Origin of the sequence: Burkholderia sp. FL-7-2-10-S1-D7, assembly GCF_001524185.1 — a bacterium.
Lineage (GTDB): Bacteria > Pseudomonadota > Gammaproteobacteria > Burkholderiales > Burkholderiaceae > Burkholderia > Burkholderia diffusa.
In genome coordinates, this window is the sequence record NZ_LOWY01000005.1 from 1 (window position 1) to 57,671 (window position 57,671).

The following is a 57,671-nucleotide window of genomic DNA, read 5'->3' on the forward strand; positions in this document are numbered from 1 at the left end:
GAAATACAAAACGCCCGATGCGGTGCATCGGGCGTTCTAGCGCCTGGATACTGTCAACCTATTCCAGGACTTGACAGCGGAAGCCTTGCCGGAGCAACACGGCGCGGGCGCCAGCGCGAACCTCAGTCTTCGTCGTCGAAGTCGGATTCGTCGATCCAGTGGGCCTGGATCGCTTCGAGGATCTTTTCGCCCGAGTGCGCCGGATCGTCGGTGAAGCCATCCAGAGCGATGACCCATTGGCGCAGGTCGACGAAATTGACCTTCTGCGGATCGACGTCCGGATGCTTTTCTGCCAGCGCGATGGCAATTTCGCGCGAATCGGTCCATTTCATCGCTTGCTCTCCCGTATGCGCGGCGAGTCCGCCCCGCCGATCCGTCAGTGATTTTCCTTCGCGTGGTTGATCGAGTACTTCGGGATCTCGACCACCAGGTCCGAATCTTCCTTCACGATTGCCTGGCACGACAGGCGCGACGTCGGCTCGAGGCCCCATGCCTTGTCGAGCAGGTCGTCTTCGTCCTCGTCGGACGGATCGAGATCGTTGAAGCCCTCGCGGATCACCACGTGGCAGGTCGTGCATGCGCACGACTTCTCGCATGCATGCTCGATCTCGATCCCGTTGTCGAGCAGGTTGTCGCAAATACTCTTGCCGGGCGTCGCGTCGATCACTGCGCCGTCCGGGCACAGTTCGACGTGAGGCAGCACCACCAGTTGAGGCATGTCCGTTCCGTCAGTCAGGGTGCGGCGGCTGGCGCCGCACGGTTCAATATCGTGCGGGCCGTCGCCGGCCCGCGTGCAATTCGTTCAGATCTCGTCGAGCCGTCGGCCCGACAGTGCGCGCTTGATGCTCTTGTCCATCCGGCGCGCCGCGAATTCGTCGGTGCCGTCGGCCAGTGCCTTGGTCGCGGTTTCGATCGCGTCCGTGTCGTCGCCCTGCGCGACCGTGCGCAGCGCCGCGACGAGCGCGTCGACCTGCGTGCGTTCGGCGTCATCGAGCAATTCGCCGTCGGTCGCCAGCGCCGCCTGCGTCGCCTCGATCATCCGCTCGGCCTCGACCTGGGCTTCGCGCAGCGCGCGTGCCCGCATGTCGATCTCGGCGGTCTTGAAGCTGTCCTCGAGCATCTTCGCGATGTCGTCGTCGGCGAGGCCGTACGACGGCTTCACGACGACCGACGCCTCGACGCCCGAATGTTGTTCGCGCGCGAACACCGACAGCAACCCGTCCGCATCGACCTGGTAGGTCACGCGGATGCGCGCCGCACCGGCCGTCATCGGCGGGATGCCGCGCAGTTCGAAGCGCGCGAGCGACCGGCAGTCGGCGACGAGCTCGCGCTCGCCTTGCACGACGTGGATCGCCATCGCGGTCTGGCCATCCTTGAAGGTCGTGAATTCCTGCGCACGCGCGATCGGAATCGTCGAATTGCGCGGAATGATCTTCTCGACGAGACCGCCCATCGTCTCGACGCCGAGCGACAGCGGGATCACGTCGAGCAGCAGCCAGTCGTCGCCGCTGCCGCGATTGCCGGCGAGCAGGTCGGCCTGGATCGCCGCGCCAAGCGCGACGACCTGGTCAGGATCGAGATTGACGAGCGGCGGCTGGCCGAAATGCTTCGCGACCGCCTCGCGGATCACCGGCATGCGCGTCGCGCCGCCGACCAGCACGACACCCTTGATGTCGGCCGGCGTGACCTGCGCGTCGCGCAATGCCTTGCGGGTCGGCGTCAGCGTACGCTGCACGAGCGGCTCGACGAGCGCGGCGAACGTGTCGTGCGAGATCGTCTGCTCGAGCCGGGCACCGTTCGACAGCGTCACGTCGAGCGACGCCTGCGGCGCGGACGACAGCGCTTCCTTCAGCACGCGCACGCGATCGAGCAGCAGGCGCACGTCCTCGGGCGCAAGCGCCTTCGCATCGATGCCGGCGTGCGCGAGCACGTGGCCAAACAGCGCGTGGTCGAAATCGTCGCCGCCGAGCGCGGAATCGCCGCCCGCGGCCAGCACTTCGAACACGCCCTTGGTCAGCTTCAGGATCGACAGGTCGAACGTGCCGCCGCCGAGGTCATACACCGCGTAGAGGCCTTCGGCCGCGTTGTCGAGACCATAGGCGATCGCGGCCGCGGTCGGTTCGTTCAGCAGGCGCAGCACGTTGATGCCCGCGAGACGCGCGGCGTCCTTCGTCGCCTGGCGCTGCGCGTCGTCGAAGTACGCGGGCACCGTGATCACCGCGCCGACCAGTTCGTCGCCGAGCGTGTCTTCCGCGCGGTAACGCAGCGTCGCGAGAATCTCGGCCGACACTTCGACCGGGCTCTTCACGCCGTCGATCGTGCGGATCTGCACCATGCCCGGGGCATCGACGAATTCGTAAGGCGCGTTCGCCGCGCCTTCGACCTCGGCCTTGCCGCGGCCCATGAAGCGCTTGACCGACACGATCGTGTTGCGCGGATCGGTCGCGGCCTGCTCCTTCGCTTCGTGGCCGATGCGGCGGCCGCCCTTCTCGAGATAACGGACCACCGACGGCAGCAGCACGCGGCCCGCCTCGTCCGGCAGCACTTCGGGCACGCTGTTGCGCACGGCCGCGACGAGCGAGTTCGTCGTGCCGAGATCGATCCCGACAGCGAGTCGCCGCTGGTGCGGCGCCGGCGCCATGCCCGGTTCGGAAATTTGCAGTAAAGCCATCTTGGTTCGTTCGGGCGCTCGGCCCGTTTGCTGCGCGTGCCGCGAGGCACGCGGTTAAGTTTCGAGGCGCTCGATCTGCGCGCCCACTTCCGACGCGACCCGTTCGATGAACATCAGCTGACGCACGGCTTCGGCGGCGGCCTGGTCGGCTGCGCTGTCGAGCAGCGTGCCGAGGCGCTCGAGGCGCACGCGCTTTTCGTCGCGCAATTCGGCGAGCAGCGCATCGAGCGCGTCGACGTTGCGGGCGGCCGCGGCATCCTCGATGCCTTCGCGCCACTCCATCTGCTGCATCAGGAACGCGGGCTCCATCGCGGTGTTGTTTTCGGCACCGATGTCGACGCCGCGCAGCGACAGCAGATAGGTCGCGCGCTTCAGCGGATCGCGCAGCGTGCGGTAGGCTTCGTTCGCACGGGTCGCCCATTGCATCGCGATGCGCTTTTGCGCGTCGCCGGCCGCCGCGAAGCGATCCGGGTGGACCTGCGTCTGCACCGTGCGATACGCGCTGTCGAGCGCAGCCTCGTCGAGCGCGAATTGCGCCGGCAGGTGAAACAGATCGAAGTGGCTGTCTTTCAGCGAAACCATCGTCGCGTTCAATTCCGGTTCGTCGCGCGGCAAACGCCGCACATTAAAAAGGCGGCTCGTGCCGCCTCTTGCCCGCATCGCGCGGATACCCGCGTCACACGCGGAACGATTCGCCGCAGCCGCACTCGTCCTTCACGTTCGGGTTGTTGAACTTGAACCCTTCGTTCAGGCCTTCGCGTGCAAAGTCGAGCTCGGTGCCGTCGATGTACGCGAGGCTTTTCGGGTCGACGACGACCTTCACGCCATGGCTCTCGAACACCTGATCCTCGGGGGCCAGCTCGTCGACATACTCGAGCTTGTACGCGAGCCCCGAGCACCCGGTCGTGCGAACGCCAAGCCGCAGGCCCACACCCTTGCCGCGACGGACGAGGTATTTCTGGACGTGTTGTGCTGCTTTTTCGGTCAGTGTAATTGCCATGATGTCCTTGCCGCGGCGCGCCACCCGGGCCCGCCGCGTTCCTTCACAAGCCGCTCGATGCCGCTCAGGCCGCTGCCTGATCGCCTTCCTTCGTGTCGTGGCGCTTCTTGTAGTCGGCCACGGCTGCCTTGATCGCGTCTTCCGCGAGAATCGAGCAGTGAATCTTCACCGGCGGCAGGGCCAGCTCTTCGGCGATCTGCGTGTTCTTGATCGACAGCGCCTCGTCGAGGGTCTTGCCCTTCACCCATTCGGTCACGAGCGAGCTCGACGCGATCGCCGAACCGCAGCCGTACGTCTTGAACTTTGCGTCTTCGATCACGCCGTCCGCGCCGACGCGGATCTGCAGCTTCATCACGTCGCCGCAGGCCGGCGCGCCGACCATGCCCGTGCCGACCGCGTCGTCGTCTTTCGCGAACGAACCGACGTTACGCGGGTTTTCGTAGTGATCCAGAACCTTGTTGCTGTATGACATGACTCAGACTCCTTGACTCGTTACGTCTGCGTGCGCAAATCGGCCCGCGAATGTATTCAATGCGGTGTTCAGTGTGCTGCCCATTCGATCGTGGACAGATCGATGCCTTCCTGGTGCATTTCCCAGAGCGGCGACAGTTCGCGCAGCTTAGCGATCTTGCCGTTCAGCAGTGCGATCACGAAGTCGACTTCCTGCTCCGTCGTGAAGCGGCCGACCGTGAAACGGATCGAGCTGTGCGCGAGTTCGTCGTTGCGGCCGAGTGCGCGCAGCACGTACGACGGCTCCAGCGACGCCGACGTGCACGCCGAACCCGACGACACCGCGACGTCCTTGATCGCCATGATCAGGGACTCGCCTTCGACGAAGTTGAAACTGATGTTCAGGTTGTGCGGGACACGGTGCTCCATGTCGCCGTTCACGTACGTTTCCTCGATCTGCGACAGGCCGCGCAGCAGCTTGTCGCGCAGCATGCGGATGCGCTCGTTCTCGGTCGCCATTTCTTCACGCGCGATGCGGAACGCTTCACCCATGCCGACGATCTGGTGCGTCGCCAGCGTGCCCGAACGCATCCCGCGCTCGTGGCCGCCGCCGTGCATCTGCGCTTCGATGCGCACTCGCGGCTTGCGGCGCACGTACAGCGCGCCGATGCCCTTCGGGCCGTAGGTCTTGTGCGCCGAGAACGACATCAGGTCGACCTTCAGCTTCGCGAGGTCGATCTCGACCTTGCCGGTCGATTGTGCGGCGTCGACGTGGAACACGATGCCCTTCTCGCGGCAGATTTCACCGATCGTCTCGATGTCCTGGATCACGCCGATCTCGTTGTTCACGTGCATGACCGACACGAGGATCGTGTCCGGGCGCAGCGCGGCCTTGAACACGTCGAGGTCGATCAGGCCATCTTCCTTCACGTCGAGATAGGTGACTTCGAAGCCGTCGCGCTCGAGCTCGCGGCAGGTGTCGAGCACGGCCTTGTGCTCGGTCTTCACCGTGACGATGTGCTTGCCCTTGCCCTTGTAGAAGTTCGCGGCACCCTTGATCGCGAGGTTGTCCGATTCCGTCGCGCCGGACGTCCAGATGATCTCGCGCGGATCCGCGTTCACGAGCGCGGCCACCTGCTCGCGCGCTTCCTCGACCGCGCGTTCCGCGTCCCAGCCGTATGCGTGGCTGCGCGACGCCGGGTTGCCGAACTGCTCGCGCAGGTACGGCACCATCTTGTCGACCACGCGCGGGTCGACCGGCGTCGTCGCGCTGTAATCCATATAGATGGGCAGGTGGAGAGTCTCTTGGGTCATCTGTCGCTCCGGGAATTCTGTGCAGGGACTATGTGCGTTATGGGGTGTGCGGCGCGTTCGCGCTCACGAAGTCGCGATGTTGAACACCGAATTGGGACCGAGCGGCATCGTGCGCACGGGTTCGGCCGGTGCCGCGACGGGCTCCGGCGTGCGCCGGTCGCGCAGCACCGCGGGTGCGCCCTCGCGTGCGCGCTGCTGATCGACGAGATCCTGCAGCGATACCGAATCGAGGTATTCGACCATTTTCTGGTTCAGGGTCGACCACAGCTCGTGCGTCATGCAATGGCCGTCGGGCTGCTTCGAGCCGTCGCACGTGCCTTTGCCGCCGCACTGCGTGGCGTCGAGCGGTTCATCGACTGCGATGATGATGTCGGCGACGGTGACGTCCTGCGCGCGGCGCGCGAGGTTGTAGCCGCCGCCCGGGCCGCGCACGGATTCGACGATTTCATGCCTGCGCAGCTTGCCGAACAGCTGTTCGAGATACGAGAGCGAAATCCGCTGGCGCTGGCTGATGCCTGCAAGCGTCACCGGGCCCTGCTCCTGGCGCAGTGCCAAGTCAATCATCGCCGTGACGGCGAAACGGCCTTTGGTGGTGAGTCTCATGGTGTCTAGGGGACTGCAATCTTGACGATTTTGGTCAAGTATAAATATTTGACGATTTTAGTCAAGTATCCATGTCTTCGAAAGGGTATTCGCAGATCGCTGAATACCTCGCCGCGATCAGTGCAAGGCGCCGCTCCGGAGGGTATCGAGCAGGCCCGCGCACGCGCGCTCGACCTGGTCGAGCACCTGCTCGAAGCCCTGCGTGCCGCCGAAATAAGGATCCGCCACTTCAACCTCGGCCGCGCCCGGCGCGAATTCCATCAGGAGGCGCACCTTGTCGCGATGCTCGGGCGGGCAGCGCCGCCGCAATTCCGCGAAATTGGCCTCGTCCATCGCCAGCAGCAGATCGAAGCGCTCGAAATCCGCCGCGCTCACCTGCCGCGCCCGCAGCGCCGACAGGTCGTAGCCGCGCGTGCGCGCCGCCGCCTGCGCGCGCGTGTCGGGCGGCTCGCCGACGTGCCAGTCGCCCGTCCCGGCCGAATCGACCGCGATCCGGTCGGCCAGCCCGGCCGCGTCGACCTGGTGGCGCATCACGCCTTCCGCCGTGGGCGAACGGCAGATGTTGCCGAGACAGACGAAACAGATCGAAACGCGGGTCATCGCACTCTCGAAAAGCCGCGGTGAACCGCGTGGAAGAAGAACGCGCCATTATACAAAGGCGCCCGGAATCGCGCCGCCGCGCAAAGCGACGGCGGCGTGCCTTACAGCGCCTTGGGTGCGGCGAGCACGACGTCGCCGGATGCGGCCGGCAACGGCTTCGCCGCGTCGCCGACCAGCCCGAACGACACCGCGCGCGCGAGTTCGGCCGATGCCTGATGAACGGCGATCGGGCCACGCGACGGCGCGTCGGCCATCGCGTGCAAATAAGCGACCGCGGCGAGCGGGACGACGATTGCCAGCGGCCAGTACATCGATATTGTCTTTCTCATGATGCGGCTCCTTGACCTCATGCCCCGAAACCCGATTCCGGGGACTACAGGCAGGATTCTATAGACCGCACCTATCGAGATAAATACATGAATAGCGAACGCTCTGTTGCCGCTCGATGAACAGTCGTCAGCCGAGGTGGCTTTGGGATGCCGCGTACAGTTCGCGGAACGTGCGCCCGGTCGGCGTCGGCATGTCGCGGGTGTCCATCCAGCCGCCCATCATTGGCAGGCGCCGCAGCGTGCCGCCATTGCCGCCCAGCCGCTCGAGGATGCGCACCGCGAGCTTGGTCGTCAGCGCATACAGCACCGGCCGGCGCGCGACAAAGCCCCACGCGGCGAGCGCGGCGCGCTCGCGCCACGGCCGCAGATGCCGCTCGACCTGTTTCTCGCGCAGCGTACGCAGCAAGTGCGACAACGGGATCCCGACCGGGCACACGCTGTCGCATTCGCCGCACAGCGTCGCGGCCTGCGGCAAGTCGAGCGCTCGGTCGATCCCCACGTAGCTCGGTGTCAGCACCGAGCCCATCGGGCCCGGATAGACCCATCCGTACGCGTGCCCGCCGACCTTCTGATATACCGGGCAGTGGTTCATGCATGCGCCGCAGCGGATGCAACGCAGCATCTCCTGGAATTCGCCGCCGATCAGCCCCGTCCGACCGCCGTCGACGAGCACCACGTAGTTGTGCTCCGGGCCGTCCTCGTCGCCGAGGCCGCGCGGCCCGGTGAGCAGCGAGAAATAGTTCGAGGTCTTCTGCCCGGTCGCCGAGCGCGGCAGCAGACGCATTGCGGTCGCGAGATCCTCGAGCGTCGGCAGCACCTTCTCGATGCCGGTCACCGCGACATGCACGCGCGGCATCACCGTGCACATCCCTTCGTTGCCTTCGTTCGTGACGACCGCGACCGACCCCGTCTCGGCGATCACGAAGTTGCCGCCCGTCACCCCCATGTCGGCCGACAGGAAATGCGGGCGCAGCACCTCACGCGCCTCGCGCGTCATGTCGGGGATCTCGGTCAGCCGCTCGCGGTGGTGCGTGCGCGCGAACAGGTCCGCGATCTCGTCCTTGTCCTTGTGCACGACGGGCGCGATGATGTGGCTCGGCGGCTCGTTGTCGTTGATCTGCAGGATGTATTCGCCCAGGTCCGTCTCGATCGACTGCACGCCCATCTCGGCGAGCACGGCGTTCAGGCGCATTTCCTCGGACACCATCGACTTCGTCTTGATGACTTTCTTCACGTCGTGGCGTCGCGCGATGTCGGCGACGAGCCGCGCGGCGTCGGCGGTCGTTTCCGCGAACAGCACCGTCGTGCCGCGCCGCGTCGCCTCGCGCTCGAACGCCTCGAGCCACACGTCGAGATTCTCCAGTGCACGGTTGCGGCGCGCCTTCAGCGCGGCGCGCGTCGCCTGGAAGTCGATCTCGGTCATCGCGTCGGCGCGTGCGGACACGAACTTCGTCGACAGCTTCTTCAGGTTCTGCTGCAGGCGCTGATCGGCCAGCTTCTGGCCGGCACGGGCCTTGAAATGCATCGATTGGACTTGCATCGCGGTATCGGGGAAAAATGAGCGGAACCGGGCGTCAGACGTCGCCCGCCAGCACCTGCGCGACGTGCAGCACGCGCGTGTCGCGGTCGCCCGTGCGGCGCAACCGCCCTTCGATGTTCAGCATGCAGCCGAGATCGCCGAGCACGACAGCGCCCGCGCCGGATGCGCGGACATTCGCGCATTTCTCGTCCGCGATGGCCGCCGAAATGTCGCCGTACTTGACCGCGAACGTGCCGCCGAAGCCGCAGCAGTGCTCGCAATCCTTCATCTCGGTGACGGCCACGCCGCGCTGCGCGAGCAGCGCGCGCGGCTGCACCTTCACGCCGAGCTCGCGCAGGCCCGAGCACGAGTCGTGATAGGTGACCGGCCCCGTGAATTCGCCGGGCGCGAGCGTCACCTTCGCGACGTTCGCGAGGAAATCGGTCAGTTCATAGACTTTCTGCTGAAATCGCGCATAGCGCCCCATCAGTTCGGGGTCGTCGCGGAACAGGTCGCCGTAGTGCGTGCGGATCATGCCGCCGCACGAGCCCGACGGCGCGACGACGTAGTCGAACTGCTCGAACTCGCGCAGCGTCTTTTCGGCGAGATCGCGTGCGAGCGCGCGGTCGCCGGAGTTATAGGCCGGCTGGCCACAGCAGGTTTGCGCGGGCGGTACGAACACCTCGTAGCCGGCTTCGCGAATCAGTTTCAGCGCGGAAAAACCGATTTCCGGACGCATCAGGTCGACCAGGCAGGTCACGAACAAACCGACTCGCATACGCGCTCCTTCGAGAAAACGGCTCTCATTATCCGCCGTTTGGCCGGCGAGACCAACGCCGGCGCGCATGCAAGCGCGCACGACTGGAAACGAGGACTTCCTCGAACGGCGTTCGCTTTTTTCACGATACGAGATACAATCGACGCAACACCGCTTGATGCGTCAACCGATTCTCCCCCCGACATGAGCCAACCCACCCCGGATTCCAAAACGTCGATCCAGGTGATCGAACGCATGATGCGGCTGCTGGACGCGCTCGCCGCGCACAGCGACCCCGTCAGCCTGAAGGAGCTTGCGCAGCGCACCGAACTTCATCCGTCGACCGCGCACCGTATCCTCAACGACATGGTGACCTGCCGCCTCGTCGACCGCTCCGACCCCGGCACCTACCGGCTCGGCATGAGGCTGCTCGAGCTCGGCAACCTCGTGAAGGCGCGCCTGTCGGTACGCGACGCCGCGCTGATGCCAATGCGCGAACTGCACCGCCTGACCGGCCAGACCGTGAACCTGTCGGTACGCCAGGGCGACGAAATCGTCTATATCGAGCGCGCGTATTCGGAGCGCTCGGGGATGCAGGTCGTCCGTGCGATCGGCGGCCGCGCGCCGCTGCACCTGACATCGGTCGGCAAGCTGTTTCTCGCGGTCGACGAAACGTCGCGCGTGCGCGCCTACGCGACGCGCACCGGGCTGTCCGGTCATACGCAGAACAGCATTACCGACATCGCGAAGCTCGAGCGCGAACTGACGCTCGTGCGCCAGCAATCGTGTGCGCGCGACAACGAGGAACTGGAGCTGGGCGTGCGCTGTATTGCGGCCGGCATCTACGACGACTCGGGCAAGCTCGTCGCGGGCCTGTCGCTGTCGGCACCGGCCGATCGCCTGCAGGACGCGTGGCTCGGCCAGTTGAGCCGCACCGCCCTCACCATTTCGGAATCGCTCGGCTACCGGCCGGAGCCCGCGAAGGACGCCGAAGGGCTGCAACGGCACGCATGACCCGCACCGCCCGCCGCACGGCGGCCGGACGAAAAAAAGCCCCGCGATTGCGGGGCTTTTTGTTTGCGGCGACGGCACGGCGGCGAACCGCCGTGGCGCGATCAGGTACCGCCGTTCGCCGTGTTGGCCGCCGTCAGGCGCTCGCCGCCGCCGGCGTCGAGCCAGTTGCGCAGGCGCGCCGCGTCGGCGAAGCGCGAGTACTTGCCGAACGAATCCAGCAATACCATCACCATCGGCCGGCCGTGGATATTCGCCTGCATCACGAGACATTCGCCCGCCTCGTTGATGAAGCCCGTCTTCTGCAAGCCGATGTCCCACGAGCCGTTGCCGCGGATCAGCGCGTTCGTGCTGTTGTAGATCAGGTTGCGCTTGCCCGTATTGACTTCGTACGTGCGGTCGGTCGAGAACTGGCGAATCATCGGGTACTGGTACGCCGCATTGACCATCTTCACGAGGTCGCGCGCGCTCGACACGTTCGAGCTCGACAGGCCCGTCGAATTCTCGAAGTGCGTGTCGTTCATGCCGAGCGACTTCGCCTTCGCGTTCATCGCGGCGACGAACGCCGGACGGCCGCCCGGGTAGTAGCGCGACAGCGCGGCAGCGGCACGGTTTTCCGACGCCATCAGCGCGATGTGCAGCATGTCCTCGCGCGACAGGACCGAGCCGACCGACAGGCGCGAGCCCGTGCCTTTCTCGTAGTCGCGGTCTTCGTCGGTGACTTCGATCTGGTCGGTCATCGGCGACTTCGAGTCGAGCACGACCATCGCCGTCATCAGCTTCGAGATCGACGCGATCGGCACGACCGCATGCGAATTCTTGTCGAACAGCGGCTCGCCGGTGTTCTGGTCGACGACGTACGCGACGCTCGAGCGCAGCGCGAGCGCGTCCGGCGTGTCGTGCAGGCCGAATGCCTGACCGACCGTCGGGCGACGCGGCTGGAACGCGACCTTGCGCACCGCACCACGGTGGCTGTGTACGTTCGACGCGAGCGTCGCGCGCTTGCGCGTGGCCTTCGGCGCATCGGCCGCGACGTTGGCGGATTTCGCGGAGGCGGCCTTCACCGTCTTCTTCTTCGCCGAGGAAGTGGAAGCGGCTTTCTTGGCGGCCTGGTGGGTCTTCGCAGTGGCGGCAAAGGCGTCAGCGGGCGCGACGGACGCAGCGGTCGCCAGCAAGGCGACGGCGACCGACACAGCCGTGCCGAGCGTCATGCTCTGCAACAATCTGCGCGGTGAAAACGATTCGGCTTTCATTGGGGTCTGGACAAAGCGGGCGGGAGTTTCCGCAAGTGTAGTTAAAGCTGAAAAAAAGAGCAATATTAGGCACTTACCGATCGTCGTTAAACCGGAATGTAAGGGTCGACCAACGACGAGTCGATCAACCCTCCCGCTCCCATCGAAAAAATTGATGAGATGCGCCGCCCAACAGCACCCGTCTCCCGATTACCACACGGTTAATTGAGATAACGTCACTTTGGCGACGAATTAAAGCGGGGAAAGTACGTACCCGGCGCTCGGTGTGCCAGCGGCACCGGTGTCGACCGCGGCGGCGGCACGTAGCCACGGCACGCGCATTGAAACGGCGCGCTTTTCGACAGGACCAGAAGCATAACGTTCCACATGCCTGTCAGGTTTACCTGTGCATGATCATGGTGCGCCGCGCCTTCCCCTGCCAGGTGCGCACCATGTGGGAACACGCCTGAAACCGATTCCGGACGGCCATGATAACTCGTTGTTTTATCGATAATTTGTCGCGATTGTGCAACGCACAAAAAATGCTTGACAAGCGTTTTCTCTGCCCTAAAATATGACTCATTGCTGCGTTGCACAAAGCACGCGGCTCCGAGGTTCCCCAGTGTAGTGCCCCTTACCCCTGCGATCGACGCGATCGCTTTTCAGGAGCTTGACATGTCCTTGCTGACCCCCGAGCAAATCGCCGCCGCACAGAAAGCCAACCTCGAAAGCCTGTTCGGTCTGACGACCAAGGCGTTCGAAGGCGTCGAAAAGCTGATCGAACTCAACCTGCAGGTCGTGAAGTCGTCGCTGGCGGAAAGCCAGGAAAACGCGCAGCGCCTGCTGTCGGTGAAGGACGCACAGGAACTGATCGCACTGCAAGCGAGCCTGTCGCAGCCGGTCGCGGAAAAGGTGCTCTCGTACAGCCGTCACCTGTATGAAATCGCCTCGTCGACGCAAGCCGAGTTCGCGAAGGTTGCCGAAGCGCAATTCGAAGAGCAGAACAAGAAGGTCCAGGCACTCGTCGACAACGTCGCGAAGAACGCCCCGGCCGGTTCGGAAACGGCTGTCGCCGCACTGAAGTCGGCACTGAACGCAGCGAACACGACGTACGAAACGGTCCAGAAGGCTGCCAAGCAAGCCGTCGAGATCGCCGAAACGAACTTCAACGCGGCTGCCGCTGTCGCGACGAAGGCTGCGAGCGCTGCTGCATCGCGCCGTTCGAGCAAGCCGGCCGCGTAAGCGTCCCCTGCTCCTGAAAAAGCCGCGCACTGCGCGGCTTTTTCGTTTCCGGCGTCGGAACATCGGGGCATCCAGCCGTCGCCGTTGCGTTGGTGCATTGCCGTCGGCTGCGGGCAAAAGAAAACGCCGCCGTCCGGATATCCCGGGCGGCGGCGTTTTTCGTAGCCGGAACAAGGCCAGCACAAGGCCGGCCATGCCGGTCGCGTTACTTCTTGCGTTGCGGCGGCAGGTCCGTGCAGACGCCTTCGTACAGTTCGGCGGCCATGCCGACCGATTCGCCGAGCGTCGGGTGCGGATGGATCGTCTTGCCGATGTCTTCCGCGTCCGCGCCCATTTCGACGGCGAGGCACACTTCGCTGATCAGGTCGCCCGCGTTCAGGCCGACGATGCCGCCGCCGATCACGCGATGGGTTTCCTCGTCGAAGATCAGCTTCGTGAAGCCTTCGTCGCGGCCGTTCGCGATCGCGCGGCCTGAAGCGGCCCACGGGAACACGGCCTTGCCGTATTTGATGCCTTCGGCCTTGCACTGGTCTTCCGTCTTGCCGGCCCAGGCCACTTCCGGATCGGTGTAGGCTACCGACGGGATCTGCAGCGCGTCGAAGTACGCCTTCTCGCCGTGCGCGGCTTCCGCTGCGACGTGGCCTTCGTGCACGGCCTTGTGCGCGAGCATCGGCTGACCGACGACGTCGCCGATCGCGAAGATGTGCGGGACGTTCGTGCGCATCTGCTTGTCGACTTCGATGAAGCCGCGGTCGGTGACCGCGACGCCGGCCTTGTCGGCACCGATCTTCCTGCCGTTCGGGCTGCGGCCCACCGCGACGAGCACGAGGTCGTAGCGCTGCGCTTCCGCCGGCGCCTTCTCGCCCTCGAACTTGACGTAGATGCCGTCTTCCTTCGCTTCCGCGCCGACCGTCTTGGTCTTCAGCATCACGTTGCCGAAGCGCTTCGCGTTGTACTTTTCCCAGACCTTCACGAGATCGCGGTCCGCGCCCATCATCAGGCCGTCCATCATTTCGACGACGTCGATCTCGGCGCCGAGCGTCGAGTACACCGTCGCCATTTCGAGGCCGATGATGCCGCCGCCGATCACGAGCATGCGCTTGGGCAGCTGGCGCAGTTCGAGCGCGCCCGTCGAATCGACGACGCGCGGATCTTCCGGCATGAACGGCAGCTTCACTGCCTGCGAGCCGGCGGCGATGATCGCCTGCTTGAACTTGACGACCTTCTTGCCGTTTTCGCCCTGCACTTCCATGTGATACGGATCGACGAATGCGCCGACGCCCGTGACCACTTCGACCTTGCGTGCCTTCGCCATGCCGGCGAGGCCCGTCGTCAGCTTCTTGACGACGCCGCCCTTGAAGTCGCGCAGCTTGTCGAGATCGACTTCCGGCTTGCCGAACGTGATGCCGTGCGACGCGAGCGCCGCGGCTTCCTCGACGACGAGCGACGTATGCAGCAGTGCTTTCGACGGGATGCAGCCGACGTTCAGGCACACGCCGCCGAGCGTCGAGTACCGTTCGACCAGCACCGTCTTCATGCCGAGGTCGGCGGCGCGGAACGCGGCCGAGTAGCCGCCGGGGCCGGCGCCGAGCACGAGCATGTCGCACTCGATGTCGGCGGCGCCTGCGTAGCTGCCGGCTTGCGGCGCGGGTGCAGGAGCGGCTGCAGCAGGTGCCGGAGCAGCCGCTACGGGCTTGGCTGCTTCGGGTGCTTTCGCGGGCGCGGCGGCGCCGGCCGCTGCTTCGACGATGGCGATGACCGTGCCTTGCGAGACTTTCTCGCCGGCCTTGACCTTGACTTCCTTGACTGTGCCGGCGACGTCGCTGGGCACTTCCATGGAGGCTTTGTCCGATTCGAGCGTGATGAGCGTTTGCTCTTTTTCGATCACGTCGCCCGGCTTCACGTTGACTTCGATGACATCGACGCCGCTGAAATCGCCGATATCCGGAACCTTGACTTCGATGAGACTCATTACTGTCCCCTTCTTGATTAGCTGCAGACAGAGAGGGAGTTGCTCGCGGAAGAACTACGGCCTGGCGAGAGGACGTGCACTTGGGCAGGACCACCTTTGCCGTCCGCCCAAGGACGCGCCTTTCTTTTGGTTACTTTTCTTTGGAAGACAAAGAAAAGTAACCGCCGCCCCGCGCAGGGGCGACGCTAGCAGACCGTCAAGAAAGCCAGTTCAACGACGAGGCACGGATAACCGACAAAAAACCACGCCCCGCGAGCAAACCCCCCGCTCATCAAAGAATGATGCGACGGAAATCGGCGAGCAACGCACCGAGATACGCATTGAACCGCGCGGCTTCCGCGCCATCGATGACACGATGGTCATACGACAGCGACAGCGGCAGCGTCAGACGCGGCACGAACTGCTTGCCGTCCCACACCGGCTTCATCTGGCCGCGCGACAACCCGAGGATCGCGACTTCCGGCGCGTTGATGATCGGCGTGAAGTGGGTGCCGCCGATCCCGCCGAGCGACGAGATCGAGAAGCAGCCGCCCTGCATCTGGTCCGGCTTGAGCTTGCCGTCGCGCGCGGCCTTCGACAGCTCGGCCATTTCCTTCGCGATGTCGACGAGGCCCTTTTTATCCGCGTCGCGGATCACCGGCACGACGAGACCGTTCGGCGTGTCCGCGGCGAAACCGATGTGGTAGTACTGCTTGAACACCAGGTTGTCGCCGTCGAGGCTGGCGTTGAAGGTCGGGAACTTCTTCAGCGCGGCGACGACTGCCTTGATCACGAATGCGAGCATCGTGAATTTCACACCCGCCTTCTCGTGCTCCTTGTTCAGTTGCACGCGCAGCGCTTCGAGCTCGGTGATGTCCGCTTCGTCGTTGTTCGTGACGTGCGGGATCATCACCCAGTTGCGATGCAGGTTCGCGCCCGAGATCTTCTTGATTCGCGACAGCGGCTTCGCCTCGAACGGGCCGAACTTCGAGAAGTCGACCTTCGGCCACGGCAGCAGGTTCAGCTCGCCGCCGCCTGCCGGCGCGGCTGCTGCGACCGGCGCTGCGCGCTGGCCCGTCATCACGCCCTTCACGAAGCTCGTGATGTCGTCCTTCGTGATACGGCCCTTCGGACCGCTACCCTGCACGCGTGCGACTTCGACGCCGAGTTCGCGCGCGAACTTGCGCACGGACGGCGATGCGTGGCTCGCGCGATACTCGCCCGACGGTGCGGCGGCGGGCGCGGCAGCAGCCGGAGCCGGCGCAGCCTTCGCGGGTGCCGGTGCGGCGGCGGGTGCCGGCGCGGCAGCGGCCGGTGCCGGTGCGCTCGCTTGCGGCGCGGCGGCAGGCGTTGCGCCGGCGGCGTCGAGCAGCACGATCAGCGTGCCTTCCGACACCGAATCGCCTACCTTGACCTTGATTTCCTTCACGACGCCGGCGGCCGGGCTCGGCACGTCCATCGTCGCCTTGTCCGATTCGAGCGTGACGAGCGACTGCTCCTTCTCGACCGTGTCGCCGACCTTCACGCCGATCTCGATCACCGGGACGTCCTTGTAGTCGCCGATGTCGGGTACCTTCACCTCGAGCGTGCCGCCCGCAGCAGCGGGTGCGGCAGCCGGCGCTGCTGCAGCCGGTGCCGGCGCTGCCGCCGGAGCGGGGGCTGCTGCCGGCGCGGCCGCGCCGTTCACCTGCGCTGCGGCGCCGCCTTCGAGCAGGATGATCAACGAGCCTTCCGACACGGAATCGCCCACCTTGATTTTCACTTCCTTGACCGTGCCGGCTGCCGGGCTCGGGACGTCCATCGTCGCCTTGTCCGATTCGAGCGTGACGAGCGACTGCTCGGGCTCGACCGTGTCGCCCACCTTCACGAGCACCTCGATGACGGGCACGTCCTTGTAATCGCCGATATCCGGCACCTTCACTTCGATCGCTTGACTCATCTTTTTGTGTCTCCATGGCCGCGCGCGCCCCTCCCGGAAGCGGCGCGCGGCATCACACGGCGCGTGTGCGTTAAACGGTCATCGGGTTGGGCTTCGACGGATCGAGGTTGTACTTGGCAATCGCATCCGCGACCACCTTGCGCTCGATCGTGCCTTCGTCGGCCAGCGCGTTCAGCGCGGCGACGGTGACCCAGTGACGGTCGACTTCGAAGAAGTGACGCAGCTTCTCGCGGGTGTCCGAACGACCGAAACCGTCCGTGCCCAGCACGACGAAGCGGCGATCGACCTGGCCGCGGATCTGGTCGACCAGCGCGCGCACGTAGTCGGTCGATGCGATGACCGGACCCTGCGTGTCCTTCAGGCACTTCTGCACGTGCGACAGGCGACGCTCCTCGGTCGGATGGAGCAGATTCCAGCGCTCGACTTCGTGGCCTTCACGCGCGAGTTCGGTGAAGCTCGGCACGCTCCACAGGTCGGCCGCGACGCCCCAGTCGTTCTTCAGCAGGTCGGCGGCAGCGATCACTTCGTTGAAGATCGTGCCTGCGCCGAGCAGTTGCACGCGCGGCGCCTTCTGATCGGCGTCGGCCTTCTTGAACGCGTACATGCCCTTGATGATGTCGGCCGCCACGTGCTCGCCCTGCGGAATCGCCGGGTGCTCGTAGTTCTCGTTCATCACCGTGATGTAGTAGTACACGTCTTCCTGGTCCTGCACCATGCGGCGCAGACCGTCCTGGATGATCACCGCGAGTTCGTAGCCGAACGTCGGGTCGTAGCTCACGCAGTTCGGCACCGATGCCGCCCACAGGAGCGAGTGACCGTCTTCGTGCTGCAGGCCTTCGCCGTTCAGCGTCGTGCGGCCCGCGGTGCCGCCGAGCAGGAAGCCGCGCGAGCGCATGTCGCCCGCCGCCCATGCCAGGTCGCCGATCCGCTGGAAGCCGAACATCGAATAGAAGATGTAGAACGGCACCATGATCTCGCCGTGCGTCGAATACGACGTCGCCGCCGCGATCCAGTCGCACATGCCGCCCGCTTCGTTGATGCCTTCCTGCAGGATCTGGCCGGTTTCCGATTCCTTGTAGAACATCAGCTGGTCGGAATCTTCCGGCACGTACTTCTGGCCTTCCTGGTTCCAGATACCGATCTGGCGGAACAGGCCTTCCATGCCGAACGTACGCGATTCGTCCGGGACGATCGGCACGACGCGCTTGCCCAGCGCCTTGTCCTTCAGCAGGATGTTCAGGATCCGCACGAACGCCATCGTCGTCGAGATCTCGCGGCCTTCGCCCGTGCCCTTCAGCAGCGGCTCGAATGCGTCGAGCGCCGGCACCGGCAGCGACGTCGCCTTCTCGCGGCGGTGCGGCAGGTAGCCGCCGAGGTCCATGCGCTTCTGGCGCATGTATTCGAGTTCCTTCGAGCCTTCCTCGAACTTCAGGTACGGCACGTCGGCGATCTGCTCGTCGGTGATCGGCAGCCGGAACTGGTCACGGAACTTCTTCAGTTGCTCGACCGGCAGTTTCTTCTGCTGGTGCGTGATGTTCATCGCCTGGCCCGACTCGCCCATCCCGTAGCCCTTGATGGTCTTCGCGAGGATGACGGTCGGTGCGCCCTTCGTGTTCGTGGCTTCGTGGAAAGCCGCGTAGATCTTGTGCGGATCGTGGCCGCCGCGGTTCAGCGCCCAGATGTCGTCGTCCGACCAGTCGGCGACGAGTGCCTTCAGTTCAGGCGTGTTGAAGAAGTGCTCGCGCACGAACGCGCCCGATTCCGACTTGTACGTCTGGTATTCGCCGTCGACCACTTCCATCATGCGGCGCATCAGCGCGCCCGTCTTGTCGCGCGCGAACAGCGCATCCCAGCGGCTGCCCCAGATGACCTTGATCACGTTCCAGCCGGCACCGCGGAATTCCGATTCCAGTTCCTGGATGATCTTGCCGTTGCCGCGCACCGGGCCGTCGAGACGCTGCAGGTTGCAGTTGATCACGAACACGAGGTTGTCGAGCTTCTCGCGGCTCGCCATGCCGATCGCGCCGAGCGATTCCGGTTCGTCCGTCTCGCCGTCGCCGAGGAACGCCCACACCTTGCGGCCTTCCGTCTTCGCGATGCCGCGCGCCTGCAGGTACTTCATGAAGCGCGCCTGGTAGATCGCCATGATCGGACCGAGACCCATCGACACCGTCGGGAACTGCCAGAAGTCCGGCATCAGCCACGGGTGCGGGTACGACGAAATGCCGTTGCCGTCGACTTCCTGGCGGAAGTTGTCGAGCTGCTCTTCCTTCAGGCGGCCGAGCAGGAACGCGCGCGAATACACGCCCGGCGACGAGTGGCCCTGCACGAACACGAGATCGCCGCCGTGCTGGTCGGACGCCGCGTGCCAGAAGTGGTTGTAGCCGACGTCATAGAGCGTCGCGGCCGACGCGAACGATGCGATGTGGCCGCCGACGTTCGTATCCTTGCCCGCGCGCAGCACCATCGCCAGCGCATTCCAGCGCGTGTACGAACGGATGCGGTGCTCGATATCCTGGTCGCCCGGGATCTTCGCCTGGGCTTCGACCGGGATCGTGTTGATGTACGGGGTGTTGGCGGAGAACGGGAGGTGTTCGCCGTGCATGCGGGCGAATTCGATCTGCTTTTCGATCAGGTAGTGCGCGCGGCCAGTGCCCACGGAGGAGATCACGCCATCGAGCGACTCGAGCCATTCAACGGTTTCTTGCGGGTCGTCGTCACGATCGGCGGCGACATATTTCATCACTTCGTTCGGTACAGCGGACATTCTCGTCTCCTGGGTCCTGGAATGTGAGGATCGCTCTCGTGCAGACGCCGCGACGCGGCCGGCTGCGGGCAAGCTCCGACGGATTGTAATGAGCGTGTACGACCACGCGCAACTAAATTTTCGAATTATGAGATCTTTTCTCGTAATGCGGAATATTGCTGCGCTGCACCCTCGCTTCGGGCCTCTCCGGCACGCGCCGCAAGCACAAATCCGTTTCCGTTCAACATATCCGGTATGGGTTTTCCATGTATTGCGCTGCGCTACAATCCTGCCATGTTGACCGATCGGCTTTTCGCACGCTCGGCGCGACCGTCGGGCCCGCCGGCGGAGTCGCAGCCGTCCCGCTGGCACCACGGACCGTGGTGGTCCAACTCCTATTTGCTCACGCCGCTGCTGTCGATCCTCGTGTTCCTCGTGGTGATGAGCCTGATTCTATGGAGCCTCAATCGCCGCGAACAGCAGCAGCAGGAAGACACCCTGTTCCGTAACGTCGCGTGGGCGCAGCAGCAGATCCGCCTGTCGATGACGGGCGCGCAGGAGCAGTTGCAGGCGCTGTCGCGCGATCTCGCGTCCGGCCGCCTCGACCAGAACGCATTCCAGATGGCCGTCGCGGACGTGATGCAGACGCATCCGGAAATCCTCTACCTGAACTGGTACACCGCGCCCGGCGTGCAGCGCTGGCCGACCGTGCACCCGCCGCTGCTCGGCCAGCGGCTCGCGAAGCCCGGCGACGCGCAGATGCAGGACGCCGTGCGCGGCGCGTACGACGAAGCGCGCACCACGCGCCGCCAGGCCTATTCGCCGCTGATCTACGACGACTTCGGCAACGGCTTCATCACGCTGCAGACGCCCGTGATGCGCGGCGACCGCGAATATCTCGGCTCGATCGCCGCGGTGTTCTCGGTCGAAGGGATCCTGAAGCACGACATCCCGCAGGAGCTGTCGTCGAAGTACAAGATCTCGATCACCGACTCGAACAACCGCGAGCTGTCGTCCACGTCGACGCGCCCGCGCCTGCCGCGCGACTCCCACTACGACCTGCCGCTCGATCCGCCCGGCCAGGGGCTGACCGTGCGCGTGTACGCATTCCCGCAGCTCACGAACCTGACCAACAATACGCTCGTGTGGCTCGTCGCGGGGTTGTCGTGCTTCGTGCTGTGGAGCCTCTGGAGCCTGTGGAAGCACACGCGCCAGCGCTTCGAGGCGCAGCAGGCGCTGTACGCGGAAGCGTTCTTCCGCCGCGCGATGGAAAACTCCGTGCTGATCGGCATGCGCGTGCTCGACATGCACGGCCGCATCACGCACGTGAACCCGGCGTTCTGCCGGATGACCGGCTGGGACGAGAGCGACCTCGTCGGCAAGGTCGCGCCGTTCCCGTACTGGCCGCGCGACGCCTACCCGGAAATGCAGCGCCAGCTCGACATGACGCTGCGCGGCAAGGCGCCGAGCTCGGGTTTCGAGCTGCGCGTGCGACGCAAGAACGGCACGCTGTTCCATGCGCGCCTGTACGTATCGCCGCTGATCGACAGTTCGGGCCGCCAGACCGGCTGGATGTCGTCGATGACCGACATCACCGAGCCGAAGCGCGCACGCGAGGAACTCGCGGCCGCGCACGAGCGCTTCACGACGGTGCTCGAAAGCCTCGACGCCGCCGTGTCGGTGCTCGCCGCCGACGAGGCCGAGCTGCTGTTCGCGAACCGCTACTACCGCCACCTGTTCGGCATCCGTCCGGACGGCCACCTCGAGCTGTCCGGCGGCGGCTTCGACCGCGCGCAGGCGTCGTCCGACTCGATCGACATGGTCGACGCGTTCGCGGGCCTGCCGGCCGCTGCGCTGACGAGCAGCACGGCCGATGCGCAGGAGGTGTACGTCGAGAGTATCCAGAAGTGGTTCGAGGTGCGCCGCCAGTACATCCAGTGGGTGGACGGCCACCTCGCGCAGATGCAGATCGCGACCGACATCACGACCCGCAAGAAGGCGCAGGAACTCGCGCACCAGCAGGAAGAGAAGCTGCAGTTCACGAGCCGATTGATGACGATGGGTGAAATGGCGTCGTCGATTGCTCACGAATTGAATCAGCCGCTCGCCGCGATCAACAACTACTGCTCGGGCACGCTCGCACTCGTCAAGAGCGGCCGCGGCACGCCCGAGACGCTGCAGCCCGCGCTGGAAAAGACCGCGCAGCAGGCGCTGCGCGCGGGGATGATCGTCAAGCGGATCCGCGAATTCGTGAAGCGCAGCGAACCGAAGCGCCAGCCGGCGCGCGTCGCGGACATCGTCGCCGACGCCGTCGGGCTCGCCGAAATCGAGGCCAGGAAGCGCAGGATCCGGATCGTCACGGAAATCCTCGCAAGAATGCCTATTATTTATGTCGACCCCGTGCTGATCGAGCAGGTGCTGATGAACCTGATGAAGAACGCGGCCGAGGCGATGGCCGACGTGAAGCCGGCGTCGGCGGACGGCGTGATCCGCGTCGTCGCCGACATCGATGCGGGCTTCGTCGACATCCGTGTGATCGACCAGGGGCCGGGCGTCGACGAAGCGACCGCCGAGCGCCTGTTCGAACCGTTTTACAGCACCAAGTCCGATGGCATGGGCATGGGGCTGAACATCTGCCGTTCGATCATCGAATCGCATCGGGGGCGTCTGTGGGTGGTCAACAATGTCGAACCGGACGGCCGCATTTCCGGCGCGACATTCCACTGCAGCCTGCCCATTGGGGAACCCGCTGATCTCGGCCAAGGGGGGCGCGAGGCATCGGCATCACATACCGTTACGGGAGAACTATGAATAGCCCTGTCACCACCACTCAGGAAACTGTCTTCGTCGTCGACGACGACGAAGCCGTACGGGACTCGCTGCGCTGGCTGCTGGAGGCGAACGGCTATCGCGTGCAATGTTTCTCGAGCGCCGAGCAGTTCCTCGATGCCTATCAGCCGGCGCAGCAGGCCGGCCAGATCGCCTGCCTGATCCTCGACGTGCGGATGTCGGGCATGAGCGGCCTCGAGCTGCAGGAGCGCCTGATCGCGGACAACGCCGCGCTGCCGATCATCTTCGTCACGGGCCACGGCGACGTGCCGATGGCGGTGTCGACGATGAAAAAGGGTGCGATGGACTTTATCGAGAAACCGTTCGACGAGGCCGAGCTGCGCAAGCTCGTCGAGCGGATGCTCGACAAGGCCCGAAGCGAAAGCAAGAGCGTCCAGGAACAGCGCGCCGCGAGCGAGCGCCTGTCGAAGCTGACCGCGCGCGAGCAGCAGGTGCTCGAGCGGATCATCGCCGGCCGGCTGAACAAGCAGATCGCCGACGATCTCGGGATCAGCATCAAGACGGTCGAAGCACACCGCGCGAACATCATGGAAAAGCTCAACGTCAACACGGTTGCCGACCTGCTGCGCCTCGCGCTGTCGAAGAAGCAGGCCTGACCGTTGCGCGGCCGCCGGGCACCTGCCCGGCCGGCCGCACCACCGCACGACTGAGCCGCGCGATGCGGCCCGCTCGCACGGCACGTGCCCGGCGCCGCCTCCCGGGGCGCCGGCACTGCCGCCATGACGCTTTCCTTGTATTCGCTGTCGGACGACGGCAGGCGACCGGTATAATTGCGTGCTTTGCTGCGGCGTTTCGTGCGCCGCACGCCCGCATTCCAACTTCCCGGCAAAACCACCACCATGACAGCCCTCCTCATCGACGGCAACGCCCTCTCGAAGACCTTGCGCGCACAGGCCGCCGAACGCGCCGCCGCCCTGACCGCACGCGGCCACCAGCCTGGTCTCGCGGTGATCCTCGTCGGCGCGAACCCCGCGAGCGAAGTCTACGTGCGCAACAAGATCAAGGCGTGCGAGGACAACGGTTTCTTCTCGCAGAAGGATACGTACCCGGACACCCTGTCGGAAGCCGACCTGCTCGCGCGCATCGACGAACTGAACCGCGACCCGAAGATCCACGGCATCCTGGTCCAGCTGCCGCTACCGAAACACATCGACAGCCACAAGGTGATCGAGGCGATCGCGCCGGAGAAGGACGTCGACGGCTTCCACGTCGCGAACGCCGGCGCGCTGATGACGGGCAAGCCGCTGTTCCGCCCGTGCACGCCGTACGGCGTGATGAAGATGTTCGAGGCGCATGACATCCCGCTGCAGGGCGCGAACGCGGTCGTGATCGGCCGCTCGAACATCGTCGGCAAGCCGATGGCGATGCTGCTGCTCGAAGCCGGCGCGACCGTGACGATCTGCCACAGCAAGACGCGCGACCTCGCCGCGCACACGCGCCAGGCCGACATCGTGGTCGCCGCGGTCGGCAAGCGCAACATCCTGACGGCCGACATGGTCAAGCCCGGCGCGACGGTGATCGACGTCGGCATGAACCGCGACGACGCGGGCAAGCTGTGTGGCGACGTCGATTTCGCCGGCGTGAAGGAAGTCGCCGGCCACATCACGCCGGTGCCGGGCGGTGTCGGCCCGATGACCATCACGATGCTGCTGATCAACACGATCGAAGCCGCCGAGCGCGCCGCCGCGGCTGCCTGAGCGCCGCCCGATTGCTCTGCCCGCCCAGCCGGCGCGCATTCGCGCGCCGGCGTCTCGCCGGTCGCCCGCCGCGGCCGCGCCGTCGCACTGAATTCCCCCGTATCCGACCCCGTGCCGAGCGCATCCAATCGCGTCGTTAGAAACTAACGATTGGAAAGCGCGCGATGCGCCCCAATAATGTCGGTATCGGGCGCCGCCGCATCGCGCCTCACCCTTTTCACCCCGGTTCATCCGGCAACAGACAGGGAGTCTTAATGTCCGCCAGCGCCAACACCAATCCGCTCCTCGATTTCTCCGGCCTGCCCCGCTTCGGCGAAATTCGTCCGGAACACGTGACGCCCGCGCTCGACACGCTGCTCGATGCCGCCAACCGCGCGGTCGACACCGCGAGCGCGCCAGCGACGCCGGCGACATGGGCCGCGATCGTCGAGACGGTCGAGCAGGCGACGGAGCCGCTCGGGCGTGCATGGGGCGTCGTCGGCCACCTGAACGCGGTCGCCGATACGCCGGAGCTGCGCGCCGCCTACGGCGAAAACCTGCCGCGCGTGACCGAGTTCTGGTCAAGCGTCGGCCAGAACCTCGCGCTGTACGAGAAGTACAAGGCAATCGCCGCGAGCGCCGAATACGCGACGCTGTCCGCCGAGCGCAAGAAGATCCTCGACAACGCACTGCGCGATTTCCGCCTGTCGGGCGCCGAGTTGCCCGAGGACCAGAAGCCGCGCTTCGCGGAACTGCAGGAGCAGCAGGCCGCACTGTCGAAGGCGTTCTCCGACCACGTGCTCGACGCAACCAACGCGTATGCGTATTTCGCGCACGACGAAGCCGAGCTGGCCGGCCTGCCGGGCGACGCGATCGAAGCGGCCCGCGAAGCCGCACAGAAGGAAGGCAAGGAAGGCTGGAAGTTCACGCTGCACTTCCCGTCCTACTTCCCGGTACTGCAGTACGCCGAGAACCGCGCGATGCGCGAGACGCTGTACCGCGCGTATGCGACCCGCGCATCGGAACTCGGCCCGCAGTACGGCGGCGGCAAGGCCGAGTGGGACAACACGGCGATCGTCGCCGACGAACTGAAGCTGCGCCGCGAAGAAGCGCAGATGCTCGGCTACCGCAACTTCGCCGAAGTGTCGCTCGCGCCGAAGATGGCCGAATCGCCCCAGCAGGTGATCGCGTTCCTCGAGGATCTCGCGACGCGCGCGCGACCGCACGCTGACAAGGACTGGGACGAACTGCGCGCATTCGCCGCGAAGGAACTCGGTCTGGCCGAGCTCGCGCCGTGGGACGTCGCGTTCGCGGCCGAGCGGCTGCGCCAGCAGCGCTACGCGTTCTCGGAAAACGAGGTCAAGCAGTACTTCCCGGAACCGGCCGTGCTGAAGGGCCTGTTCACCGTCACCGAAACGCTGTTCGGCGTGCGGATCAAGCCGGACGACGCACCGGTGTGGCACAAGGACGTGCGCTTCTTCCGCGTGGAGAACCGCGACGGCTCGCTCGTCGCGCAGTTCTATCTCGACCTGTATGCACGCGAAGGCAAGCGCGGCGGCGCATGGATGGACGACGCGCGTTCGCGTGCGAAGCGCGGTAATGCCGTGCAGACGCCGGTCGCGTACCTGACCTGCAACTTCTCGGCACCGATCGGCGGCAAGCCTGCATGCTTCACGCACGACGAAGTCATCACGCTGTTCCATGAATTCGGCCACGGGCTGCATCACATGCTTACGCGCGTCGACGAACTCGGCGTGTCGGGCATCAACGGCGTCGAATGGGATGCGGTCGAATTGCCGTCGCAGTTCATGGAAAACTTCTGCTGGGAATGGGACGTGCTGTCGTCGATGTCGTCGCACGTCGATACGGGCGCCGCGCTGCCGCGCGAGCTGTTCGACAAGATGATCGCCGCGAAGAACTTCCAGAGCGGCCTCGGCACGCTTCGCCAGATCGTGTTCTCGATGTTTGACATGCTGCTGCACGTCGACTTCGACCCGGCCGGCGCGACGGACGTGAACGCGTTCGCGCGCGAGATCAACGAGCGTTACCACGTGATCCCGCAGGCGGCGTTCTCGCGCTGGCCGAACACGTTCAGCCACATCTTCGCGGGCGGCTATGCGGCCGGCTATTACAGCTACAAGTGGGCCGAGGTGCTGTCGGCCGACGCGTACGCGGCGTTCGAGGAAGCGGCTGCCGCGAGCGGCAGCGTGCTCGACGCGGCGACCGGCACGCGCTATCGCCGCGAGATCCTCGAAGTCGGCGGCAGCCGGCCGGCGATGGATTCGTTCAAGGCGTTCCGCGGCCGCGAGCCGGAAATCGACGCGCTGCTCCGCCACAACGGGATGGCGTCCCCCGCGCACTGAGCAGGCCCTGCCCGGCTCGTCCGCCTGCATCGAAAGGCACCGCTTCGGCGGTGCCTTTTTTCATCATGGCGCCGGCGTTTCGCCGCCTGCTTCGTCCGTGTTGGCGGTGTTGCGGTCGGCCTCGTCGTCGAACAGCGAAAACTGCCCGTGACGCTCGGCCGTGTCCTCGTCGATGCGCACGCCGACACCGAGCAGCCGCACGGCCTGCGCGCGCCGCTGCAGTCCCTTCGCGAGCAGCGTGACGGCCGTCTGCGCATTCGTCGCATCGGCCACGCACTCGACCGTCGTGCGCTGGAAATCCGCGAAGCGGATCTTCACGTACAGCTTGCGGATCGAGCGGGCCGCGCCCGCGCGCGCGATCCGCGCGTCGAGCTGCACGACCAGGCGACGAATCTCGTCCGCGCATTGCTCGAGCGTCGTCAGGTCGGTCACGTAGGTCGTCTCGACGCTGACCGACTTGCGCTCCTGGTCGGCCTGCACGGGGCGCTCGTCGATTCCACGCGCGAGCTGGTACAGCCGCCGGCCGAACGCGCCAAACTCGCGATGCAGATCGATCAGCGACCAGTCGCGCAGCTGAGCGCAGGTCTGGATGCCGAGCCGGTCGAGCCGCGTGGCCGTCACCTGGCCGACGCCGTGCAGCTTGCGCACCGGCAACGCCGCGACGAATGCATCGACCTCATGCGGGCGCACGACGAACAGGCCATCGGGCTTGTTCCAGTCGGACGCGATCTTCGCGATGAACTTGTTCGGCGCAACGCCCGCCGACACCGTCACGCCGACCGTGTCGTACACGCGCCGGCGAATCTCCCGTGCAATCAGCGTCGCGCTGCCCTGGCACAGTTCGGAACCGCTGACGTCGAGGTACGCCTCGTCGAGCGACAGCGGCTCGACGTCACGCGTGTAGTCGCGATAGATCGCCATGATCTGCCGCGACGCCGCACGGTACTTGTCCATCGCGGACGGCAGGATCAGCAGGTCCGGGCACTTGCGCATCGCCAGCGCCGACGACATCGCCGAATGCACGCCATAGCGCCGCGCCTCGTAATTGCAGGTCGCGATCACGCCGCGCTGGTCGGGCCGGCCGCCGACCGCGAGCGGCCGGTTGCGCAGCGACGGGTCGTCGCGCATCTCGACCGATGCGTAAAAGCAGTCGCAGTCGCAATGGATGATCTTGCGCACGCGTGACGGAGCGTCGCCGGGTGGCGGCACGCGCGGATCGGCAGGCGGGATGATGGTCGGATTCACGGTGCCGATACTGTACAAAAACACAGTGTCCGTTTCAACTGTCGCGTGATGGTGCGTTCGGTCGCCTCCGCGCAGTTCCGGCACGTTCCGGCGGCACCGTACCGGTCCGCTTCGCGCGGATCGTACCGCCGCGCGCAAGGACCGCCCCCTATACTCGTCTGACACAGTTTACGAAACGCGCGGGTGACGGATGAAGGTGATCGGACTGATCGGCGGGATGAGCTGGGAATCGTCGGCGGAGTACTACCGGATGATCAATCGTCATTCGAAGGCGCTGCACGGCGGCCATCACAATGCGAAGAGCGTGCTGGTCACGGTGGATTTTGCGGAGATCGAAGCATTGCAGCGCGCGCAGGACTGGGCCGCGCTCGGTGAACGGATGGCCGATGCCGCGCGCCGGCTCGAAGCGGCCGGCGCCGATCTCGTCGTGCTGACGACCAACACGATGCACCGCGTACACGACGCGATCGAGGCTGCGGTGGCGCTGCCATTCCTGCACATCGCCGATCCGACCGGCACCGCACTGCGTGCAGCGGGCGTCGAGCGCGTCGCGCTGCTCGGCACGCGCTACACGATGGAACTGCCGTTTTACAAGGAGCGTCTGCGCGACAAATTCGGCCTCGACGTGCTGGTGCCGGACGAATCCGCGCGTAGCGACGTGCACCGGATCATCTACGACGAGCTGTGTCATGGCGTGATCGACGCCGACTCGCGCGCGACCTACGTAGCGATCATCGACGAACTGGCGAAACGCGGTGCGCAGGCGGTGATACTCGGCTGCACGGAAATCACGCTGCTGATCGGCGCAGACGATTCGCCGCTGCCGGTGTTTGATACGACCGCGCTGCATGCGAAGGCGGCGGTCGAGTGGGCGGCGGGCTGAAAACAAAAAACCCGGCACGAGGCCGGGTTCCTGTCGACGAAGCGCGCATCGGTCACTTGCGCTGCACATCGTCTGGTGTGCTTGGTTGCGGGGGTAGGATTTGAACCTACGACCTTCGGGTTATGAGCCCGACGAGCTGCCAGACTGCTCCACCCCGCGTCAGAGAAATAAATTATAGGGTGATGAAGTACTCACGTCAACACTTTTGTCACAATTTCTTTGCAGGCCGTCGATCACGCGTTGCATCGCACCTGCTTCGCGTCGCGTGTCGCGCGCGTTCGCGCCCCCTGCTCGCGGTAAGATGGCGGCCTTCGCATTCACCCCGCACGCATTCCCGTTCATGAAAATCGCCACCTGGAACGTCAACTCGCTCAACGTCCGCAAGCAGCACGTGCTCGACTGGCTCGCGCAAAGCGGAACCGACGTGCTGTGCCTGCAGGAACTGAAGTTGCCCGACGAGAAGTATCCGCGCGCCGATCTCGAAGCTGCCGGCTACCGCAGCTGGTTCGCGGGCCAGAAGACCTACAACGGCGTCGCGATCCTCGTGCGCGACACGCTCGCCGTCGACGAGTCGGACGTCGTGCGCAACATCCCCGGCTTCGACGATCCGCAGCAGCGCGTGATCGCCGTGACGGTCGAAGGTGTGCGCATCGTGTCCGCCTATTTCCCGAACGGCCAGGCGCCCGACTCCGACAAGTTCGTCTACAAGATGCAGTGGCTCGACGCGCTGCATGCGTGGCTGGCCACCGAAATGCAGCGCTACCCGAAGCTCGCGCTGCTCGGCGACTACAACATCGCGCCGGAAGACCGCGACGTGCACGACCCGGCGAAATGGGAAGGCCAGAACCTCGTGTCGCCGCAGGAGCGCGCGCACTTCGCGAAGCTGATCGAGCTTGGCTTCGTCGATGCGTTCCGCCGCTTCGAACAGCCGGAGAAGACCTTCACGTGGTGGGACTACCGGATGTTCGCGTTCCGCCGCAACGCGGGGCTGCGCATCGACCACGTCCTGCTGTCGCCGGCGCTCGCCGCCACCTGCACGTCGTGCGAAGTCGACCGCGTGCCGCGCACGTGGGACCAGCCGTCCGACCACACGCCCGTCGTCGCGATCGTCGGCTGAGCCCCCGCCCACGCGCCCGCGCGCGCTCAACCGCGCGCGGGCGCGGGCCCGAGATGGGCCCATAGGAAACCGAACTCCGCCGCATCCGATTCGGCGCGCTCCAGATCGTCGGCGCTGCCGTGGCCGCCGTCGGTGTTCTCCCAGTACCACACCCGTTCGTGGCCGAGCGCATGCATGCGCGCGGCCATCTTGCGCGCATGCGCCGGATGCACGCGGTCGTCGCGCGTCGACGTCGTCAGCAGCAGCGGCGGATACACGACACCTTCGCGCACGCGGTGATACGGCGAGTACGCGGCGAGTGCCGCACCCTCGCGCGAATCGTCCGGATCGCCATACTCGTCGAGCCACGCGGCGCCCGCGTGCAGTTTCGGATAGCGCTGCATGTCGAGCAGCGGCACGCGGCACAGCACCGCGCCGAACAGTTCCGGGCGCTGCACCATGCAGGCGCCCACCAGCAGCCCGCCGTTGCTGCCGCCCTCGATGCCGAGTTGCGCGGCCGTCGTCACGCCGGTGCGGATCAGGTCCTCGGCCACCGCGATGAAGTCGTCGAACGAGCGCTGCCGATGTTCGCGCTGCGCGTCGACGTGCCAGCCCGGCCCGAATTCGCCGCCACCACGGATGTGCGCGAACGCCGCGACACCGCCGCGTTCGAGCCACGCAATGCCGAGTGCATCGCTGTAGCCGGGCAGGTTCGGAATCGCGAAGCCGCCATAGCCTGACAGCAGGCACGGGCGCGCGACGCGGGTGCTGCCGTCGGCGCGATCCGGCGCATCGAGTGCATCGAGTGCATCGAGTGCGTCACGCGGCCCGATCAGCGTGTACGGCACCACCGTGCCGTCGCGCGAACGGGCATTCGCGCGACGCACGACGAGCCCGGCCGCATCGAACCGCACCGGCGGCCGATCGAGCAGCACGCGGCGCGACGGCGCATCGGCCGCGCGATCGGCCAGGTCGGCGAGCCAGCATTCGGGCGGATCGAGATAGGTATCGACGTCCACGTACACGTCGTCGTTCAGCGTCGACTCGACCGGCTCGACGTCGATCTGCGCATCGCCCGGCCAGTCGAACGGCCGCGCATCCCACGTCCACGCGCCGTCCTCGCCCTGGCGCGGCTGCCACAGCATCGTGCGGTTGTGCACGTCGTCGAGCCAGCTCGCGATCAGCATCGTGCGCGTGTGCGTCCACGTGCAGGCGGACGTCGACGGCCGCGGCGCGAACAGCGTCGTGAGCTCGCGTGACCCTGCCAGGAACGCCTGCTCGCGGATCGCGAGCAGCGAGCCGCCCGCATGATGCACGCCGCCGCAGTCCCAGTCGAGCCGCGGCTCCAGCACGAGCCAGCCTTCCCAGAAGCCGACCTCGACATGCGTCGGCACGTCGTAGCGCGCCCACTCGCCCGCGTCGGTCAGCCAGTACGCGTGTGCGTCGAAGAAATCCACGCTGCGCCACGCGACGTGACGGCCATCGATCGGGTCGAACCACGCGCCGGCGCTGATGTCGTCGGGTTCGCCGCGAAACACGACCGGCGCATCGGCGAGCGGCGTGCCGCGTACCCAGCGGCGCGCTTCGTACGGATAGCCGGCCGCGGTCGCATGCGCTTCGCCGCGATCCCAGCTCACGTAGACGGTATCGCGGTCGATCCAGCCGACCGTGTGATGCCCCGGCGCGTCGATCGTGAAACCGCCGTCGACGAAACGACGCTGCACGAGATCGAACTCGCGCACGACGACGGCGTCGGCACCGCCCGGCGACAGCGACAGCAGCGCGCGGTCACCGTCGGGGTACAGGATGGCGTCCTGCTCGAACACCCACGACTCGCCCTCTTGCGCGCCGAGCGCGTCGACGTCGAGCAGCGTTTCCCACTCGGGCCGGCCGGCGCGCCAGTCGTCCCAGCGCGCGCGGCGCCACAGTCCCTTCGGATGGATATCGTCCTGCCACAGGTCGTACGCCCACTCGCGCCAGCGGGTCGGAATCACCGGGCGTTCGCGCGGCAGATACGCTTGCGCGAGCCGGGCGGTAAGCGCGCGATACGCATCGTCGTCGCGCAGCGCGATACGCGTGCGCGCGTTCTGCTCGTCGACCCACGCGCGGGCACGCTTGCTGTCGAGCGATTCGAGAAAACGGAAGGGATCGGCCCCGGCGGGCCAGCGGAAGGAATCGGACATGACGGAACGCACCTGACGGCAAACCGCGATTATGTCCGATCGCGGCATGCGCGACACCCGCGCATGCCGCGATGGAGGCTTACGGCTCCAGATGCAGTTCCTGGATCTTGCGCGTGATGGTGTTGCGGCCGATGCCGAGCCGCTCCGCCGCCTCGACCTTGCGGCCGCGCGTGAAGTCGAGCGCCTCGCGAATCACGGCCGCCTCGAAGCGGCGCGCGAGTTCGTCCATCACGTCGGCCGAATTCTCGCGCAACAGCCGCGCGACTTCGGTGCGCAGCCCGCTTTCCCACATCGGATAGCCGGCCGGCGCGCCGTTCGGTGCGGCCGCGACGGGCGCCGCAGTCAACGGCACGCCACCCGCCGCCAGCTGCGCGCGCGCCGCGTCGCCCGCAACGCCGCCGCTCACGCCGCCGGGCGCATCCGCGCCGTCGGCCATCGCGGTCACCGTTGCGCCTGCCGGCACGAGGTCGGGCGGCAGGTCCTTGATCTCGACCGTCTGCGCCGGCGCCATCACGGTCAGCCAGTTCGCGAGGTTCTCGAGCTGCCGCACATTGCCGGGAAACGGCAACGACGTCAGATACGCGAGCGCTTCGTCCGACACGCGCTTCGGCTCGACGCCGAGATCGCGCGCGCTCTTCTGCAGGAAGTGGCGCGTGAGGAGCGCGATGTCCTCGCTGCGTTCGCGCAGCGGCGGCAGCCGCAGCCGAATCACGTTGAGCCGGTGGTAAAGGTCCTCGCGGAACAGCCCCTGCCGCACGCGCGCCTCCAGATTCTGATGCGTCGCGGCGATCACGCGCACGTTCGCGCGCAGCGGGTTGTGGCCACCGACCCGGTAGAACTGGCCGTCCGATAGCACGCGCAACAGGCGAGTCTGCAGATCGAACGGCATGTCGCCGATTTCGTCGAGGAACAGCGTGCCGTTCTCGGCCTGCTCGAAGCGGCCCTGGCGCGTCGTCTGCGCGCCGGTGAACGCGCCGCGCTCATGGCCGAACAGTTCGGATTCCAGCAGGTCCTTCGGAATCGCCGCGGTGTTCAGCGCGATGAACGGGCCGTTCGCCCGCGGGCTGTGACGGTGCAGCGCCCGCGCGACGAGTTCCTTGCCGGTGCCCGATTCGCCGGTGATCAGCACGGTCGCGGCCGAATGCGACAGGCGGCCGATCGCACGAAACATGTCCTGCATCGCGGGTGCCTGGCCGAGCATCTCGGGCGCCTCGGCGACGCGCTCGTCCTGCGGCGCACCGCCGCGCAGGCTCTCCTCGACCGCGCGTCGAATCAGCTCGACGGCCTTGTCGACGTCGAACGGCTTCGCGAGATATTCGAACGCGCCGCCCTGGAACGCCGCGACGGCGCTGTCGAGATCGGAGAACGCCGTCATGATGATGACGGGCAGGCCCGGCAAGCGCTCGTGCATCGCCTGCAACAACTCGAGGCCGGAGCCGCCCGGCATCCGGATGTCGGACACGAGCACCTGCGGCGTCTCGTGGTCGAGCGCGGCCAGCGCGTCGCGCACGTTCGCGAAGCTTTTCGTCGCGAAGCTGTCGCGGGCGAGTGCCTTTTCGAGCACCCAGCGGATCGATTGGTCGTCGTCTACTATCCAGATCGGCTTCATAGGTCGGTCAGGTATGGGTGAATCCGGTGAATCGCCATGCCGTCGCTCAGTGATCGAGCGGCAGCAGGATCTGAAATTCGGTACGGCCGGGCCGGCTCTCGACTTCGATCATCCCGTCGTGCTGCTGCACGAAGGTCTGCGCGAGCGTGAGGCCGAGGCCGCTGCCGTCGTCGCGCCCGGACACGAGCGGGTAGAAGATCCGGTCGCGGATCTCCTCCGGAATGCCGGGCCCGTTGTCGACCACGTGCAAGTCCAGTGCCAGCTTGTACAGGCGCTTCGCGATCGTCACCTTGCGCGCGACGCGCGTGCGCAGCTCGATCTTCGCGTCGCCCTGCGCGATCCGTTCGCGCAGCGCCTGCGCGGCGTTGCGCACGATGTTCAGCAGCGCCTGGATCAACTGCTCCTTGTCGCCGCGCAGGTCCGGCACGCTCACGTCGTAATCGCGCTCGATGGTGAGCCCGCGCGGAAATTCCGCGAGCATCACCGCGCGCACGCGTTCGCACACTTCATGAATGTTGACGTCGCCGACGATGTGCGGATGCCGATGCGGCTCCAGCAACCGGTCGACGAGCGTCTGCAGGCGGTCGGACTCCTTGATGATCACCTGCGTGTATTCGCGCAACTCGCCGCGCTCGCGCTCGCTCAGTTCGAATTCGAGCAGCTGGGCTGCGCCGCGAATCCCCCCGAGCGGGTTCTTGATTTCATGCGCGAGGTTGCGGATCAGTTGCTTGTTGACCGCGGTCAGGTCGTGGATGCGTTCCTCGCGATCGGTGCGCGACTGCCGTTCGTTCTCGAACAGCTCGACGAGCACGAAATCGGGCGCGGTCTCGATGAAGCCGACGATCGCATGCACGTGCAGCGGTTCGCGGCCGGGCCGATCGAGCACGGTATCGAGATGCGTCGCGTGAAAGCGCTCCTCGCCGATCGCGGTGATCGTCGACGCGAGCTCGTTCGCGTTCGGGAAAATCTCGCCCCACGGCCGCTGCGCGAGCTGCCGGCGCGAGATGTCGAGCATCGCCTCCGCGGACGGGTTCGCGTACGCGATCCGCAGCGTCTTGCGGTCGAGCACGATCACGACCGTCGGCAGCGCTTCCAGCCCCGCAAGCAGGCCCGAGCGCGAGAGCCGCTCGTCTTCCGTCAGTCGCTCGGCATGCCCCGTCTTCGCCTTGATCAGATTCTTCAGAGCCATCGTGCGTGTCGTCGCGCCTCACCGGGTCGAAAAATGGAAATGCTCGGAACAAAAAAGGGACGGCTGGACGCCGTCCCCTTTCAGACTCCGCGGTTCCCGCCGCAAGCCGCGCGACGGGAACGAACCGGCATGACGGCGCTGAATCGAAGCGCCATCGCCGATTACAGCGAGTAGTACATCTCGAACTCGATCGGATGCGTCGTCATGCGGAACTTCGCCAGCTCCTGCTCCTTCAGCGCGAGGTACGCATCGATCATGCCGTCGGTGAACACGCCACCGCGCGTCAGGAACTCGCGATCCTTGTCGAGCGCTTCCAGTGCCTGGTCGAGGCCTGCGCAGACGGTCGGGATCTTTGCATCCTCTTCCGGCGGCAGGTCGTACAGGTTCTTGTCCGCGGCTTCGCCCGGGTGGATCTTGTTCTGGATCCCGTCGAGGCCGGCCATCATCAGCGCCGTGAAGCACAGGTACGGGTTCGCCATCGGATCCGGGAAGCGCGTTTCGATACGGCGGCCCTTCGGGTTCGACACGTGCGGAATGCGGATCGATGCCGAACGGTTACGCGCCGAGTAAGCGAGCTTGACCGGTGCTTCGAAGTGCGGGACCAGACGCTTGTACGAGTTCGTCGTCGGGTTCGTGATCGCGTTCAGTGCACGGGCGTGCTTGATGATGCCGCCGATGTAGAACAGCGCCAGTTCCGACAGGCCGGCGTAGCCGTTGCCCGCGAACAGGTTCTGGCCGTCCTTCCAGATCGACTGGTGAACGTGCATGCCCGAACCGTTGTCGCCGACGACCGGCTTCGGCATGAACGTCGCCGTCTTGCCGTACGAGTGCGCGACGTTATGGATGATGTACTTCGACCATTGCGTCCAGTCGGCGCGCTGCACGAGCGTCGAGAACTTCGTGCCGATTTCGTTCTGGCCCTGGCCCGCCACTTCGTGGTGGTGCACTTCGACCGGGATGCCGAGCTGTTCGAGCAGCAGGCACATTTCCGAACGCATGTCCTGGAACGTGTCGACCGGTGCGACCGGGAAGTAGCCGCCCTTCGTGCCCGGACGGTGGCCCGTGTTGCCGCCTTCGAATTCCTTGCCTGCCGACCACGGTGCTTCTTCCGAGTTGATCTTCACGAAGCAGCCCGACATGTCCGTGTTCCACTGGACCGAGTCGAAAATGAAGAATTCCGGTTCCGGACCGAAGTAGGCCGTGTCGCCGATGCCCGTGCTCTTCAGGTACGCTTCGCCGCGCTTCGCGAGCGAACGCGGATCGCGCTCGTAGCCCTTGCCGTCGGCCGGCTCGACCACGTCGCAGGTCAGCACGAGGGTCGACTCTTCGTAGAACGGGTCGATGAACGCGGCGCTCGGGTCCGGCATGAGCAGCATGTCCGACGCCTCGATGCCCTTCCAGCCGGCGATCGACGAGCCGTCGAATGCATGACCGCTTTCGAACTTGTCTTCGTCAAACGCCGAAACCGGCACCGACACGTGCTGTTCCTTGCCGCGCGTATCCGTGAAGCGGAAATCGACGAACTTGACGTCCTCGTCCTTCACGAGCTGCATGACGTCGGCGACGGTTTTACTCATAACCTCTTCTCCTGATTGAACAATTCCGGCGGACTGGGAACCGCCTCGTTTATCGAGCTGCCCGGAGTCTGGCTTTAGCGCAGCGTGCCCCGGGTCGACCGAATTCTATATAGCAGCAACCGTGCCAGCCATGCACAGAAGCGACATGAATCGCGCCAGCCCGCGCCACGGCAGGGCCCGGCTGCGCGATTCCGGGGCCGGGCGCCACATCGGCGATCGGCTGGCCGCACCTCCATGGTGCAAATGGTGAAACGCGCCAAGAGCACGGAATCATTCTGGTGCATTCGCATCATTCTGCACTTTTTTGGTGAACACGTGGGCGGTGCATACCCTGCCGGGCAAGCGGACATCCGCGCGGCGGCACCGCGCTAGAATGATCGTTTGACCGATACGGAGACCTCCTGCCATGAGTACGCTCGACCAGCTTTACGCGAAGGCCGAAGAACGCCGCGCCCAGGGCGCGCTCCCCTATGCCGGCGCACTGCTGCCGGTCGAGGCATTCGAACTGCTGCAGCTCGACCCGTCGGCACGCCTCGTCGACGTGCGCACCCACGCCGAGCTCGACTGGATCGGCCGCCCGCTCGTCGGCGACGGCCAGTACCTGCACCTCGAATGGACGCGCTACCCGGGTGGCGTGCCGAACGCCGAATTCGTCGATCAGCTGAAAGCGGCCCTTCCGGCCGATACGCCCATCCTGTTCCTGTGCCGCAGCGCCGCGCGCTCGAAGCTCGCCGCGGTCGCGTCGACGCAGGCCGGCTTCACGAAGGCCTTCGACCTGCTCGAAGGCTTCGAGGGCGGCAAGGATGCGGAAGGCCACCGCAAGACGGTCGACGGCTGGTGCTTCCGGAAACTGCCGTGGATCGGCGCCTGACGGCGCATCCGCCGAAGCACGCCCGATTGCGACATCGTCGAGGCGGGCGATGACATCCCGATGACGGGCCGCGTTGCGCGGCCCGTGGTTTTTGTGCGGCCTCTCCGCGGCCCGCATCGGTGACCGATGCGCGGCCCTCAGGCGCGCGGCACGTCCGGCTCGACCACGTCGCCACCGAGCAGGTGCACGCCTTCGCGGAGCTTCACGAACGCGGCCGCGACCGCCTCCGGCTCGCCCTTCACGCCGAGATCGATATGCCGCCGCGCGTAGATCCCGCCGCGCTCGGCGTCGCCCACGCTCGGCAGGCTGAACACGCGCACGCCCGGAAAATCGCGCTCGATCTTCTCCATCAGCGGCGTGAGCGTCGATTCCGGCAGTTCGAACACGTACAGCGAGCGCTCCGCGTGCGGCGTCGCGTGATGGAGATGGCGGTACTTCGTGTCGAGCACCCATTCGATCATCGGCCACGCCATCACCGGGAAGCCCGGCACGAAATGGAGATCGCCGACCGAGAACCCGGGAATCCGGTTGTAGCCGTTCGGGATGATCGTCGCGCCCGCTGGGAACACGCCCATGTTGAAGCGGTGCTGGTTTTCCGGCGATTCGAAATCGATCGGCTTGGCCGGATCGGTGTGCGTCTCGCGGATGCGCTCCGAGATCAGCGCCTTTGCTTCCGGGTGCAGCTCGAGCGGCACGCCGAGCGCGGCGGCCGCGCACTGGCGCGTGTGGTCGTCCGGCGTCGCGCCGATCCCGCCCGTGGAGAACACGATGTCGCCGGACGCGATCGCGCGAGCGAGCGTGGCGGTGATCCGCGCCGGATCGTCGCCGACGTATTCGGCCCAGTCGAGCGCGAGGCCGCGCGCGCCGAGCAGCTCGATGACCTTGGTCAGGTGCTTGTCCTGCCGGCGGCCCGAAAGGATTTCGTCGCCGATGATGATGATGCCGATGCTCATGCCTGCCCCATGTCGATTGCGGTGGCGCGCGAACTCGCGCGCAGGTCGTCCAGCGCGCGCAGGCAATAGTGCCCGAACCACAGCGCCGAGAAGACGAGGATGAAAGCGTAAACCCAGATCATCGCCGCCGCCACGAATGGAAACAGCACCATCATCCAGACCGACGACACCCACACGAAGGTGGGCACGGTACCGAGCAGCCCCGTCGCGACGCCGATGCCGATCAGCGGCCAACGATGCTGCCGCACCAGCGCACGGCGCTCGTCGCGGCTCGCGTGCTGCGCGAGCGCGTCGTAGGTCATCACGCGGTAGGTCAGCCAGCCCCAGATCACCGGCGGCAGCAGCGCGAAGAACGGCGGAATCAGCCACAGCGGGATCGTGACGACCAGCAGCACGACGCCGACGACGGCCGCGCCGAGCGAATTGAACACGCTGCCGAAGAACGTGCCGCCCCGCTTCGCCTCGAGCGTAGCGAACTGCCGGTTCGACAGGTGCTTGATCACCACCGGCATCGAGATCGTCGCGATCAGCAGCAGCACGGTCAGCACGATCAGCGGAATCGCGAGCGAGACGACGACGAACGGCGCGACGACCGCATGCAGCTGCGACATCCCGATCGCGTCGAACATGCGGTACAGCACGGCCGTGAGCACGAAGCCGTCGAGCGCGCCGCGCGCGGCATCGATCAGCGTCTGCCAAGAGAACCACAGCACGACGCCCCACAGCAGCGCCGAGACGACGAACGGCATCAGGGTGAGCCACAGCATGCGCGGATGCAGCGCGCTGACGAAGGCCCGGACGAAGGAGCGCAGCAAGTCGTTCATGCGAACCTGTATCGACGATGAAAAACGGGGAAAGGATAAACCACACGGCCCGCATGCGCCAAAGCGCATGCGGGCCGTGCAGGAGAGCCGTTCAACGGGAAAGCGACAGGGTCAGGCCGACGCTGCGCCACGCTTCGCGGGAACGAGGCGCCGGAAGATGCGCACGAACGCGAGGCCGTGCTGCGCCCAGAAGCCGTCGCCGTAGGACACGCCTTCGACCTGCTCGCGGATGCCGGTCGGCTCGACCGTGCGGTTCCACGACGCGGTGCCGAACATCATGTCCCACCACGGGAACAGCACGCCGAAGTTGCAGCCGTACTTGGTGCCTTCGTGGCCGTAGCCGACCGCGTGGTGGCGCCGGTGGAAGATCGGGCTCACGAGCAGGCGCTCGCCGAGCCAGCCGAACGACAGCCGTGCATTCGTGTGCTGAATGCTCTGCACGAAGTTCGTGACGGCGGTCAGCACGACGAACTGCGACGGCGTCACGCCGATCACGAGCGCGATCACCGCGAAGAAGCACGACTGGATCACGTCGTCGAGCAGGTGGTTGCGGTCGTCGCACCACAGCGACATTTGCCGCTGGCTGTGATGCACGGCGTGCAGCTCCCACCAGATGCCGAACTTGTGCTGCCAGCGGTGATACCAGTAGCCGGCGAAGTCGAGCACGACGAGATAGATCGCGAACGCGACGATCGGCTGCGAGGTCACGCCCGGCCACAGATAGTCGAGGTTGAAGTTCGCGACGCCGTGCAGGCGCAGCCATGCCTGGAAGTTGTCGAACACCGGCTGCAGCGCGAAGAAGAAAAACAGCGTGTAGATGCCGAGCTTCGAGATCGCCGTGTAGATCACGTCGACCCGCACCGCGCGGCGGTTCTGCCAGCGCTCGACCGGCAGCAGCGCCTCGAGCGGGCGCAGCAGCGCGAACATCAGCACCATCTGCAACGCGCCGATGATCACCCAGTACAGCGCGTCGTAGGTGTCCTCGTCATAGTCCATCAGGTTGAACTTGAAGAGGAGCGGTTGCACGACGTCGACGTACAGCCACGTCTGGATGTTCGACACGAAGGTATCGATCAGGTGAAGCATCGCGAACCTCCGTCCGTCAGGCCCCGTTCGCCGCGCGCCACGGCGCGCGGTCGTAGAAGTAGATCCCGTGCGGCGACCGGCCGACGGAAATCGTCTGCACCAGCTTGCGCGACGGCAGGTCGATGATCCCAACCTTCTTCGCGAAACGGAACGTCACCCACAGCGTCTTCTTGTCGGCGGACAGTTCCATGTCGTCCGGCCCCGGCAGCAGGCCGGTGATGTCGCCGACGTTGGTCAGCGTGTTCTCGTCGATGATGCTGATCGTGTTCGCGACCCGGTTCGTGACGGCGACGTGCGTGCCGTCGGCGAGCGAGCGGAAGTTGTGCGCGCCGTTGCCCGTATGGATCTGCTTGACGACCTTCTGGTTGCGCCAGTCGACCACCGCGACGTAATCCGCGCCGGTCATCCCGACCAGCAGGAACTTGTCGTCCGGCGTGAGCCACAGGCCGGCCGGCACCTTGCCGACCTTCATCTTCCATTTGACCGTCTGCGTCGGCAGATCAATCGCCGCGATCTCGCCGGACACCTGCAGCGACACGAGCAGCGTCTTGCTGTCCTTCGTGAATGCGAGGTGGCTCGGCATCACCGCGAGCGGCACGCGCTTCGCGAGCTTCAGGTCGCGGCCGTCGTAGCTGTAGATGTCGACGCGGTCGAGCCGCAACCCCGCCGCCGCGAACCACTTGCGGTCGGGCGAGAAGCCGAGCTGGTACGGATCGTCGATCCCCTCGACGGTGCGCTGCAGCTTGCCCGTCTTCGGATCGAGGAACATCAGGCTGTTCGAGACCGAATTCGCGACGATCAGCGACGAATTGTCCGGCGTCGCCATCAGATGGTGCGGTTCCTTGCCGGTCGGCATCGTCGAAACGACTTCGCGGGTCTGCTGGTCGATCAGGGAAAGCGTCGCTTCGGCCGAATTGAGGATGATCACGTTATTCGCGTGTGCGGCGGGCGCCAGCACGGCGGCGGCCAACGCAAGCGTGCGGCCGAAGGAAAGGAAAGTGCGCATGAAGACTCACGTCGTGGAACAGCAGTCATTGTAAAACGTTCGGCGGGCCCCTCCGGTTGACCGAAGGCGGCATTGCGCCACTTCGACGCAGGTCGCGGCGGCCGTGCGGCCGGCGCCTTGGAGCGGCCGGGACCTGCAACCGGTGCGGGCCCGGCCGATCGCCGTTGCGCTAGCGCTGCATCGACTCCCACACCTTGTGCAGACGCTTGACAGAGACAGGCATCGGCGTGCGCAGTTCCTGCGCGAACAGCGAAATTCGCAACTCCTCCAGCAGCCAGCGGAATTCCGCGAGACGCGGATCGGCGACGCCGCCGCGCTGCGACACCGCGCGCTGATACTGCTGGACGAGCGGCAGCAGCTCGCCGGACTGCTTCGCGTCGCGCGCCGGGTCGGCCTTCAGCTTGTCGATCCGTAGCGCGATGCCCTTCAGGTAGCGCGGGAAGTGTGCAAGCTGCACGTAAGGCGTATCGATCACGAAGCGCTTGCCGACCAGCGCAGCGAGCTGCTGCTGCAGATCGGCATGGGCCTGCGCGAACGGCTTCGCCTGCGCGAGCTTCTTCGCAAGCCCCGCATACTCGGCGAGGATCTGCCCGACGAGCCGCGCGATCTCCTGCGCGAGCAGGTTCAGGCGGCTCCTGCCCTCGTCGCGGCGCGCGTGGAAGCTCGCGTCGTCGTCGGGCAGCGGATCCTGCAGGCACGCGCGGTCGAGCGCCGTGTCGATCAGCTGGTCGCGCAGCTCGTCCTGCGTGCCGAGCGACATGTACTGCATCGCCATCTCGCGCAGCCCCGGCAGGTTCTTCTCGAGGAACTTGATCGGCTCCTTCAGCTGCAGCGCGAACAGCCGCCGCAAACCGGCCCGGTGGATCCGCGCGGCCTCCTCCGGCGAGTCGAACACCTCGACGTCGCAATGCGTGCCGCGATCGACGAGTGCGGGATAGCCGTACAGTGTCTGGCCACGGCGGCGGATCTCCAGCAGCTCGGGGAGCTTGCCGAAGTTCCACGTCGTCAGGTTCTCGTACAGCGCGGTCGCGCCGGCTTCCGCCGGGGCGGCCGTGTGCGGCGCCGTGCCCTTGCCCGGCTTGCCGCCCTTCGCCGCCGAACCCGGCACCGCGGCGAGCGCCGGCGCGTCACCCGCATCGCCGTCGCCCGCTTCGCCGCCCGGCGCGATCGTCGACGCCGCCGCGATCTTCTGGAACTGCTGCTGCGCCTGCGCGCCGAGCTCCTGGCGCAGTTGCGCGAGATTGCGCCCCATCGCGAGCTGGCGGCCGTGCTCGTCGATCACCTTGAAGTTCATGAACAGGTGCGCGGGCAACGTCTCGAGCTTGAAGTCGGCCGTCCTCATCGCGACCTGAGTCTCGCCGCGCACGTCGGCGATCAGCGCCTCGACGAGGCCGCCCGCGCCGAAGCGCTCGCGGCCCATCCGCTCGACGAAGCCGGCCGCGTATTCGGGCAGCGGCACGCAGTGCCGGCGCAACTTCTGCGGCAGCGACTTCAGGAGCAACTGCACCTTTTCCTTCAGCATCCCCGGCACAAGCCATTCGCAGCGGCGCGCGTCGACCTGGTTCAGTGCGTACAGCGGCACCGCGAGCGTCACGCCGTCGCGCGGCGTGCCGGGCTCGAAATGGTACGTGAGCGCCATCTCGACACCGGCCATCGTCGCGCGCTTCGGGAACAGCTCGGTCGTCACGCCGGCCGCCTCGTGGCGCATCAGGTCGTCGCGCGACAGATACAGCAGACGCTGCTTCTCCTCTGCCTGACCGCCCTTCTTCACCTCGTCGCGATACCAGCGCTCGAACGCGGCGCCCGTGTGGATTCCCTCCGGAATCGCCTGGTCGTAGTACGCGTAGATCAGCTCGTCGTCGACCAGCACGTCCTGGCGGCGCGACTTGTGCTCGAGCTGCTCGATGTCGGCGAGCAGCTTGCGGTTGTGCGCGAAGAACGGCAGCTTCGTGTCGAATTCGCCCTCGACCAGCGCGCCGCGGATGAACAGCTCTCGCGCCCGCGCCGGATCCTGCTTGCCGAACGCGACGCGCCGGCGGTGGTAGATCGGCAGCCCGTACAGCGTCGCGCGCTCGAACGCGCTGACCTGCGCGGGACGCTTTTCCCAGTGCGGCTCCGACAGCGATTTCTTCAACAAGTGCGCGCCGATCTTCTCGACCCATTCCGGCTCGATCTTCGCGAGACAGCGCGCATACAGCCGGCTCGTCTCGACGAGTTCGGCCGTCATCACCCAGCGGCCGGCCTTCTTCGCGAGCGCCGAACCCGGCCACAGGTAGAACTTGATCCCGCGCGCACCGAGGTAGTGCGGATCGTCGTCGGCCTTCATGCCGAGGTTGCCGAGCAGGCCCGTCAACAGGGCCAGATGGACCTGTTCGTAGGTCGCCTCGACCTCGTTGAGCCGCCAGCCGTGCTCACGCACGACCGTCAGCAGCTGCGAATGGACGTCGCGCCATTCGCGCAGCCGCAGATGCGACAGGAAGTTCTGCCGGCACGCGTCGACCAGCTGGCGGTTCGACTTCTTGTGCGCGACCGCTTCTTCGAACCACGCCCAGATCTTCAGCCACTGCAGGAATTCGGAGCGCTCGTCGGCGAACCGGCGGTGCGCCTGGTCGGCCTGCTCCTGCGCCTCGATCGGACGGTCGCGCGGGTCCTGCACGGACAGCGCGCTCGCGATGATCAGCACCTCGCGCAGCGACTGCTGGTCGCGCGCGGCGAGAATCATCCGGCCGACGCGCGGATCGAGCGGCAGCCGCGCGAGTTCGCGGCCGAGCGGCGTCAGCGCGTTGTCGTCGTCGACCGCGCCGAGTTCGTTGAGCAGCTGGTAGCCGTCCGCGATCGCGCGGCCGGGCGGCGGCTCGAGGAACGGGAACGATTCGATCGCCGTCAGGTGCAGCGACTTCATCCGCAGGATCACCGACGCGAGCGACGAGCGCAGGATTTCCGGATCGGTGAAACGCGCGCGCGCCTGGAAGTCGCTTTCCTCGTACAAGCGGATGCAGACGCCGTCGGCCACCCGGCCGCAGCGGCCCGCGCGCTGGTTCGCGGCGGCCTGCGAGATCGACTCGACCTGCAGCTGCTCGACCTTGTTCCGGTACGAATAGCGCTTCACCCGCGCGAGACCGGTGTCGACGACGTAGCGGATGCCCGGCACCGTCAGCGACGTTTCGGCCACGTTGGTCGCGAGCACGATGCGGCGGGCGTTCGACGCCTTGAACACCTTGTCCTGGTCGGCCGCCGACAGCCGCGCGAACAGCGGCAGGATCTCGGTATGCGGCGGATGATGCTTGCGCAGCGCCTCGGCCGCCTCGCGGATCTCGCGCTCGCCGGGCAGGAACACCAGCACGTCGCCGGGGCCTTCGCGGCACAGTTCGTCGACCGCGTCGACGATCGCGTCCATCAGGTCGCGTTCGGCCTCGCGCGCGGTCTTCACGCGATCGCGGCCGCCCGTGCCTTCGGCGTTCTTCACGGCCGGGCGATCCTCGGCCACCGGCCGGTAGCGCATCTCGACCGGATACAGCCGCCCGCTCACCTCGATCACGGGCGCCGGGCGCTCGTCGGTGCCGAAATGGCGCGCGAAACGGTCGGCGTCGATCGTCGCGGACGTGACGATCAGCTTCAGGTCCGGCCGCCTCGGCAGGATTTCCTTCAGGTAGCCGAGCAGGAAGTCGATGTTCAGGCTGCGCTCGTGCGCCTCGTCGATGATCAGCGTGTCGTACGCCTTCAACAACGGATCGGTCTGCGTCTCGGCGAGCAGGATGCCGTCCGTCATCAGCTTGACGGACGCGCCCGGCGCGAGATTGTCGGTGAAGCGCACCTTGTAGCCGACCACCTCGCCGAACGGCGTGCCGAGCTCCTCGGCGATCCGCCGGCCGGTCGACGACGCGGCCAGGCGCCGCGGCTGCGTATGGCCGATCAGGCCGGTGCCGCCGGCGCCGAGGCCGCGGCCGAGATCGAGACAGATCTTCGGCAGCTGGGTGGTCTTGCCCGAACCCGTTTCACCGCAAACGATGACAACCTGATGACCGGCGATCGCGCGCGCGATTTCGTCGCGCTTGCCCGACACGGGCAGGCTTTCGGGGTAGGTGATCGGCGGAACGGGATTGGGCGCGACGGCTGCGCGCGGCGGCCGTTCGCGGCGCGGTGCGCGCTCGCCGGCGGCCCGTGGCGCGCCCTGCGCGGCCGGCTGGCCCGGTTCGCGGCGCCGCTCGTCGCCGCGCGGCGGCTGACCCGCCTGCTGTTGCTGCTGGCGCGCCGGCTGGCCCTGCTGCTGACGCGCATCGGCCGCACCCTCCGGGTGCCGGGCCGACGGCGCTTTGGCCCGCGTCGGCGCGGGACTTTTAGGTACATTCGACATGGGGGCGCATTATAATCCCGCCCATGAATTCCCAAACCGACCTCCCACCCGCCCAGACCGGCGCTGCGACGCCGCCGGCCGCCGACGATTCGGCCGCCAGCCACGCGCAGTTCGTCGACTGGATGCGCTCCGTCGCGCCCTATATCCACAAGTTCCGCAACAGCACGTTCGTCGTGGGGTTCGGCGGCGAGGTGGTGCAGCAGGGGCTGCTGAACGCGCTCGTGTCCGACATCGCGCTCTTGCAGGCGATGGGCATCCAGATCGTGCTCGTGCACGGCTCGCGGCCGCAGGTCGAGGAGCAGCTGAGCCTGCACGGTGTCGAATCCGAGTTTTCGCACGGGCTGCGCATCACCGATGCGCGCGCGCTCGAATCCGCGAAGGAAGCGGCCGGCGAAGTGCGTCTCGACATCGAGGCGGCGATCAGCCAGGGGCTGCCGAACTCGCCGATGGCGCACGCGCACATCAGCGTCGTGTCCGGCAACTTCGTGACCGCACGGCCCGTGGGGATTCTCGACGGGGTCGATTTCGCGCACACGGGCATCGTGCGCAAGATCGACGCCGAATCGATCCGTCATTCGCTCGCGAGCCGCAAGCTCGTGCTGCTGTCGCCGCTAGGCTTCTCGCCGACCGGCGAGGCGTTCAACCTGTCGATGGAAGATGTTGCGTCGGCCGCCGCGATCGCGCTGCGCGCCGACAAGATCATCTTCCTGACCGAAGCGCCCGGCATCGTCGACGACGAAGGCGAACTGATCCGCGAAATGTCGCTCGACGCGGCCGCCGAGCTGCTCGATTCCGGCAACATCCAGGGCGACGATGCGTTCTTCCTGAAGCACTCGATCCGCGCATGCCGCGGCGGCGTGACCCGCGCCCACCTGATTCCGCAGTCGCTCGACGGCAGCATGCTGCTCGAACTGTTCCTGCACGACGGCGTCGGCACGATGATCTCGTACGAGAACCTCGAGAGCCTGCGCGAAGCGACGCCGGACGACGTCGGCGGCATCCTGTCGCTGATCGAGCCGCTCGAGTCGGACGGCACGCTGGTGCGGCGCGGCCGCCACCAGATCGAACGCGACATCGACCACTTCTCGGTGATCGAGCACGATGGCGTGCTGTTCGGCTGCGCGGCGCTGTACCCGTACCAGCAGGAGAAGATCGGCGAGATGGCGTGCCTGACGGTCGCGCCGGAAGCACAGGGCTCGGGCGACGGCGAACGCCTGCTCAAGCGCATCGAGCAGCGCGCCCGCGCGCGCGGCCTCACGCACATCTTCGTGCTCACGACGCGCACCGAGCACTGGTTCCTCAAGCGCGGCTTCGTCAAGGTCAGCGTCGACGACCTGCCGGAAGACCGTCGCAAACTCTATAACTGGCAGCGCAAGTCGCTCGTGCTGATGAAGCAGCTCTGAGCGCAGGCACGACTGCCCTTCCCCCCAGACACCGATTACAGGAGAAGTACACGATGGCTCGAATGATCCAATGCGCGAAGCTCGGCAAGGAAGCCGAAGGCCTCGATTTCCCGCCGCTGCCGGGCGAACTCGGCAAGCGCATTTACGAGAGCGTCTCGAAGGAAGCGTGGCAAGGCTGGCTGAAGCAGCAGACGATGCTGATCAACGAAAACCGCCTGAACATGGCCGACCCGCGCGCGCGCCAGTACCTGATGAAGCAGACGGAGAAGTACTTCTTCGGCGACGGCGCGGACCAGGCGTCCGGCTACGTGCCGCCGACGGAAGGCTGAAGCACCGCGAATCGCGCAGGCCGGCCGCACCGGCAGCGACGAGCAGCGAAGCAAACGGCATCGTGTATCGCACGGTGCCGTTTGCTTTTGGGAGCGCGGAATCGGGGCGATGCGATCCGGCCGGCGCGTTCGCTGCCGCCGAATCGGCACGTCACGCCGGCCCGGCGGATTCAACCCGCCGGTTTCAACGCACCGCGGTCGCCCGCTTGCGCGGTCTCGCCGGCCGGACTTTCAGCGCTCGCGCCTTCGGTGCCCCATTCCGCCGCATCGCTGCGCTCGGCGCTCGACAGCTCGTCCGCGCGATAGCCGGTGCGATTCAGCAGCGCCAGCATGCACGCGAGCGACACGAGCGCGTACAGCCCCGACACGATCGCGACGCCGACGATGCTGCCCGTCGCATTGAGGATCGCCTGCGCGAGCACCGGCGTGCCGCCGCCGACGACGAGCGCGCTCAACTGATACGCGAGAGACAGGCCCGTATAGCGGATGTTGGCCGGAAACACGCGCGCGAGCACGCCGCCGACCGCGCCGTAGAACATCGCCGACGGAATCGTCGAGATGCACATGCCCGCGACGGCGACCCAGTACGAACGCGTCGCGAGCGCATGGAACATCACGGGCATCAGCACGATCTCGGGAATCAGGATCCAGCACATCGCGCGCCGCATGTCGACCTTCGACACGAACCACGCGCCGACCGGCTGCATCAGGAACTGCACGACGAGCGAAATCGACAGGATGCCGAGGAACGTGCCCTGCGCGTAGCCGAGCTCCTTCGTCGCCCACGACAGCGCGAACGTGCTGCGGAAATACGTGACGTTGATCACCGGCAGCGTGCCGGCCGCGAGCAGAACGACGACCCAGTGGTCGCGCACGACGTCGCGCAGCGGCAGCTTCACCGTGCGCTTGCGTGCGAGCACGCGCTGCATGTCGATCGACTCCTCGAGCCGCAGCCGGATCACCATGCCGATGATCACGAGCACGGCCGACAGCAGGAACGGAATGCGCCAGCCCCACATCAGGAACGACGGCGTCGGCAGCGCGCTCAGCGCGAAGAACGCGGCGGTGGCGAGCAGGTTGCCGGTGGGCGAGCCCTGCTGCGCGAACGCCGCATAGAGGATGCTGCGATGCTTCGGCGCATTCTCGCTTGCGATCAGCACCGCGCCGCCCCACTCGCCGCCGACCGCGATGCCCTGCAGCACGCGCAGCACGACGAGGCCCGCGGGCGCCCACACGCCGACCGACGCATAGCCGGGCAACAGGCCGATGCCCGTCGTCGCGAGCCCCATCATCACCAGCGTGATCACGAGCGCCGTCTTGCGGCCGACGCGATCGCCGAGATGCCCGAACACGATGCCGCCGAGCGGCCGCGCGGCGAAGCCGGCCCAGAACGTGACGAACGCGAGCAGCGTCGCGACGCCCGGATCCATCGTGCGGGAAAAGAACACCTTGCCGAACACGAGCGCCGCGGCCGTGCCGTAGATGTAGAAGTCGTACCACTCGATCGTGGTGCCGACGAACGCCGCGAGGGCGGCACGGCCGGGCCGCGGCTGCGCGGCGGATGGGGATTGCGGACGGCTCATCGATGTCTCCATGTTCGTGATCGGCGGCGCGACTGTCGCGCGCCTTGCCGGATGGCCGGCCTTGCGCCGCCGGCTGGCGGTGGTGCTTTACGGCGCTTCGCGTTGCCTTGCGTTGCGCCGCTTTTCCCTGCGACGGGTCGGCCGGGGATGCTCGCGTGCGAGCACCACTCGGCCGGTCACGCCGGGTCCGGCGCGACCTTCAGCACGCCGGCGTCGAGCAGTTGCTGCTGGAGCGCGGGATCGACGCCGAGGCGGTCGAGCACCGCGCGCGTGTCGCGGCCGAGCGCGGGTGGCGGCGAACGATAGGTCGCCGGCGTGCGCGACAGCTTCACTGGCGATGCGGTGCCGCGATATGCGCCGATCTCGACGAACAACGCGCGGTGCAGCGCATGCGGGTCGCGCGCGACATCGGCGACCGTGCGCACCGGCCCGCACGGTACGCCCGCCGCCATCAGGTCGCGCGCCAGCGGCTCGCACGGATGGGCGGCGAGCCGTGCCTCGAGCTCGACCTTCAGTTCGAGCCGGTGCGCGCAGCGGCTGCGGTTGTCGGCGAAGCGCGGATCGTCCGCGAGCGCCGGCGCACCGAGATACGCGACGAGGCGCGCGAACTGCCGGTCGTTGCCGACCGCGAGGAAGATCGGCACCGTCGCCGTGCGATAGCTGTCGTACGGCGCGATGTTCGGATGCGCGTTGCCGCTGCGCTCGGGCACGCGCCCCGAGCCGAAGAAGTTCGGCAGGTGCGGATGCAGCAGCGACACGCCGCAGTCGTACAGCGCGATGTCGATCGACTGCCCCAGCCCGCTCTTCTCGCGCTCCGCGAGCGCCAGCAGGATGCCGGCAAGCGCGTTGAGCCCCGTGACCATGTCGACGATCGGCAACCCGATGCGCATCGCGTCGCCGTCGCGCTCGCCATTGACGCTCATCAGCCCGGCCATCGCCTGGATCACCGCGTCGTAGCCGGGCAACCCGCCGAGCGGGCCGTCCTCGCCGAAGCCCGTCACCGCGCAGTGGATCAGGCGCGGGAAACGCGGCTGCAGGTCGCGCGCATAGTCCATCCCCCAGCGCGCGAGCGTGCCTGGCTTGAAGTTCTCGACGAGCACGTCGGCGTCCTCCAGCAGGCGCCACAGGATCGCGCGCCCATCGTCGCGGGACAGGTCGAGCGCGAGCCCCTCCTTGTTGCGGTTCACGCCCATGAAGTACCACGCGGTGTCGCCGAGGAACGGCGGCCCCCAGCCGCGCGTCTCGTCGCCGCCCGGCGGCTCGATCTTGATGACCGTCGCACCGTGATCGGCAAGCGCCTGCGTGCAGTACGGACCGCCGAGCACGCGGCTCAAGTCGACTACCTTCAGGCCATCGAGTGCGCCGCGCGGCGCGTTCATCGCTTCCGTCGCGCTCATCGTTCAACCTCCGGCAGCAGGTCGAGCGCCATGTCGAGCGGCACCGTTGTGCCGCGCAGCAGCGCGTCGAACGCCGCCGCTTCGTCGTCGCGCGACGCCGGTGCGAGCGGGTCGACCGGCAGCAGCTTGTGACGCACGACCAGGTGTGCGAGCGCGAGGCGCCGGTAATCGGGTGCGAGCTGTGCGCCCTCGCACGCCATCAGCACGGCCGCGCTCGCGTAGTAGAGCGCCGACGCAGCCTGCCGCACGCGCGCGTCGTCGCCTTCATCTGCAACCCGTGCGAGCGCATCGCACGCGCGCATGAGAATGCGCCGCAGCGCCGCGCGGCTCGCGTCGGGCAGCGGCGCCGCGCCGAGCCGGTCGCCAAGGAACGTGCGCAGCGCGTCGAGCGCCTGCTCGCGCTGCGCGGCGCGCGCGACGTCGAGCGCGACGATGTTGCTGGTGCCTTCCCAGATCGAGCCAAGATGCGCGTCGCGCACGAGACGCGCATCGCTCCATTCCTCGATGTAGCCGGTGCCGCCGCGCACCTCCATCGCGTCGCCCGTCACGCGGCGCGCATCGCGGCACGCGCGGAACTTGATCAGCGGCGTCAGGATGCGCACGCAGCGCGCGACCTGCTCGTCGCCCGCATCGGCCTGCGGCAGCAGCATCGCGATCTGCATGAACATCGCGCGCGCGGCCTCGGCCGGCAGCAGCATCTTCATCAGTTGACGCTGCATCAGCGGCATCTCGATCAGCTTGCGGCCGAACGCCTCGCGATGCGCGGCGACGTGCAGCGCCTCGTTCAGCGCGCGCCGCATCAGCCCGGCGGCGCGCACGCCGTTCGACAGCCGCGACATGTTGATCATGTCGGCCATCTGGTGGAAACCGCGACCGATCTCGCCGATCAGGTAAGCCTGCGCACCTTCGAGCGCGATCTCGCCGCTCGCCATCGAACGGCTGCCGAGCTTGTCCTTCAGTCGTACGATCCGATAGCGGTTGCGCGTGCCGTCCGGCAGCGTCTTCGGCAACAGGAACAGCGCGAGGCCCTTGATGCCAGCCGGCGCGCCGTCGGGCCGCGCGAGCACCATCGCCAGGTCGGCGTCCGCGTTCGAGCAGAACCACTTGTCGCCGTACAGGCGCCACACCGCCCCGCCCTGCCCGTCGGTTTCGCGCGCCGCGCGCGTCGTGATGCGGCCGACGTCGGAACCGGCCGCCTGCTCGGTCATGAACATCGCGCCCTGGAACAGCGTGTCGAAATCGCGCGACGCGAGCATCGGCAAATACTGCTCGACGAGCGCCCGATCCCCGAAACGGCGCAGCGTGCGCGTCAGCGAATCGGTCATGCTGACCGGGCAGCACAGCCCGAATTCCGCCTGCACAAACAGGAACGTCAGCGCGTACTTGACGAGCGGCGCCACCGCCTCGGGCTGGTGGCTCAGCGCCGCGAGCCCGAGTTCCGAATAGGCGACCCGTTCGAGCGCGACATACGCGGGATCCTTGTCGATCCGCTGCACAGCCTCGCCGCGCCGGTTGCGATGCTCGAGCACGGGCGGATGCTTGTCCGCGCGCGACGCCCACGCGTCGAGTTCGCCCGACACGCGCGCGCCGAGCGCGTGCAGCTGCGGTTCGAGTTCCGCGTATCGGGCCGCGCCGAGATGCAGCTTCAGCAATGCGCCGAGGTCGGGATCGGACGTGAAGAAATTGATGCCCCGGCTATCGGGGATGTTGTTGGCCGCGCCGGTGTCCGGCGTGCGAGCGGTGTCGTTCATGCGTGCGTCTCCAGGGTGGCCCGGCTGCCGGCCGGTGCCCGCGCCGTGGCGGCGCGGCCGGCGGGTGCCAGGCGTTCAGCAGAGCGTAGGCGCGCGATCGATAAGCGTCCAATACAGGATTTATCCGGTACGATAGACGAAGCTTATCGATGCCGATGCGGGAAGGAGACACCATGGAACTGAGGCAGTTGCGCTACTTCGTGGCGGTCGCCGAGGAACTGCATTTCGGGCGCGCGGCGAAGCGCCTGTTCATCTCGCAGCCGGCGCTGAGCTTCGACATCCGCAAGTTCGAGGATGCGCTCGGCGTGCAGCTTTTTTCCCGCACCAACAAGACGGTCGCACTGACCAACGCGGGCGCCGTGCTGCTCGGCGAAGCGCGCCGGCTGCTGCTGCAGGCGGCCGAGGCCGAGCGTCTCACGGTGCGCTCGGCGTCCGGTCTCGCCGGCCGGCTGCGGATCGGCTTCGTCCATTCGATGCTGTATCGCGGGCTGCCCGATGCCGTGCGGCGCTTCGAGGCCGACTATCCGAGCGTCGAGATCGTGCTGAGCGAGATGAACACGCAGGCGCAGGTGCAGGCGATCCAGCGCGGCCAGATCGATCTCGGCTACGCGCACTGGGGCCACTGCCCGCCCGAGGTCGAATCGGCGCCGGTCTACGCCGAACCGTTCGTGTGCTGCCTGCCGGCCGCGCATCCGCTCGCGCGGCGCCGGCAGGTCACACTCGCCGCGCTGGCCGCGGAACCGTTCATCCTGTTTCCGCGCGACGCGGCGCCGCACTATCACGACCTGATCATCGCGCAATGCGTGAACGCGGGATTCAGCCCGCTGATCCGTCATGAGGCGCGGCTGTGGCAGACGATCCTGTCGATGATCGAATTCGGGATGGGCATCGCGCTCGTGCCGCGCGTGCTGCAGCAGGTGAAGAGCGACCGGCTCGTGTTCCGGCCGCTGAAGGATGCGTCGCTCGAATCGCGCACGCTGGAGTTGAAGCGCAGCGGCACCGCCGAACCGGTCGCGCTGCGCTTCGCCGACTACGTGCGCGCGTCGATCGACGCGCTGCCCGCGCTCGCGGGCTGAGCAGGCGCCGACACTTCTCCGCTACTTCGCTTCCGGCTGCAGCACCGGCTGCGCGCGCCGATACCACACCGCGTACACGACGGACAGCGCGAAAAGGAACGGAATGCCGAAGATCAGCGTCATGTGGAATTCGGCCGTGAAGTAGGTCGTCACCATCACCGCGAGCATCAGCGCCGCGCCGAGCAGCGTCAGCAGCGGAAAGCCGCGCATCCGGAACGCGGGCGCCGGCAGGCCGAGCGCCGCGCGACGCCGCCGGAAGCAGTAATGCGTGACGAAGATCATCATCCACGTGAACAGCGCGCCGAACATCGACACCGACATCATGATCGTGAACGACGCGTCCGGATACAGCACGCTCAGGACCGTCGCGAGCGCGATGCCAAGCGTCGACAGCATCAGCGCGCCGAACGGCACGCCGCGCGCGTTCACCTCGCCGAGCGCCTTCGGCGCGTAACCCGCGCGCGACAGGCTGAACATCATCCGCGTCGTGATGTAGAGCTGGCTGTTCATCGCGGACAGCGCGGCGATCAGCACGACGAAGTTGATCAGCCCGGCCGCTCCCGGCAGGTGGATCGCCTCCATCACCTTCACGAACGAGCTCTCGTCGCGCCCTGCCGCCGTCCACGGCACGATCGCGAGCATCAGCGCGAGCGTGACCAGGTAGAACAGCACGAGCCGCACGATCGTCGAGCGGAACGCGCGCGTCACCGCGCGCTCGGGATCTTCGGCCTCGCCCGCCGCGACCGCGATCATCTCGATGCTCAGGTAGCTGAATATCGACACGATCACCGCGACCCACATCCCCCACATCCCCTTCGGGAAGAAACCGCCATGCTCGGTGTAATGGTGGAAGCCCGCGCCGGCCGCGCCATCGCCGACCAGCGCCGGATTACCGAACACGACGTACGCGCCCAGCACGATGAAGCCGACGATCGCCGCGATCTTCACGACCGAGAAGCCGTATTCGACCGCGCCGAACACGTCGACGCTGCGCGCGTTGACGAACACGAGCAACGCCGAGAAGCCGACGATCCACAGCCAGCCCGGCACGCCCGGGAACCAGTACTTCATGTACAGCGCGATCGCGGTGACTTCGGTGCCGACCGCGAGCACGATGCACGCCCAGTACGCATAGCGCACGAGGAACCCGGCCCACGGGCTCACGTAATGTTCGGCGTACGCGCCGAACGACCCGGAGGTCGGGTGCGCGACCGTCATCTCCGCGAGACAGCCCATCAGCAACAGCGAGATGAACGCGCCGATCGCGTAGCTGACGAGCACGCTCGGGCCGGCGAAGCCGATCGCGAACCCGCTGCCGAGAAAGAGACCCGTGCCGATCGCACCGCCGATCGCGATCATCGCCATCTGCCGTGCGGAAAGCGTGCGGCGCAGACCCTGCTCGCGCGCCGCGATATGCTGGAATTGCCCTTCTGGTTGCATCGAATGACCTCGTTCGAAAGCGTGTGTCCGGTCGAAACGTCGACGGCGCACGGACCGGTGCCGGACCGCACCGGCCACCGCGCGCCGTGTGCTCAGAACATGTGGCGCAAGCCGGCCGCGATACCCGTCTGGTTGCCGCGTCCGGGCATTTCGGTGAACGCGCCGCCGGTCACGCGGTTGTAGTCGACCGTCGCGTAGACCTGCGTGGCCTTCGACAGAGCGTACTCGGCCTCGAGCACGCCCGTATAGCGCTTCCCGCCGTTGCCTGCGATGCCGTTGACGTTGCGGATATCGTCGTAGTACGCGACGCCGGTCACCGACACCGCTGGCGTTACCGTCACGCTCGCACCGGTATAGAAGATCGCGTCGCGGCGCGGATTGTCGGCGAACGAACCGTAGGTCACGTCGCGGCCCGGCGCGTTCAGCAGTTGCTGGTCGAGCATGCCCGTGCGGTCGATGCCGCCGAGATAGCCCGCGTACAGCGTCGCCGCGCCGAACGCGTAGCGCGCGCCCGCGCCCCATGCCTGCTGCGCACGGCTGTTCAGGTCACGCACCTGCTGGTAGGTCGCGCCGACCATGAGCCCGCCGAGCGTGTACGACACGTGCGTGCCCCAGTACGCATTCGCGCCGAGGCTGCCCGCGACGCCGCCGAAGCCGTAACTCGCGCCGACGTTCAGCCCGCCGAACGTGCCGTCGTAACTGACCACGTTGCTCGCGCGGCCCTGCGTGAGGAAGTACGGCCACATGTTGGCCGTGTAGTTGCCGACCGTCAGCGGATCGAGATCGCCGAACAGGTTGAACGCCTCGGTCGCCTGCCGGCCGAGCCTCACGGTGCCCCAGTCGCTCGCCAGGCCGACATACGCGTAGCGGCCGAACAGCGCGCCGTCGAGCTGCCCGTTCTGCGGCTCGAAGCCGCTCTCGAGCCGGAAGATCGCTTTCAGCCCGCCGCCGAGCGCTTCGCTGCCCTTCAGGCCCCAACGGCTGTTGGTGATCGCGCCGTTGGTCATCTGCACGCTCGCGTCGTTCGACGCGTTCGCATGCGTCGTGTAGCGAATGCTCTGGTCGACGATGCCGTACAGCGTCACGCTGCTCTGCGCCATCGCGCCGCTCGCGGCGAGCAGGCCCGCTATCGTCGGTAGTGCGAATCGATTGATACTCATCTTCTTCGTCTCCATCCTTGTCTGAATATTTGATGTTCGTCGGGGGGGGGGGGGGTGATGCTTGTCGGTAATCGTGGGTGCTGCAATCGTCGCGAAGTCGCGTGCCGGCTAGCCGCGTGCCGCCGGCAGCGCGACATACGCGACGAGTTCGACGCGCATGTCAGGGTGCGCGAAACCCTGCACGCCCACGCACGTGCGGTTCGGATACGGCTCGCGGAAATGACGCCGGTATTCGACATCGAATTCGGGCATCGCCTTCACGTCGGACAGGTAGACGAGCACCTGCGCGACGTCGTCCATCGTCGCGCCCGCCGCCGCGACGGCCTTCGCGAGATTGCCGAGCGTGATGCGCGCCTGCTCGGCCATCGTGTCGCCGGCGATCGCACCGGACGCATCGACCGGCCCATGGCCGGTAAACATCAGCCCGCCTGCGCGGGTGGCCCACGAGAACGGCTGCGCGAGCTGGGGCAAGTCGACCGGAATGGTGTCTGCCATCGTGTCCTCCTTCGGTTCGGGGTCGGCCGCTCAAGCGGCCTGGCGCGACGTGCCGCCGAGCACGTCGGTGATCGCGTTCGCGACGTGGTCGACGTTCGCGCCGTTCAGGCCCGCGATGCACATGCGGCCCGAGCGCAACAGGTAAACGCCGTGTGACGCGCGCAGCCGATCCACGTCGCGCGCGGCGATGCCCGTGTAGCTGAACATGCCGCGCTGCGTGACGAGCGCATCGAACGCGGGCACCGGCAGGCGCGCATCGAGCCGCGCCTTCAGCGCGCCGCGCATCCGCTTGATGCGCGTGCGCACCTGGGCCACCTCGTCTTCCCAGCACGCACGCAGGACGTCGTCGCTCAGCACGGCCGACACGAGCTGCGCGCCGAACAGCGGCGGGCTCGAATAGGTGCGGCGCACGCCGGCTTGCAACTGGCTCAGCACCGTCGCCGCTTCGCCCGCGCTCGCGCAGACGATCGACAGGCCCCCGACGCGCTCGCCGTACAGCGAGAAGTTCTTCGAGAACGAGTTGCTGACGATCGCCGGCAGTCCCGCTTCGACGATCGCGCGCACGGCCCATGCGTCGTCGTCGAGCCCGTCGCCGAAGCCCTGGTACGCCATGTCGAGGAACGGAATCAGTCCGCGGCGCGCGAGCACGTCGATCACCGCGTTCCATGCGTCGCGGCCGAGATCGAGGCCCGTCGGGTTGTGGCAGCACGGCTGCAGCAGCACGATGCTGCGCGCGGGCAGCGCGTCGAGCGCCGCGAGCATCGCGTCGACGCGCAGGTCGTTGCGCGCTGCGTCGTAGTACGGATACGTGTGCACGTCGAGGCCGGCCGCCGCGAAGATCACGCGATGGTTGTCCCACGTCGGATCGCTGACCCAGATCGCGCTGTCGGGGAAATAGCGCTTCACGAACTCCGCGCCGAGCCGCAACGCGCCCGAGCCGCCGAGCGTCTGCAGCGTCGCGACGCGCCCTTGCGCGAGCGCTGCGCAGTCGGCGCCGAACACGAGGCGCTGCACGCCCTGCCGATACGCGGCAAGCCCTTCCATCGGCAGATAGGTATGCGGCGCGCCGGCTTCGCGCACGCGCTCGGCCGCGAGACGCGTGCTCTCCAGCACGGGGATGCGGCCGGCGTCGTCGTAGTAGAGACCGATGCTGAGGTTGACCTTGTGCGGATGGGCATCCTGCTGGAACGCCTGGAACAGCGACAGGATCGGGTCGCCCGGATAGGCGGGAATGTGTTCGTACATGACGCAATGACGGTAGGAGTTGAAGGCGGCGATACGGCCGGCGGCGTGACAGTGCGTCAGGCCGTGCGGTCGAGGCATGGGGCGCATGTTATCGAGGACGAAATAGAATGAGCTTCACTTTTCGATGACGAATCGCCGCCATTGCAGTAGAGTCTGCGCTTGTCATCTCAAAAATTACGGGATTCTGCGAAATGAATCTGGATCGAACCGACATGCGGATCCTGCGGCATCTCGAGCGGGACGGACGCATCAGCAATCAGGACCTCGCGAACGCGGTCGCGCTGTCGCCGTCGGCGTGCCTGCGGCGGGTGAAGTTGCTCGAGGAGCGCGGCGTCATTTCGGGCTATCGCTGCACGATCGAGCCGAAGAAGGTCGGCGTCGCGTTCGAGGCGCTCGTGCACGTGTCGATGCGGCCGGACGTGCCCGAATGGCACGACCGGTTCGTGGAGGCGATCCAGGAGTGGCCGGAAGTCATCGCCGCGCAGATCGTGACGGGCGGCTCGAACTACGTGCTGACGGTCCGGGCGCGCGACCTCGACCACTATTCCGACTTCGTGATCAACCGCCTGCACCGCGCGACAGGTGTGATGTCGATCAATTCGAGCATCGTGCTCGCGACGCTCAAGCGCGACGGCTCGATCCTCGATCTCGTCGAGCCGTCGA

The 57,671-nt window shown here is 66.7% G+C and carries 46 protein-coding genes and 1 tRNA gene (1 of these 47 running past the window's edge); 13 read left to right on the plus strand and 34 right to left on the minus strand.

Going from position 1 to position 57,671, the window contains the following annotated elements; genetic code table 11:
• Positions 1–122: 122 nt before the first annotated feature.
• The 12 genes from iscX to WS75_RS00760 form a co-directional block, all read right to left on the minus strand.
• Positions 123–332, minus strand: coding sequence for a Fe-S cluster assembly protein IscX (gene iscX / locus WS75_RS00705; protein WP_059678718.1), 210 nt, complete (start codon positions 330–332; stop codon positions 123–125).
• 44 nt (positions 333–376) lie between these two features.
• Positions 377–718: an ISC system 2Fe-2S type ferredoxin gene (gene fdx / locus WS75_RS00710; RefSeq protein WP_059464189.1), complete on the minus strand. Its 342-nt coding sequence runs from the start codon at positions 716–718 to the stop codon at positions 377–379.
• Between the two features lie 84 nt (positions 719–802).
• A complete protein-coding gene (hscA, locus tag WS75_RS00715) occupies positions 803–2,671 on the minus strand; it encodes a Fe-S protein assembly chaperone HscA (RefSeq protein ID WP_059678719.1) in 1,869 nt (622 codons plus the stop codon).
• 54 nt (positions 2,672–2,725) lie between these two features.
• Positions 2,726–3,253 carry a Fe-S protein assembly co-chaperone HscB gene (hscB, locus tag WS75_RS00720; protein WP_034176899.1) on the minus strand — a complete coding sequence of 176 codons (528 nt, stop codon included), beginning with the start codon at positions 3,251–3,253 and terminating at the stop codon, positions 2,726–2,728.
• A gap of 94 nt (positions 3,254–3,347) precedes the next feature.
• A complete protein-coding gene (gene iscA / locus WS75_RS00725; protein ID WP_011885413.1) occupies positions 3,348–3,671 on the minus strand; it encodes an iron-sulfur cluster assembly protein IscA in 324 nt (107 codons plus the stop codon).
• A 64-nt stretch (positions 3,672–3,735) separates the two neighbouring features.
• Positions 3,736–4,143 carry a Fe-S cluster assembly scaffold IscU gene (gene iscU / locus WS75_RS00730; RefSeq protein ID WP_009691729.1) on the minus strand — a complete coding sequence of 136 codons (408 nt, stop codon included), beginning with the start codon at positions 4,141–4,143 and terminating at the stop codon, positions 3,736–3,738.
• A gap of 68 nt (positions 4,144–4,211) precedes the next feature.
• Positions 4,212–5,435, minus strand: a complete 1,224-nt coding sequence (locus WS75_RS00735) for an IscS subfamily cysteine desulfurase (protein WP_059678720.1) — start codon at positions 5,433–5,435, stop codon at positions 4,212–4,214.
• A 63-nt stretch (positions 5,436–5,498) separates the two neighbouring features.
• On the minus strand, positions 5,499–6,038 hold the full coding sequence (iscR, locus tag WS75_RS00740; protein ID WP_059678721.1) for a Fe-S cluster assembly transcriptional regulator IscR: 540 nt from the start codon (positions 6,036–6,038) through the stop codon (positions 5,499–5,501).
• 117 nt (positions 6,039–6,155) lie between these two features.
• Positions 6,156–6,638 (minus strand): low molecular weight protein-tyrosine-phosphatase, encoded by a 483-nt coding sequence (locus WS75_RS00745; RefSeq protein ID WP_059678722.1) that lies wholly within the window; start codon positions 6,636–6,638, stop codon positions 6,156–6,158.
• Between the two features lie 101 nt (positions 6,639–6,739).
• Positions 6,740–6,967, minus strand: coding sequence for a hypothetical protein (locus WS75_RS00750; RefSeq protein ID WP_059678723.1), 228 nt, complete (start codon positions 6,965–6,967; stop codon positions 6,740–6,742).
• Positions 6,968–7,094: 127 nt separating this feature from the next.
• Entirely contained in the window at positions 7,095–8,507 is a 1,413-nt protein-coding gene (locus tag WS75_RS00755) for a lactate utilization protein B (RefSeq protein WP_059678724.1), read from the minus strand.
• A gap of 34 nt (positions 8,508–8,541) precedes the next feature.
• Positions 8,542–9,264 carry a (Fe-S)-binding protein gene (locus WS75_RS00760; RefSeq protein ID WP_059678725.1) on the minus strand — a complete coding sequence of 241 codons (723 nt, stop codon included), beginning with the start codon at positions 9,262–9,264 and terminating at the stop codon, positions 8,542–8,544.
• 183 nt (positions 9,265–9,447) lie between these two features.
• Here WS75_RS00760 and WS75_RS00765 point away from each other — a divergent pair, with 183 nt between their 5' ends.
• Positions 9,448–10,257: an IclR family transcriptional regulator gene (locus WS75_RS00765; RefSeq protein WP_059535866.1), complete on the plus strand. Its 810-nt coding sequence runs from the start codon at positions 9,448–9,450 to the stop codon at positions 10,255–10,257.
• Positions 10,258–10,358: 101 nt separating this feature from the next.
• Here WS75_RS00765 and pbpG read toward each other — a convergent pair whose 3' ends face one another.
• Positions 10,359–11,507, minus strand: coding sequence for a D-alanyl-D-alanine endopeptidase (pbpG, locus tag WS75_RS00770; RefSeq protein WP_059678726.1), 1,149 nt, complete (start codon positions 11,505–11,507; stop codon positions 10,359–10,361).
• A gap of 654 nt (positions 11,508–12,161) precedes the next feature.
• Here pbpG and WS75_RS00775 point away from each other — a divergent pair.
• On the plus strand, positions 12,162–12,728 hold the full coding sequence (locus tag WS75_RS00775; protein WP_059450463.1) for a phasin family protein: 567 nt from the start codon (positions 12,162–12,164) through the stop codon (positions 12,726–12,728).
• 205 nt (positions 12,729–12,933) lie between these two features.
• Here the strand turns inward: WS75_RS00775 and lpdA are convergent, their stop codons facing one another.
• From lpdA to aceE, 3 genes are all read right to left on the minus strand, one after another.
• Complete coding sequence (lpdA, locus tag WS75_RS00780) at positions 12,934–14,700, minus strand: dihydrolipoyl dehydrogenase (protein WP_059678727.1); 1,767 nt, start codon at positions 14,698–14,700, stop codon at positions 12,934–12,936.
• A 271-nt stretch (positions 14,701–14,971) separates the two neighbouring features.
• Positions 14,972–16,618, minus strand: coding sequence for a dihydrolipoyllysine-residue acetyltransferase (gene aceF / locus WS75_RS00785; protein WP_059678728.1), 1,647 nt, complete (start codon positions 16,616–16,618; stop codon positions 14,972–14,974).
• 70 nt (positions 16,619–16,688) lie between these two features.
• Positions 16,689–19,385, minus strand: a complete 2,697-nt coding sequence (aceE, locus tag WS75_RS00790) for a pyruvate dehydrogenase (acetyl-transferring), homodimeric type (protein ID WP_059678729.1) — start codon at positions 19,383–19,385, stop codon at positions 16,689–16,691.
• Between the two features lie 273 nt (positions 19,386–19,658).
• Here aceE and fixL point away from each other — a divergent pair, with 273 nt between their 5' ends.
• From fixL to WS75_RS00810, 4 genes are all read left to right on the plus strand, one after another.
• Positions 19,659–22,175 carry an oxygen sensor histidine kinase FixL gene (gene fixL / locus WS75_RS00795; RefSeq protein WP_059678730.1) on the plus strand — a complete coding sequence of 839 codons (2,517 nt, stop codon included), beginning with the start codon at positions 19,659–19,661 and terminating at the stop codon, positions 22,173–22,175.
• Entirely contained in the window at positions 22,172–22,810 is a 639-nt protein-coding gene (gene fixJ / locus WS75_RS00800; protein WP_006493245.1) for an oxygen response regulator transcription factor FixJ, read from the plus strand. The genes fixL and fixJ overlap by 4 nt, the downstream gene beginning before the upstream one ends.
• Positions 22,811–23,053: 243 nt before the next feature.
• Positions 23,054–23,911: a bifunctional methylenetetrahydrofolate dehydrogenase/methenyltetrahydrofolate cyclohydrolase FolD gene (gene folD, locus WS75_RS00805; RefSeq protein ID WP_059678731.1), complete on the plus strand. Its 858-nt coding sequence runs from the start codon at positions 23,054–23,056 to the stop codon at positions 23,909–23,911.
• A 254-nt stretch (positions 23,912–24,165) separates the two neighbouring features.
• Entirely contained in the window at positions 24,166–26,253 is a 2,088-nt protein-coding gene (locus WS75_RS00810) for a M3 family metallopeptidase (protein ID WP_059678732.1), read from the plus strand.
• A 63-nt stretch (positions 26,254–26,316) separates the two neighbouring features.
• Here the strand turns inward: WS75_RS00810 and dinB are convergent, their stop codons facing one another.
• Entirely contained in the window at positions 26,317–27,522 is a 1,206-nt protein-coding gene (gene dinB / locus WS75_RS00815) for a DNA polymerase IV (protein ID WP_059678733.1), read from the minus strand.
• A 166-nt stretch (positions 27,523–27,688) separates the two neighbouring features.
• Between dinB and WS75_RS00820 the strand changes: the two genes are divergently transcribed.
• On the plus strand, positions 27,689–28,381 hold the full coding sequence (locus WS75_RS00820) for an aspartate/glutamate racemase family protein (protein WP_059678734.1): 693 nt from the start codon (positions 27,689–27,691) through the stop codon (positions 28,379–28,381).
• An 82-nt stretch (positions 28,382–28,463) separates the two neighbouring features.
• Here the strand turns inward: WS75_RS00820 and WS75_RS00825 are convergent.
• A tRNA-Met gene (locus WS75_RS00825) sits at positions 28,464–28,540 on the minus strand.
• 181 nt (positions 28,541–28,721) lie between these two features.
• Here WS75_RS00825 and xth point away from each other — a divergent pair.
• Complete coding sequence (gene xth / locus WS75_RS00830) at positions 28,722–29,498, plus strand: exodeoxyribonuclease III (RefSeq protein ID WP_218919260.1); 777 nt, start codon at positions 28,722–28,724, stop codon at positions 29,496–29,498.
• A gap of 26 nt (positions 29,499–29,524) precedes the next feature.
• Here the strand turns inward: xth and WS75_RS00835 are convergent, their stop codons facing one another.
• From WS75_RS00835 to glnA, 4 genes are all read right to left on the minus strand, one after another.
• Positions 29,525–31,660 (minus strand): prolyl oligopeptidase family serine peptidase, encoded by a 2,136-nt coding sequence (locus WS75_RS00835; protein ID WP_059678736.1) that lies wholly within the window; start codon positions 31,658–31,660, stop codon positions 29,525–29,527.
• Positions 31,661–31,739: 79 nt separating this feature from the next.
• On the minus strand, positions 31,740–33,269 hold the full coding sequence (ntrC, locus tag WS75_RS00840) for a nitrogen regulation protein NR(I) (protein ID WP_059678737.1): 1,530 nt from the start codon (positions 33,267–33,269) through the stop codon (positions 31,740–31,742).
• A gap of 46 nt (positions 33,270–33,315) precedes the next feature.
• On the minus strand, positions 33,316–34,458 hold the full coding sequence (gene glnL, locus WS75_RS00845; protein ID WP_059678738.1) for a nitrogen regulation protein NR(II): 1,143 nt from the start codon (positions 34,456–34,458) through the stop codon (positions 33,316–33,318).
• Between the two features lie 161 nt (positions 34,459–34,619).
• A complete protein-coding gene (glnA, locus tag WS75_RS00850; protein ID WP_059678739.1) occupies positions 34,620–36,035 on the minus strand; it encodes a type I glutamate--ammonia ligase in 1,416 nt (471 codons plus the stop codon).
• Between the two features lie 406 nt (positions 36,036–36,441).
• On the opposite strand from glnA, the gene WS75_RS00855 reads away from it, so the two are divergent.
• Complete coding sequence (locus WS75_RS00855) at positions 36,442–36,906, plus strand: rhodanese-like domain-containing protein (RefSeq protein WP_059678740.1); 465 nt, start codon at positions 36,442–36,444, stop codon at positions 36,904–36,906.
• Positions 36,907–37,043: 137 nt separating this feature from the next.
• Here WS75_RS00855 and WS75_RS00860 read toward each other — a convergent pair whose 3' ends face one another.
• The 5 genes from WS75_RS00860 to hrpA all read right to left on the minus strand — a co-directional run bounded on the left by WS75_RS00860 (position 37,044) and on the right by hrpA (position 45,129).
• Complete coding sequence (locus tag WS75_RS00860) at positions 37,044–37,859, minus strand: competence/damage-inducible protein A (RefSeq protein WP_059678741.1); 816 nt, start codon at positions 37,857–37,859, stop codon at positions 37,044–37,046.
• Positions 37,856–38,683 (minus strand): EI24 domain-containing protein, encoded by an 828-nt coding sequence (locus WS75_RS00865; RefSeq protein ID WP_059608428.1) that lies wholly within the window; start codon positions 38,681–38,683, stop codon positions 37,856–37,858. Before WS75_RS00865 ends, WS75_RS00860 begins: the two co-directional genes overlap by 4 nt.
• Positions 38,684–38,794: 111 nt before the next feature.
• Positions 38,795–39,769: a sterol desaturase family protein gene (locus tag WS75_RS00870; RefSeq protein ID WP_059678742.1), complete on the minus strand. Its 975-nt coding sequence runs from the start codon at positions 39,767–39,769 to the stop codon at positions 38,795–38,797.
• Between the two features lie 16 nt (positions 39,770–39,785).
• Positions 39,786–40,775, minus strand: coding sequence for a YVTN family beta-propeller repeat protein (locus WS75_RS00875; protein WP_059678743.1), 990 nt, complete (start codon positions 40,773–40,775; stop codon positions 39,786–39,788).
• Between the two features lie 169 nt (positions 40,776–40,944).
• A complete protein-coding gene (hrpA, locus tag WS75_RS00880; RefSeq protein ID WP_059678744.1) occupies positions 40,945–45,129 on the minus strand; it encodes an ATP-dependent RNA helicase HrpA in 4,185 nt (1,394 codons plus the stop codon).
• 23 nt (positions 45,130–45,152) lie between these two features.
• On the opposite strand from hrpA, the gene argA reads away from it, so the two are divergent.
• Both argA and WS75_RS00890 read left to right on the plus strand, forming a co-directional pair.
• A complete protein-coding gene (argA, locus tag WS75_RS00885) occupies positions 45,153–46,532 on the plus strand; it encodes an amino-acid N-acetyltransferase (RefSeq protein ID WP_059678745.1) in 1,380 nt (459 codons plus the stop codon).
• 53 nt (positions 46,533–46,585) lie between these two features.
• On the plus strand, positions 46,586–46,861 hold the full coding sequence (locus WS75_RS00890) for an oxidative damage protection protein (RefSeq protein WP_006478357.1): 276 nt from the start codon (positions 46,586–46,588) through the stop codon (positions 46,859–46,861).
• 170 nt (positions 46,862–47,031) lie between these two features.
• Here the strand turns inward: WS75_RS00890 and WS75_RS00895 are convergent, their stop codons facing one another.
• The 3 genes from WS75_RS00895 to WS75_RS00905 form a co-directional block, all read right to left on the minus strand.
• Positions 47,032–48,444 (minus strand): MFS transporter, encoded by a 1,413-nt coding sequence (locus WS75_RS00895; RefSeq protein WP_059678751.1) that lies wholly within the window; start codon positions 48,442–48,444, stop codon positions 47,032–47,034.
• A 176-nt stretch (positions 48,445–48,620) separates the two neighbouring features.
• On the minus strand, positions 48,621–49,823 hold the full coding sequence (locus WS75_RS00900) for a CaiB/BaiF CoA transferase family protein (protein WP_059678752.1): 1,203 nt from the start codon (positions 49,821–49,823) through the stop codon (positions 48,621–48,623).
• A gap of 14 nt (positions 49,824–49,837) precedes the next feature.
• Positions 49,838–51,592: an acyl-CoA dehydrogenase family protein gene (locus WS75_RS00905; RefSeq protein WP_059678746.1), complete on the minus strand. Its 1,755-nt coding sequence runs from the start codon at positions 51,590–51,592 to the stop codon at positions 49,838–49,840.
• A 173-nt stretch (positions 51,593–51,765) separates the two neighbouring features.
• On the opposite strand from WS75_RS00905, the gene WS75_RS00910 reads away from it, so the two are divergent.
• A complete protein-coding gene (locus WS75_RS00910; protein WP_059608433.1) occupies positions 51,766–52,668 on the plus strand; it encodes a LysR family transcriptional regulator in 903 nt (300 codons plus the stop codon).
• A gap of 21 nt (positions 52,669–52,689) precedes the next feature.
• On the opposite strand, the gene WS75_RS00915 is transcribed toward WS75_RS00910, so the two are convergent.
• The 4 genes from WS75_RS00915 to WS75_RS00930 form a co-directional block, all read right to left on the minus strand.
• Positions 52,690–54,108: an amino acid permease gene (locus WS75_RS00915; protein WP_059678747.1), complete on the minus strand. Its 1,419-nt coding sequence runs from the start codon at positions 54,106–54,108 to the stop codon at positions 52,690–52,692.
• Between the two features lie 92 nt (positions 54,109–54,200).
• Positions 54,201–55,268 (minus strand): porin, encoded by a 1,068-nt coding sequence (locus WS75_RS00920; RefSeq protein WP_257129304.1) that lies wholly within the window; start codon positions 55,266–55,268, stop codon positions 54,201–54,203.
• Positions 55,269–55,376: 108 nt separating this feature from the next.
• Entirely contained in the window at positions 55,377–55,763 is a 387-nt protein-coding gene (locus WS75_RS00925) for a RidA family protein (protein WP_059678749.1), read from the minus strand.
• Positions 55,764–55,793: 30 nt separating this feature from the next.
• The gene (locus WS75_RS00930; RefSeq protein WP_059678750.1) at positions 55,794–57,008 is read right to left on the minus strand and encodes an amino acid aminotransferase; all 1,215 of its coding nucleotides are present in this window, start codon (positions 57,006–57,008) and stop codon (positions 55,794–55,796) included.
• 191 nt (positions 57,009–57,199) lie between these two features.
• Between WS75_RS00930 and WS75_RS00935 the strand changes: the two genes are divergently transcribed.
• Positions 57,200–57,671 carry the 5' portion of an Lrp/AsnC family transcriptional regulator gene (locus tag WS75_RS00935; RefSeq protein ID WP_059608438.1) on the plus strand. It continues 11 nt past the right edge of the window, so the window shows 472 of its 483 coding nt (coding positions 1–472); it begins with the start codon at positions 57,200–57,202; the stop codon falls past the right edge of the window.

What these genes read in the sequence shown, in the direction of transcription:
- pbpG (WP_059678726.1), bottom strand. Translation starts at nt 11,507, where the DNA reads ATGAAAGCCGAATCGTTTTCACCGCGCAGATTGTTGCAGAGCATGACG.
- WS75_RS00820 (WP_059678734.1), top strand. Translation starts at nt 27,689, where the DNA reads ATGAAGGTGATCGGACTGATCGGCGGGATGAGCTGGGAATCGTCGGCG.
- hscA (WP_059678719.1), bottom strand. Translation starts at nt 2,671, where the DNA reads ATGGCTTTACTGCAAATTTCCGAACCGGGCATGGCGCCGGCGCCGCAC.
- WS75_RS00765 (WP_059535866.1), top strand. Translation starts at nt 9,448, where the DNA reads ATGAGCCAACCCACCCCGGATTCCAAAACGTCGATCCAGGTGATCGAA.
- WS75_RS00735 (WP_059678720.1), bottom strand. Translation starts at nt 5,435, where the DNA reads ATGACCCAAGAGACTCTCCACCTGCCCATCTATATGGATTACAGCGCG.
- WS75_RS00835 (WP_059678736.1), bottom strand. Translation starts at nt 31,660, where the DNA reads ATGTCCGATTCCTTCCGCTGGCCCGCCGGGGCCGATCCCTTCCGTTTT.
- aceF (WP_059678728.1), bottom strand. Translation starts at nt 16,618, where the DNA reads ATGAGTCAAGCGATCGAAGTGAAGGTGCCGGATATCGGCGATTACAAG.
- WS75_RS00870 (WP_059678742.1), bottom strand. Translation starts at nt 39,769, where the DNA reads ATGCTTCACCTGATCGATACCTTCGTGTCGAACATCCAGACGTGGCTG.
- WS75_RS00775 (WP_059450463.1), top strand. Translation starts at nt 12,162, where the DNA reads ATGTCCTTGCTGACCCCCGAGCAAATCGCCGCCGCACAGAAAGCCAAC.
- WS75_RS00895 (WP_059678751.1), bottom strand. Translation starts at nt 48,444, where the DNA reads ATGAGCCGTCCGCAATCCCCATCCGCCGCGCAGCCGCGGCCCGGCCGT.
- WS75_RS00925 (WP_059678749.1), bottom strand. Translation starts at nt 55,763, where the DNA reads ATGGCAGACACCATTCCGGTCGACTTGCCCCAGCTCGCGCAGCCGTTC.
- fixL (WP_059678730.1), top strand. Translation starts at nt 19,659, where the DNA reads ATGTTGACCGATCGGCTTTTCGCACGCTCGGCGCGACCGTCGGGCCCG.
- WS75_RS00855 (WP_059678740.1), top strand. Translation starts at nt 36,442, where the DNA reads ATGAGTACGCTCGACCAGCTTTACGCGAAGGCCGAAGAACGCCGCGCC.
- WS75_RS00810 (WP_059678732.1), top strand. Translation starts at nt 24,166, where the DNA reads ATGTCCGCCAGCGCCAACACCAATCCGCTCCTCGATTTCTCCGGCCTG.
- WS75_RS00910 (WP_059608433.1), top strand. Translation starts at nt 51,766, where the DNA reads ATGGAACTGAGGCAGTTGCGCTACTTCGTGGCGGTCGCCGAGGAACTG.
- xth (WP_218919260.1), top strand. Translation starts at nt 28,722, where the DNA reads ATGAAAATCGCCACCTGGAACGTCAACTCGCTCAACGTCCGCAAGCAG.
- iscR (WP_059678721.1), bottom strand. Translation starts at nt 6,038, where the DNA reads ATGAGACTCACCACCAAAGGCCGTTTCGCCGTCACGGCGATGATTGAC.
- WS75_RS00900 (WP_059678752.1), bottom strand. Translation starts at nt 49,823, where the DNA reads ATGAACGCGCCGCGCGGCGCACTCGATGGCCTGAAGGTAGTCGACTTG.
- WS75_RS00915 (WP_059678747.1), bottom strand. Translation starts at nt 54,108, where the DNA reads ATGCAACCAGAAGGGCAATTCCAGCATATCGCGGCGCGCGAGCAGGGT.
- iscU (WP_009691729.1), bottom strand. Translation starts at nt 4,143, where the DNA reads ATGTCATACAGCAACAAGGTTCTGGATCACTACGAAAACCCGCGTAAC.
- WS75_RS00760 (WP_059678725.1), bottom strand. Translation starts at nt 9,264, where the DNA reads ATGCGAGTCGGTTTGTTCGTGACCTGCCTGGTCGACCTGATGCGTCCG.
- hrpA (WP_059678744.1), bottom strand. Translation starts at nt 45,129, where the DNA reads ATGTCGAATGTACCTAAAAGTCCCGCGCCGACGCGGGCCAAAGCGCCG.
- iscX (WP_059678718.1), bottom strand. Translation starts at nt 332, where the DNA reads ATGAAATGGACCGATTCGCGCGAAATTGCCATCGCGCTGGCAGAAAAG.
- lpdA (WP_059678727.1), bottom strand. Translation starts at nt 14,700, where the DNA reads ATGAGTCTCATCGAAGTCAAGGTTCCGGATATCGGCGATTTCAGCGGC.
- WS75_RS00755 (WP_059678724.1), bottom strand. Translation starts at nt 8,507, where the DNA reads ATGCAAGTCCAATCGATGCATTTCAAGGCCCGTGCCGGCCAGAAGCTG.
- fdx (WP_059464189.1), bottom strand. Translation starts at nt 718, where the DNA reads ATGCCTCAACTGGTGGTGCTGCCTCACGTCGAACTGTGCCCGGACGGC.
- WS75_RS00920 (WP_257129304.1), bottom strand. Translation starts at nt 55,268, where the DNA reads ATGAGTATCAATCGATTCGCACTACCGACGATAGCGGGCCTGCTCGCC.
- WS75_RS00865 (WP_059608428.1), bottom strand. Translation starts at nt 38,683, where the DNA reads ATGAACGACTTGCTGCGCTCCTTCGTCCGGGCCTTCGTCAGCGCGCTG.
- WS75_RS00875 (WP_059678743.1), bottom strand. Translation starts at nt 40,775, where the DNA reads ATGCGCACTTTCCTTTCCTTCGGCCGCACGCTTGCGTTGGCCGCCGCC.
- aceE (WP_059678729.1), bottom strand. Translation starts at nt 19,385, where the DNA reads ATGTCCGCTGTACCGAACGAAGTGATGAAATATGTCGCCGCCGATCGT.
- argA (WP_059678745.1), top strand. Translation starts at nt 45,153, where the DNA reads ATGAATTCCCAAACCGACCTCCCACCCGCCCAGACCGGCGCTGCGACG.
- WS75_RS00905 (WP_059678746.1), bottom strand. Translation starts at nt 51,592, where the DNA reads ATGAACGACACCGCTCGCACGCCGGACACCGGCGCGGCCAACAACATC.
- fixJ (WP_006493245.1), top strand. Translation starts at nt 22,172, where the DNA reads ATGAATAGCCCTGTCACCACCACTCAGGAAACTGTCTTCGTCGTCGAC.
- hscB (WP_034176899.1), bottom strand. Translation starts at nt 3,253, where the DNA reads ATGGTTTCGCTGAAAGACAGCCACTTCGATCTGTTTCACCTGCCGGCG.
- glnL (WP_059678738.1), bottom strand. Translation starts at nt 34,458, where the DNA reads ATGGCTCTGAAGAATCTGATCAAGGCGAAGACGGGGCATGCCGAGCGA.
- ntrC (WP_059678737.1), bottom strand. Translation starts at nt 33,269, where the DNA reads ATGAAGCCGATCTGGATAGTAGACGACGACCAATCGATCCGCTGGGTG.
- WS75_RS00745 (WP_059678722.1), bottom strand. Translation starts at nt 6,638, where the DNA reads ATGACCCGCGTTTCGATCTGTTTCGTCTGTCTCGGCAACATCTGCCGT.
- iscA (WP_011885413.1), bottom strand. Translation starts at nt 3,671, where the DNA reads ATGGCAATTACACTGACCGAAAAAGCAGCACAACACGTCCAGAAATAC.
- glnA (WP_059678739.1), bottom strand. Translation starts at nt 36,035, where the DNA reads ATGAGTAAAACCGTCGCCGACGTCATGCAGCTCGTGAAGGACGAGGAC.
- WS75_RS00930 (WP_059678750.1), bottom strand. Translation starts at nt 57,008, where the DNA reads ATGTACGAACACATTCCCGCCTATCCGGGCGACCCGATCCTGTCGCTG.
- folD (WP_059678731.1), top strand. Translation starts at nt 23,054, where the DNA reads ATGACAGCCCTCCTCATCGACGGCAACGCCCTCTCGAAGACCTTGCGC.
- WS75_RS00890 (WP_006478357.1), top strand. Translation starts at nt 46,586, where the DNA reads ATGGCTCGAATGATCCAATGCGCGAAGCTCGGCAAGGAAGCCGAAGGC.
- WS75_RS00750 (WP_059678723.1), bottom strand. Translation starts at nt 6,967, where the DNA reads ATGAGAAAGACAATATCGATGTACTGGCCGCTGGCAATCGTCGTCCCG.
- WS75_RS00860 (WP_059678741.1), bottom strand. Translation starts at nt 37,859, where the DNA reads ATGAGCATCGGCATCATCATCATCGGCGACGAAATCCTTTCGGGCCGC.